Annotated in this window: 53 protein-coding genes and 2 pseudogenes (2 of these 55 cut by a window edge); 22 read left to right on the forward strand and 33 right to left on the reverse strand. The window is 57.8% G+C overall.

Annotated elements, in window-relative coordinates:
- Positions 1–595 carry the 5' portion of a DUF1471 family protein YdgH gene (gene ydgH / locus ACJ69_RS05745; protein WP_024909331.1) on the reverse strand. The gene continues 350 nt to the left of window position 1, outside the view, so the window shows 595 of its 945 coding nt (coding positions 1–595); its start codon is at positions 593–595; its stop codon lies off the left edge, out of view.
- Between the two features lie 535 nt (positions 596–1,130).
- Between ydgH and pntA the strand changes: the two genes are divergently transcribed.
- Complete coding sequence (gene pntA / locus ACJ69_RS05750) at positions 1,131–2,660, forward strand: Re/Si-specific NAD(P)(+) transhydrogenase subunit alpha (protein WP_059346651.1); 1,530 nt, start codon at positions 1,131–1,133, stop codon at positions 2,658–2,660.
- Positions 2,661–2,670: 10 nt separating this feature from the next.
- The gene (gene pntB / locus ACJ69_RS05755; RefSeq protein ID WP_054829845.1) at positions 2,671–4,059 is read left to right on the forward strand and encodes a Re/Si-specific NAD(P)(+) transhydrogenase subunit beta; all 1,389 of its coding nucleotides are present in this window, start codon (positions 2,671–2,673) and stop codon (positions 4,057–4,059) included.
- Between the two features lie 120 nt (positions 4,060–4,179).
- Here the strand turns inward: pntB and uspE are convergent, their stop codons facing one another.
- The 7 genes from uspE to ACJ69_RS05790 form a co-directional block, all read right to left on the reverse strand.
- Positions 4,180–5,130: a universal stress protein UspE gene (gene uspE / locus ACJ69_RS05760; RefSeq protein WP_023335478.1), complete on the reverse strand. Its 951-nt coding sequence runs from the start codon at positions 5,128–5,130 to the stop codon at positions 4,180–4,182.
- 109 nt (positions 5,131–5,239) lie between these two features.
- Complete coding sequence (locus tag ACJ69_RS05765) at positions 5,240–5,422, reverse strand: hypothetical protein (protein ID WP_014883604.1); 183 nt, start codon at positions 5,420–5,422, stop codon at positions 5,240–5,242.
- 146 nt (positions 5,423–5,568) lie between these two features.
- Entirely contained in the window at positions 5,569–6,321 is a 753-nt protein-coding gene (gene fnr, locus ACJ69_RS05770; RefSeq protein WP_029740290.1) for a fumarate/nitrate reduction transcriptional regulator Fnr, read from the reverse strand.
- 183 nt (positions 6,322–6,504) lie between these two features.
- The gene (ogt, locus tag ACJ69_RS05775; RefSeq protein WP_059346652.1) at positions 6,505–7,020 is read right to left on the reverse strand and encodes a methylated-DNA--[protein]-cysteine S-methyltransferase; all 516 of its coding nucleotides are present in this window, start codon (positions 7,018–7,020) and stop codon (positions 6,505–6,507) included.
- Between the two features lie 10 nt (positions 7,021–7,030).
- Positions 7,031–8,557, reverse strand: a complete 1,527-nt coding sequence (gene abgT / locus ACJ69_RS05780) for a p-aminobenzoyl-glutamate transporter (protein WP_059346653.1) — start codon at positions 8,555–8,557, stop codon at positions 7,031–7,033.
- Positions 8,558–8,593: 36 nt separating this feature from the next.
- A complete protein-coding gene (locus ACJ69_RS05785) occupies positions 8,594–10,039 on the reverse strand; it encodes a M20 family metallopeptidase (protein ID WP_029740287.1) in 1,446 nt (481 codons plus the stop codon).
- The gene (locus tag ACJ69_RS05790; RefSeq protein WP_059346654.1) at positions 10,039–11,349 is read right to left on the reverse strand and encodes a M20 family metallo-hydrolase; all 1,311 of its coding nucleotides are present in this window, start codon (positions 11,347–11,349) and stop codon (positions 10,039–10,041) included. The genes ACJ69_RS05785 and ACJ69_RS05790 overlap by 1 nt, the downstream gene beginning before the upstream one ends.
- 175 nt (positions 11,350–11,524) lie before the next feature.
- Between ACJ69_RS05790 and ACJ69_RS05795 the strand changes: the two genes are divergently transcribed.
- A complete protein-coding gene (locus tag ACJ69_RS05795; RefSeq protein ID WP_023311481.1) occupies positions 11,525–12,436 on the forward strand; it encodes a LysR family transcriptional regulator in 912 nt (303 codons plus the stop codon).
- Between the two features lie 355 nt (positions 12,437–12,791).
- Positions 12,792–13,355, forward strand: coding sequence for a DNA endonuclease SmrA (smrA, locus tag ACJ69_RS05800; protein ID WP_059346655.1), 564 nt, complete (start codon positions 12,792–12,794; stop codon positions 13,353–13,355).
- A gap of 27 nt (positions 13,356–13,382) precedes the next feature.
- On the opposite strand, the gene tcp is transcribed toward smrA, so the two are convergent.
- The gene (tcp, locus tag ACJ69_RS05805) at positions 13,383–15,044 is read right to left on the reverse strand and encodes a methyl-accepting chemotaxis citrate transducer (RefSeq protein WP_054830291.1); all 1,662 of its coding nucleotides are present in this window, start codon (positions 15,042–15,044) and stop codon (positions 13,383–13,385) included.
- A gap of 144 nt (positions 15,045–15,188) precedes the next feature.
- Here tcp and ACJ69_RS05810 point away from each other — a divergent pair, with 144 nt between their 5' ends.
- A complete protein-coding gene (locus tag ACJ69_RS05810) occupies positions 15,189–16,055 on the forward strand; it encodes an aldo/keto reductase family oxidoreductase (protein ID WP_054830290.1) in 867 nt (288 codons plus the stop codon).
- Positions 16,056–16,100: 45 nt separating this feature from the next.
- On the opposite strand, the gene ACJ69_RS05815 is transcribed toward ACJ69_RS05810, so the two are convergent.
- Entirely contained in the window at positions 16,101–16,301 is a 201-nt protein-coding gene (locus tag ACJ69_RS05815; protein ID WP_029740281.1) for a hypothetical protein, read from the reverse strand.
- 287 nt (positions 16,302–16,588) lie between these two features.
- Here ACJ69_RS05815 and umuD point away from each other — a divergent pair, with 287 nt between their 5' ends.
- Together umuD and umuC are read left to right on the forward strand one after the other, a co-directional pair.
- A complete protein-coding gene (gene umuD / locus ACJ69_RS05820) occupies positions 16,589–17,023 on the forward strand; it encodes a translesion error-prone DNA polymerase V autoproteolytic subunit (protein ID WP_029740280.1) in 435 nt (144 codons plus the stop codon).
- Positions 17,007–18,269 (forward strand): translesion error-prone DNA polymerase V subunit UmuC, encoded by a 1,263-nt coding sequence (gene umuC, locus ACJ69_RS05825; RefSeq protein ID WP_059346656.1) that lies wholly within the window; start codon positions 17,007–17,009, stop codon positions 18,267–18,269. The genes umuD and umuC overlap by 17 nt, the downstream gene beginning before the upstream one ends.
- A 12-nt stretch (positions 18,270–18,281) precedes the next feature.
- Here the strand turns inward: umuC and ACJ69_RS05830 are convergent, their stop codons facing one another.
- Positions 18,282–18,551: a hypothetical protein gene (locus ACJ69_RS05830; protein ID WP_059346657.1), complete on the reverse strand. Its 270-nt coding sequence runs from the start codon at positions 18,549–18,551 to the stop codon at positions 18,282–18,284.
- Positions 18,552–18,633: 82 nt separating this feature from the next.
- The gene (locus ACJ69_RS05835; RefSeq protein ID WP_054830289.1) at positions 18,634–19,521 is read right to left on the reverse strand and encodes a LysR family transcriptional regulator; all 888 of its coding nucleotides are present in this window, start codon (positions 19,519–19,521) and stop codon (positions 18,634–18,636) included.
- A gap of 97 nt (positions 19,522–19,618) precedes the next feature.
- Here ACJ69_RS05835 and ACJ69_RS05840 point away from each other — a divergent pair.
- Positions 19,619–20,674: pseudogene (locus ACJ69_RS05840) on the forward strand (SDR family oxidoreductase).
- Positions 20,675–20,715: 41 nt separating this feature from the next.
- On the opposite strand, the gene ACJ69_RS05845 reads toward ACJ69_RS05840, so the two are convergent.
- Complete coding sequence (locus ACJ69_RS05845) at positions 20,716–21,696, reverse strand: NAD(P)H-dependent flavin oxidoreductase (protein ID WP_059346658.1); 981 nt, start codon at positions 21,694–21,696, stop codon at positions 20,716–20,718.
- Positions 21,697–21,831: 135 nt separating this feature from the next.
- On the opposite strand from ACJ69_RS05845, the gene ACJ69_RS05850 reads away from it, so the two are divergent.
- Positions 21,832–22,716: a LysR family transcriptional regulator gene (locus ACJ69_RS05850; protein ID WP_059347810.1), complete on the forward strand. Its 885-nt coding sequence runs from the start codon at positions 21,832–21,834 to the stop codon at positions 22,714–22,716.
- On the opposite strand, the gene ACJ69_RS05855 is transcribed toward ACJ69_RS05850, so the two are convergent.
- Entirely contained in the window at positions 22,688–24,142 is a 1,455-nt protein-coding gene (locus tag ACJ69_RS05855; RefSeq protein ID WP_059346659.1) for an aminotransferase-like domain-containing protein, read from the reverse strand. The two genes, ACJ69_RS05850 and ACJ69_RS05855, sit on opposite strands and share 29 nt — an antisense overlap.
- A gap of 96 nt (positions 24,143–24,238) precedes the next feature.
- Between ACJ69_RS05855 and ACJ69_RS05860 the strand changes: the two genes are divergently transcribed.
- Positions 24,239–25,006, forward strand: coding sequence for an arylamine N-acetyltransferase family protein (locus tag ACJ69_RS05860; protein WP_059346660.1), 768 nt, complete (start codon positions 24,239–24,241; stop codon positions 25,004–25,006).
- A 22-nt stretch (positions 25,007–25,028) separates the two neighbouring features.
- Here ACJ69_RS05860 and ACJ69_RS05865 read toward each other — a convergent pair whose 3' ends face one another.
- From ACJ69_RS05865 to ACJ69_RS05880, 4 genes are all read right to left on the reverse strand, one after another.
- On the reverse strand, positions 25,029–28,106 hold the full coding sequence (locus ACJ69_RS05865; RefSeq protein WP_059346661.1) for an efflux RND transporter permease subunit: 3,078 nt from the start codon (positions 28,104–28,106) through the stop codon (positions 25,029–25,031).
- Entirely contained in the window at positions 28,103–29,251 is a 1,149-nt protein-coding gene (locus ACJ69_RS05870; RefSeq protein ID WP_059346662.1) for an efflux RND transporter periplasmic adaptor subunit, read from the reverse strand. The genes ACJ69_RS05865 and ACJ69_RS05870 overlap by 4 nt, the downstream gene beginning before the upstream one ends.
- 78 nt (positions 29,252–29,329) lie before the next feature.
- Positions 29,330–30,526: a sensor histidine kinase gene (locus tag ACJ69_RS05875; protein WP_059346663.1), complete on the reverse strand. Its 1,197-nt coding sequence runs from the start codon at positions 30,524–30,526 to the stop codon at positions 29,330–29,332.
- Positions 30,523–31,218, reverse strand: a complete 696-nt coding sequence (locus tag ACJ69_RS05880) for a response regulator (protein WP_029739347.1) — start codon at positions 31,216–31,218, stop codon at positions 30,523–30,525. Before ACJ69_RS05880 ends, ACJ69_RS05875 begins: the two co-directional genes overlap by 4 nt.
- A gap of 124 nt (positions 31,219–31,342) precedes the next feature.
- On the opposite strand from ACJ69_RS05880, the gene ACJ69_RS05885 reads away from it, so the two are divergent.
- Positions 31,343–32,128 (forward strand): MipA/OmpV family protein, encoded by a 786-nt coding sequence (locus tag ACJ69_RS05885; RefSeq protein ID WP_059346664.1) that lies wholly within the window; start codon positions 31,343–31,345, stop codon positions 32,126–32,128.
- A 29-nt stretch (positions 32,129–32,157) separates the two neighbouring features.
- Here the strand turns inward: ACJ69_RS05885 and yajD are convergent, their stop codons facing one another.
- Positions 32,158–32,505 carry an HNH nuclease YajD gene (yajD, locus tag ACJ69_RS05890; RefSeq protein WP_003857471.1) on the reverse strand — a complete coding sequence of 116 codons (348 nt, stop codon included), beginning with the start codon at positions 32,503–32,505 and terminating at the stop codon, positions 32,158–32,160.
- A gap of 178 nt (positions 32,506–32,683) precedes the next feature.
- Between yajD and ACJ69_RS05895 the strand changes: the two genes are divergently transcribed.
- Positions 32,684–33,709: an LLM class flavin-dependent oxidoreductase gene (locus tag ACJ69_RS05895; protein WP_059346665.1), complete on the forward strand. Its 1,026-nt coding sequence runs from the start codon at positions 32,684–32,686 to the stop codon at positions 33,707–33,709.
- A gap of 28 nt (positions 33,710–33,737) precedes the next feature.
- A pseudogene (locus ACJ69_RS05900) lies at positions 33,738–34,684 on the forward strand (zinc-dependent alcohol dehydrogenase family protein).
- Between the two features lie 3 nt (positions 34,685–34,687).
- Here ACJ69_RS05900 and ACJ69_RS05905 read toward each other — a convergent pair.
- The gene (locus ACJ69_RS05905; protein WP_059346666.1) at positions 34,688–35,722 is read right to left on the reverse strand and encodes an AI-2E family transporter; all 1,035 of its coding nucleotides are present in this window, start codon (positions 35,720–35,722) and stop codon (positions 34,688–34,690) included.
- Positions 35,723–35,855: 133 nt separating this feature from the next.
- On the opposite strand from ACJ69_RS05905, the gene ACJ69_RS26035 reads away from it, so the two are divergent.
- The 3 genes from ACJ69_RS26035 (at position 35,856) to mdtI (ending at position 36,823) form a co-directional block, all read left to right on the forward strand.
- Positions 35,856–36,026 carry a protein YdgV gene (locus tag ACJ69_RS26035; RefSeq protein ID WP_085930315.1) on the forward strand — a complete coding sequence of 57 codons (171 nt, stop codon included), beginning with the start codon at positions 35,856–35,858 and terminating at the stop codon, positions 36,024–36,026.
- Between the two features lie 118 nt (positions 36,027–36,144).
- Positions 36,145–36,507: a multidrug/spermidine efflux SMR transporter subunit MdtJ gene (gene mdtJ / locus ACJ69_RS05910; RefSeq protein ID WP_059347811.1), complete on the forward strand. Its 363-nt coding sequence runs from the start codon at positions 36,145–36,147 to the stop codon at positions 36,505–36,507.
- Positions 36,494–36,823, forward strand: coding sequence for a multidrug/spermidine efflux SMR transporter subunit MdtI (gene mdtI, locus ACJ69_RS05915; protein ID WP_024909144.1), 330 nt, complete (start codon positions 36,494–36,496; stop codon positions 36,821–36,823). The genes mdtJ and mdtI overlap by 14 nt, the downstream gene beginning before the upstream one ends.
- Before the next feature lie 38 nt (positions 36,824–36,861).
- Here mdtI and ACJ69_RS05920 read toward each other — a convergent pair whose 3' ends face one another.
- The 10 genes from ACJ69_RS05920 to puuD all read right to left on the reverse strand — a co-directional run bounded on the left by ACJ69_RS05920 (position 36,862) and on the right by puuD (position 46,452).
- Positions 36,862–37,683: a trypsin-like serine peptidase gene (locus tag ACJ69_RS05920; RefSeq protein ID WP_047647926.1), complete on the reverse strand. Its 822-nt coding sequence runs from the start codon at positions 37,681–37,683 to the stop codon at positions 36,862–36,864.
- A 102-nt stretch (positions 37,684–37,785) separates the two neighbouring features.
- Positions 37,786–37,869, reverse strand: coding sequence for a small membrane protein YdgU (ydgU, locus tag ACJ69_RS26040; protein WP_021241182.1), 84 nt, complete (start codon positions 37,867–37,869; stop codon positions 37,786–37,788).
- A gap of 94 nt (positions 37,870–37,963) precedes the next feature.
- Entirely contained in the window at positions 37,964–38,371 is a 408-nt protein-coding gene (gene asr, locus ACJ69_RS05925) for an acid resistance repetitive basic protein Asr (RefSeq protein ID WP_059346667.1), read from the reverse strand.
- A 174-nt stretch (positions 38,372–38,545) separates the two neighbouring features.
- Complete coding sequence (locus ACJ69_RS05930) at positions 38,546–39,070, reverse strand: thioredoxin fold domain-containing protein (RefSeq protein WP_232248372.1); 525 nt, start codon at positions 39,068–39,070, stop codon at positions 38,546–38,548.
- A 171-nt stretch (positions 39,071–39,241) separates the two neighbouring features.
- A complete protein-coding gene (locus ACJ69_RS05935; protein ID WP_059346669.1) occupies positions 39,242–40,729 on the reverse strand; it encodes a carboxypeptidase M32 in 1,488 nt (495 codons plus the stop codon).
- A gap of 150 nt (positions 40,730–40,879) precedes the next feature.
- Positions 40,880–42,151 (reverse strand): 4-aminobutyrate transaminase, encoded by a 1,272-nt coding sequence (puuE, locus tag ACJ69_RS05940; RefSeq protein WP_059346670.1) that lies wholly within the window; start codon positions 42,149–42,151, stop codon positions 40,880–40,882.
- A 25-nt stretch (positions 42,152–42,176) separates the two neighbouring features.
- On the reverse strand, positions 42,177–43,457 hold the full coding sequence (locus ACJ69_RS05945) for an NAD(P)/FAD-dependent oxidoreductase (RefSeq protein WP_059346671.1): 1,281 nt from the start codon (positions 43,455–43,457) through the stop codon (positions 42,177–42,179).
- Entirely contained in the window at positions 43,454–44,947 is a 1,494-nt protein-coding gene (puuC, locus tag ACJ69_RS05950; RefSeq protein ID WP_059346672.1) for an aldehyde dehydrogenase PuuC, read from the reverse strand. Before puuC ends, ACJ69_RS05945 begins: the two co-directional genes overlap by 4 nt.
- A gap of 157 nt (positions 44,948–45,104) precedes the next feature.
- Positions 45,105–45,662, reverse strand: a complete 558-nt coding sequence (puuR, locus tag ACJ69_RS05955; RefSeq protein WP_013096835.1) for an HTH-type transcriptional regulator PuuR — start codon at positions 45,660–45,662, stop codon at positions 45,105–45,107.
- A gap of 25 nt (positions 45,663–45,687) precedes the next feature.
- Positions 45,688–46,452 (reverse strand): gamma-glutamyl-gamma-aminobutyrate hydrolase, encoded by a 765-nt coding sequence (gene puuD / locus ACJ69_RS05960; RefSeq protein ID WP_029739361.1) that lies wholly within the window; start codon positions 46,450–46,452, stop codon positions 45,688–45,690.
- 214 nt (positions 46,453–46,666) lie between these two features.
- On the opposite strand from puuD, the gene ACJ69_RS05965 reads away from it, so the two are divergent.
- The 3 genes from ACJ69_RS05965 to ACJ69_RS05975 all read left to right on the forward strand — a co-directional run bounded on the left by ACJ69_RS05965 (position 46,667) and on the right by ACJ69_RS05975 (position 49,833).
- Entirely contained in the window at positions 46,667–48,085 is a 1,419-nt protein-coding gene (locus ACJ69_RS05965) for a glutamine synthetase family protein (protein WP_029739362.1), read from the forward strand.
- Positions 48,086–48,266: 181 nt separating this feature from the next.
- The gene (locus ACJ69_RS26045; protein ID WP_422862221.1) at positions 48,267–48,452 is read left to right on the forward strand and encodes a YmjE family protein; all 186 of its coding nucleotides are present in this window, start codon (positions 48,267–48,269) and stop codon (positions 48,450–48,452) included.
- Positions 48,442–49,833 (forward strand): APC family permease, encoded by a 1,392-nt coding sequence (locus ACJ69_RS05975; protein WP_059346673.1) that lies wholly within the window; start codon positions 48,442–48,444, stop codon positions 49,831–49,833. The genes ACJ69_RS26045 and ACJ69_RS05975 overlap by 11 nt, the downstream gene beginning before the upstream one ends.
- Positions 49,834–49,896: 63 nt before the next feature.
- Here the strand turns inward: ACJ69_RS05975 and ACJ69_RS05980 are convergent, their stop codons facing one another.
- Positions 49,897–51,150 (reverse strand): MFS transporter, encoded by a 1,254-nt coding sequence (locus ACJ69_RS05980; RefSeq protein WP_059346674.1) that lies wholly within the window; start codon positions 51,148–51,150, stop codon positions 49,897–49,899.
- A gap of 121 nt (positions 51,151–51,271) precedes the next feature.
- On the opposite strand from ACJ69_RS05980, the gene ACJ69_RS05985 reads away from it, so the two are divergent.
- The 3 genes from ACJ69_RS05985 (at position 51,272) to bioD (ending at position 54,345) form a co-directional block, all read left to right on the forward strand.
- A complete protein-coding gene (locus ACJ69_RS05985) occupies positions 51,272–52,204 on the forward strand; it encodes a LysR family transcriptional regulator (protein WP_054830292.1) in 933 nt (310 codons plus the stop codon).
- A 94-nt stretch (positions 52,205–52,298) separates the two neighbouring features.
- On the forward strand, positions 52,299–53,519 hold the full coding sequence (gene mlc / locus ACJ69_RS05990; RefSeq protein ID WP_023311510.1) for a sugar metabolism global transcriptional regulator Mlc: 1,221 nt from the start codon (positions 52,299–52,301) through the stop codon (positions 53,517–53,519).
- 130 nt (positions 53,520–53,649) lie between these two features.
- Positions 53,650–54,345 carry a dethiobiotin synthase gene (gene bioD / locus ACJ69_RS05995; protein WP_023311511.1) on the forward strand — a complete coding sequence of 232 codons (696 nt, stop codon included), beginning with the start codon at positions 53,650–53,652 and terminating at the stop codon, positions 54,343–54,345.
- Here bioD and clcB read toward each other — a convergent pair.
- Together clcB and osmV are read right to left on the reverse strand one after the other, a co-directional pair.
- The gene (gene clcB / locus ACJ69_RS06000; RefSeq protein WP_059346675.1) at positions 54,280–55,590 is read right to left on the reverse strand and encodes a voltage-gated ClC-type chloride channel ClcB; all 1,311 of its coding nucleotides are present in this window, start codon (positions 55,588–55,590) and stop codon (positions 54,280–54,282) included. The genes bioD and clcB overlap by 66 nt on opposite strands.
- A 102-nt stretch (positions 55,591–55,692) precedes the next feature.
- Positions 55,693–56,800, reverse strand: partial view of an osmoprotectant ABC transporter ATP-binding protein OsmV gene (gene osmV, locus ACJ69_RS06005; protein ID WP_059346676.1) — the 3' portion only. Its footprint extends 41 nt past the window's final position; 1,108 of the gene's 1,149 nt are visible here — the last part of the coding sequence; the start codon falls outside the window, past its right edge; it ends in the stop codon at positions 55,693–55,695.

The raw sequence follows: 56,800 nt of genomic DNA on the forward strand, positions 1-56,800 counted from the left end.
TCGCCGCGCGACCTGCTTCTGAATTCGCCGGGATGGCATCCGGGCTCTGCAGAACACGTTTTTTCGCATCTTTTTTATAGATGAACGCGGTAATACGCTGGTTGCCACCCTGGTTAGCATCGACCTGACGCACGATGAAGAAAGAGTAGGCCCCTTTCTCTTTCGCGGCTTTGGTGATGGCATCGTTCACTTCAGGCTGGCTGCGATAGAAGCCCTGAACGGTGACGGTGTCGTAAGGTTCCAGCTCAATCGCCTGATCTTTCGGCAGTTCAACAACACCGTTGATCACGCGGTTTTTTGGTGCGTCAGCTTTTGGCGCATTGTCTTTGAACAGCGCAATGGTCACGCGCTGGTTACCGCTGTTGCCGTAATCGGACTGGTCAACGACATAAAACGAGGCCGCCCCGTTTTTATCTGCGGCTTTTGATGCAGCGGCGACGGCGTCGCCAATAGAATTATAACGACCCACAATGACCGTATGGTCAAAAGGTTTTAACGCTGCCGCTTGCTCCGGCGTTAACTCTGTTGCGGCATTCGCAGACAGGGCGGTCGCGGAAAGAAGTGCGGACGCCAGGAGTGTGTTCTTAAGCTTCATAAAAATGATCCTTCGCCTTGCGCAAACCATGTACTGGTATTGTTGTTAATTTGAGACGGTCCCGATTATTGCATTTAAAACCCGTCGCTGTCTGCGCCATTTTTCACTGCCTGTGCTTACTGAATCACCGAATTCGATAACATTTAGTGATATGTTGAAAAAACACGCGTTTGACAAGTAAAACTGATAAAGCATATGACTTTTACAAGTTAATTTAATGTTAACAAGTTGTTCTCTTATGGCGCTATATCATGTTTTTACCGCTTCGCTTGCGCGTTTTATCGGTTCTGGCAGTGAATTTAAGGTAAATATCACTGTCAGTGACGCCGATCGCTTATTTTTCACAGATAAAGTAAGAAATAGTGTTTTCTGGCGGTAGATCACGGGCGCTATTTTCAGTAGGTTATAGACAGTTTGTTACTGTTTTATTTTCCGGGGTTAATCATCTCTCGTCGCTCGCGCGATGGCGAAAATTGATACAAACCGCGGGCATTTATCGATAAACCATCATCAAAAACCGATGGAAGGGAAAACTATGCGTATTGGGGTACCAAAAGAACGGTTAGCCAATGAAACCCGCGTAGCGGCAACACCGAAAACGGTGGAGCAACTGCTTAAACTGGGTTTTACGGTCGCGGTTGAAAGCGGCGCGGGCAAACTGGCGAGTTTCGATGACGAGGCCTTTATCCAGGCCGGCGCGGAAGTGGTCGACGGTGCTGACGTCTGGCAGTCGCCGGTGATTCTGAAGGTCAACGCACCGGAAGAGAATGAGATTGCGCTGCTGAATCCGGGGACGACCCTGGTGAGCTTCATCTGGCCTGCGCAAAACCCGGAGCTGATGGAGAAGCTGGCGGCCCGCAGCGTGACCGTGATGGCGATGGACTCCGTGCCGCGCATTTCGCGCGCGCAGTCGCTGGATGCCTTAAGCTCCATGGCAAACATTGCCGGCTATCGCGCCATTGTTGAAGCAGCCCACGAATTTGGTCGCTTCTTTACCGGTCAAATCACCGCCGCGGGTAAAGTCCCTCCGGCGAAAGTGATGGTGATTGGCGCAGGCGTGGCGGGCCTTGCCGCAATCGGTGCGGCAAACAGCCTGGGCGCTATCGTACGCGCCTTTGACACCCGTCCTGAAGTAAAGGAACAGGTCCAGAGTATGGGCGCCGAATTCCTTGAGCTGGACTTCAAGGAAGAAGCAGGCAGCGGCGATGGTTACGCGAAGGTGATGTCCGAAGCCTTTATCAAAGCCGAAATGGAACTCTTCGCCGCCCAGGCGAAAGACGTCGACATTATTGTCACCACCGCGCTTATCCCGGGTAAACCGGCGCCGAAGCTGATTACCCGTGAGATGGTTGACTCCATGAAGCCGGGAAGCGTGATTGTCGACCTGGCCGCCCAAAACGGCGGTAACTGTGAATATACCGTTCCAAATCAGGTAACCACGACCGCTAACGGCGTGAAGGTGATCGGCTATACCGATCTGCCGGGCCGTCTGCCAACGCAGTCTTCCCAGCTCTACGGCACTAACCTTGTCAACCTGCTGAAGCTGCTTTGCAAAGAGAAAGACGGCAACGTCACCGTTGATTTCGACGATGTTGTTGTGCGCGGCGTCACGGTGGTCCGTGAAGGTGAAATTACCTGGCCTGCGCCGCCTATTCAGGTTTCTGCTCAGCCTCAGGCGGCAACGAAAGCGGCACCTGAGCCAAAAGAACCCGCCAAACCGGCTTCTCCGTGGCGCAAATACGCGATCATGGCGCTGGTGATTATTCTGTTCGGCTGGCTGGCTGACGTCGCACCAAAAGAGTTCCTCGGCCACTTTACCGTCTTCGCGCTCTCCTGCGTCGTGGGCTACTACGTGGTGTGGAACGTCTCCCATGCGCTGCATACGCCGCTGATGTCGGTAACCAACGCCATCTCCGGGATCATCGTTGTGGGGGCGTTACTGCAGATTGGTCACGGCGGCTGGATCAGCTTCCTGAGCTTTATCGCGGTGCTGATCGCCAGTATCAATATTTTCGGTGGTTTCACCGTGACTCAGCGCATGCTGAAAATGTTTCGTAAAGGCTAAGGGGTAGCATATGTCTGGAGGATTAGTGACAGCCGCATACATTGTTGCTGCAATCCTGTTTATTTTCAGTCTGGCGGGGCTTTCCAAACACGAAACGTCTCAGCAGGGAAATAACTTTGGTATCGCCGGGATGGCGATTGCGCTGATTGCCACCATCTTCGGGCCGGATACCGGCAACGTGGCGTGGATCCTGGTGGCGATGATCATCGGCGGCGCGATTGGTATTCGCCTGGCAAAACGCGTTGAAATGACCGAGATGCCGGAGCTGGTTGCCATTCTGCACAGCTTCGTGGGTCTGGCGGCGGTGCTGGTGGGCTTCAACAGCTACCTTTATCGCGAACCGGGTCTGGAACCAATTCTGGTGAACATCCATCTGACGGAAGTGTTCCTCGGTATCTTCATCGGTGCGGTGACCTTCACCGGCTCCATTGTCGCGTTCGGCAAGCTGCGCGGGATGATCTCCTCTAAGCCGCTGATGCTGCCAAACCGTCACAAGCTGAACCTCGCGGCGCTGGTGGTGTCGTTTGTACTGCTGGTGGTCTTCGTGCGTACTGAAAGCGTCGGTCTGCAGGTGCTGGCGTTGCTGGTAATGACCATCATCGCGCTGGCGTTTGGCTGGCACCTGGTGGCGTCCATCGGCGGTGCGGATATGCCGGTGGTTGTCTCGATGCTGAACTCCTACTCCGGTTGGGCGGCAGCGGCGGCAGGCTTTATGCTGAGCAACGACCTGCTGATCGTCACCGGTGCGCTGGTGGGCTCTTCCGGTGCGATCCTGTCTTACATCATGTGTAAGGCAATGAACCGCTCGTTCATCAGCGTTATCGCCGGTGGTTTCGGGACCGATGGGTCTTCTTCCAGTGCGGATGAAGAAGTGGGTGAGCACCGTGAAATTTCTGCGGAAGATACCGCAGACATGCTGAAAAACTCGCACTCCGTGATCATCACCCCGGGCTACGGCATGGCGGTGGCGCAGGCGCAGTATCCGGTTGCGGAAATCACCGAGAAGCTGCGCGCGCGTGGCATCAAGGTTCGCTTTGGTATTCACCCGGTGGCAGGGCGTCTGCCTGGCCACATGAACGTGCTGCTGGCGGAAGCGAAAGTGCCTTACGACATCGTGCTGGAAATGGATGAGATCAACGATGATTTCGCCGACACCGACACCGTGCTGGTCATTGGTGCTAACGATACCGTTAACCCGGCGGCGCAGGACGACCCGGGTAGCCCAATCGCCGGTATGCCGGTTCTGGAAGTGTGGAAGGCGCAGAACGTGATTGTATTTAAGCGCTCCATGAATACCGGCTATGCCGGGGTTCAGAACCCGTTGTTCTTCAAAGAGAATACCCACATGCTGTTCGGCGATGCTAAAGCCAGCGTGGATGCGATTCTGAAAGCGCTGTAAGTTGCGCTGAAACGAAAAAACCGCCGAATTCGGCGGTTTTTTTATTGCCGGGTGGCGCTGACGCTTACCCGACCTACGGTTTTGTAGGCCCGGCAAGCCTGCGCTGCCGGGCGTCAGGCGTTAATCGTCTTCAGGATCGTCCAGCTCAACCGGCGTCTGGTACTCATCCGGCTTAATGACCAGCAGGTCGCAGCGCAGATGGTCGATCACCTGTTCGGCGGTATTGCCGAGGAAGGCGGCAGAAATACCGGTTCGGCCAATGGTGCCCAGCACCACAATCCCCGCCTGCAGGTGTTCCGCCAGGTCCGGGATCACCTCTTCAGGCAGCCCTTTTTCCACGTGGGTCATTTTCTCATCGATGCTGAATTTCTGGCGCAGCGCTTTCATGGCCAGCAGGTGCTGGCCGCGGATCGCGTCGTTGTACACGCTCGGGTCAAATTCAGGCAGCTCAATGGCAATGTTAATCGGGGTGACCGGATAGGCGCCAACCAGATGTACTTCGGTATGATTCACCTGATCGGCAAGCTGGATGGTCTCTTTCACCAGCTTCTCGTTTAGCGAATTGTGGTAATCCTCTTCGCTCGCGAGGTTTACCGCCACAACGGCTTTCCCGCCTTCAGGCCACGGCTGGTCTTTCACCATCCAGACCGGGCAAGGGCATTTACGCAGCAGGTGCCAGTCGGTCGGGGTGAAAATCACGGATTCCAGCTTGTCGTGCTGGTGCGCCATCTTCAGCAGCAGGTCGTGCCCACCGGCGACAATCTCCTGGATAATGGCTTCGAAAGGTCGGTTATGCCAGACCACTTTAATATCAATGGGCACGCCCGCTTCCAGGTAATACTTCGCCTGTTCACGGATCCACGCGGTACGCTGGCTGATGACGCCCTGACGCATAGCGGTGCGCTCGTCAGGCGACAGAAGGGTGGTCATCTCATACGAGAAGTCATAGATCGGCAAAAACGCTTTGATTTTGCCACCAATCCGTTGATGCAAATACACAGCACGTCGTAATGCCGGCTGATCGTCCTGATTCGGATCGATAGCTACCAGCATGTTTTGATACTTGGCCATACAGGTCTCCTTACTACTGTCATCACAGTCTGTAATTAAAAGAGTAACCTATATATCCTGAATGAAACAGAGGGGAGGTTTTACCAGATCAATAATTCATGAAAAATTATCAGAGGAAAAGTACCGTGGTCGTCACCGCGATAAACGCAATAAACAGCAGCACCATCACCGCTATCGCAAAGGTCGTGGAGTCCTGGACGTAGGTTTTTTCTTCCCCTTTCATCGGGCCGACAAGCATGATCCAGATGAAGATAAAGGTCACAGAGGCAATCACGACTGAAACGAAAAACAAACTTTCTCTCAATTCATAACCTCAACGAGAACCTTTAGGGCGCTGTGTGGGGACGTGCTGCGGTGAAAATATCTTGAAACGGAAGTGATTATACCAGACCAATAAATCACAAGAATTTATCAGTCTGGTCATCAACATGCGGAGAGTTACGCCACGTTGCGGGCGTGCCCGGCAAGAACGGCAAGCGCGTCACCGTTTTCGATAGTGATGTATTTACCTTTAACGGCCAGCATCCCGCTTTTCTGGAAACGGCCCAGCAGACGGCTGATGGTTTCCACGGTCAGACCCAGGTAGTTACCGATATCGCCACGCGTCATCGTCAGACGGAATTCACGCGGCGAGAAGCCACGCTCGGCGAAGCGGCGGGAGAGGTTGTAGATAAACGCGGCCAGGCGCTCTTCTGCGTTCTTTTTAGAAAGCAGCAGAATCATGTCCTGATCGCCTTTGATCTCACCGCTCATCAGACGCATCATCTGCTGACGCAGGTTAGGCATCTTACCGGACAGATCGTCCAGAGTTTCAAACGGGATTTCGCAAACCATTGAGGTTTCGAGTGCCTGAGCAAAGCTCGGGTGATGGCCCGTGCCGATGGCATCAAAGCCCACCAGGTCGCCCGCCAGATGGAAGCCGGTGATCTGCTCATCACCCTGTTCGGTGATGGTGTAGCTCTTGATGGTGCCAGAACGGATAGCATAGAGCGATTTCAGTTCGTCTCCCGCTTTAAACAGCGTCTGCCCTTTCTGAATAGGCTTTTTGCGCTCGATGATATTATCAAGCTGATCGAGTTCATGCTCATTCAGGGTAAACGGGATACAGAGCTGGCTGATGCTGCAATCCTGGCAATGGATAGCACAACCGCCAGACTGAATGCGTCGTATAATTCGCTTTTCCGGGATCATAGGTTTGCTCAAGCCTTAATTGATATTGGTCAATTTTAACATCTTTTTGGTAAGTACGTAAGCCTGACAAACCCTCAATAAGGACAAGAGACGGCAACGTGTCGCCATCTTCTTGAAATTCCACAGCTTGATTATGGATTTTTAGCCTAACCGGAAGAAAATTAAGCACAAAAAGCCTGGAAGCTAGAGCAGGAGATACCCTTCGTGACGCAGCAACCACTCTTTGCGCTGCACGCCGCCGGCATAGCCTGTCATGGTGCCGTTGCGGCCAATGACGCGATGGCACGGCACCACGATACTGACCGGGTTAGAGCCGTTAGCGGCACCCACCGCGCGTGCGGCGCCTGCGCGGCCTAGCTGTTCCGCGAGCTGGCCGTAATGCATGACCTGCCCGCAGGGAATGGACCGCAGCGCCTGCCACACTTCGCGCTGAAAAGGCGTGCCTGCCGTGGCGGTCGGCAGAGTATCGATGATGCTGAGATCGCCTTCGAAGTAGGCCGCAAGCTTGTCGCTCAGCCCGCCCGGGTTGGTGGCACGAATACGTTCATATTCCTGCGCCCGGTAGTGAACATGGAGCAGTTCTTCCATCCGGTCGCTGTGCTCTTCCCATTCGACGGCGCGCAGGCAGAACTGCTCGTCCGCGATCACCCACAGCGGCCCGAGCGGCGTCGCAATCTTATCTTCGAGTAATCTCAGCATCCTCATTCCTTTAGTTCAGCCTCGGGTAAATCCCCGGCCCAATCGGCAGGCCGACAAGATACCATGCGACCAGCATCACCAGCCATACCCCTAAAAAGATAAGCGGGTAGGGTAAAACCAGCGAATAGTAGGTACCCAGTTTGGCCTCGGGTTTATAGCGCTGCAGGAAGCCTAAGAACAGCGGAACAAACGGCGAAACCGGCGCCAGCGGAATCACCGAGGAGTCCGCGATGCGGAACAGGATCTGGGCAACCGCAGGATGAAAACCCAGCATCATAAACATCGGCACGAAGATCGGGGCCAGAATCGACCAGATGGCGGAGCCGCTGGCGATAAACATGCACAGCAGGGATGACAGCAGCGCCAGGCCGACAAACGCCGGTACGCCGCTTAATCCGGCCGCCTCCAGCGCGTCGGTCAGGCCCACGGCCATAAACTTGCCCATGTTGCTCCAGTTAAACATCGCCACAAACTGCGCCAGCGGGAACACCATCACGATAAAGCCCGCCATCTCCTTCATCGGCTCGATCATCAGCTGCGGCAGATCGCCCTGACGGCGGATTTTGCCGGTCGCGATACCGTAGGCGAGCGAAACGACAAAGAAGAAGAGGATAATCAGCGGCACGATGCCCTGAATAAACGGCGACGGCAGTACGGTATGTTTAACCGGATCGCGCAATATGCCGTTTTCCGGCACCACCATCAGCGCCACCAGCGCGATAAAGGCCAGCGAGACAACGCCCGCCACGCGCAGGCCGAAGCGCTGCTCTTTGCTCAGGGTGTCCAGCTTTTCATCGCTACGGCCTTCCCATTTCCCCAACCGCGGCTCGATGATTTTATCGGTAATCAGCCCGCCAACAATCGTCAGGACAATGACCGAGCTGGCCATAAAGTACCAGTTGTCGATCACGCTGACGTGCATTGCCGCATCGATGGTCTTCGCCGCCTCCGTGCTGATGCCAGAGAGCAGCACGTCGGTGGTGACGATCAGCAGGTTAGCGGTAAATCCGCAGCCCACGCCCGCAATCGCCGACAGCAGGCCCGCCACGGGATGACGCCCGACGGCAAGGAAAATCAGCGCGCCCATCGGCGGCATGATCACCAGCGCGGCGTCTGAGGAGATATGGCTGAAGAAGGCGATAAACAGCACCATATAGCTGGCGTAACGCGCGCTGACGTGAGAAGCCATCTTCACCATTAATGCGGGCAGCAAGCCCACGCGTTCAGCCAGTCCGGCACCCAAAACCAGTGCCAGAATGGCCCCCAGCGGGGCGAAACCGCTGAAGTTCTTAATCACGTTGGGTAAAAACCAGTGCAGCCCGTCGACGCTGAGCAGGTTTTTTACCGCCACCAGGCTGCCGTCAGCCGGGCTGCGCACGCTCACGTCAAAGGCGGAGAGCACGGCGGTGGCGACCATTAAAATCACAATCAGATAGATAAACAGCAGGAAAGGGTGCGGTACTTTATTGCCGATCCTTTCAACCCAGCCATAGAGCTTACCGGATGGGGAATGCGAAGGTATGGATGACATACTCATGGGCGTTCCTCGGGAGTGTTGTGTTGTTGTGTTTTTTTATTTTAAAGGTGACGGTGTCACGCCCTGCGGGATCGGACACACGTACGGTTTTTCTTGTAATTGTTGTTCGAACTCTTCACGGCATTTTTTCAGCAGCGCTGCGTCCTGCAGCAGATTGAGCGCGGTTGCGCCCATCACTTTTCCGGCCAGCAGCATGCCTTTGTGGGCAATGGAGGTACGTCCCTGCGCCACCAGCTGCCAGGTGTGCAGCGGCGTGCCGACGGTAAAGCAGGGGCTGAAGCACTGGGCAACCGGCATTTTCCAGCTGACGTCGCCCACGTCGGTTGAACCCGCCAGCACGTTGTCGGTGATGGCGTAAGGCGCGACTTCATCCACCAGCAGCGTCTCCTGATGACGACGGGCAAAGGCTTTACCCGCGTCTCCCCCCGTTGCGGCAATGTTTTTCAGGCTGTTTTGCAGATCGTTGGGCGTCAGGGTGGCGCGGATCTCGCGGGCGAAGGCGCGTTCTTCCTCCGTCCAGAGCGGCGTGCCGTAGTGCTGCAGGGCGCGATACATCGCCGCCTCGAGCGTGCGGTTCGGCAGGTAGCTGGAGCAGGCTTTATCAAAGCGGCACTCGACGGTGGTTTCGGTCATCATCGCCGCGCCCTGGGCGATTTTCTCGATGCGTTCGTAGATCTGCTGCGCATCGGCCATCTCCGGGGCGCGGATCAGGTACAGCACCTCAGACTGCGCCTGCACCACGTTGGGTGAAATCCCGCCGGTATCGGTAATGGCGTAATGGACGCGCGCTTTCTCAATGATGTGTTCGTTGAGGAAGTTGGTGCCGGTGGTCATCAGCGTCACGGCGTCCAGCGCGCTGCGCCCCAGATGAGGGGAGTTGGCCGCATGCGCCGCCACGCCGTGAAAACGCCAGGCCGCCTGAATATTCGCCAGCGTGCTGACGTTAAACATCCCGGCGAAGGCTTCCGGGTGCCAGGTGACGGCGGCATCGACGTCATCAAACAGGCCTTCGCGCACCATAAAGGTTTTCCCGGAGCCACCTTCCTCGCCGGGACAGCCGTAAAAACGCACCGTTCCGCTGCCGCCGTGCTGCTCCAGCCAGCTTTTCACCGCCACCGCGCCCGCCAGCGCCGCGGTGCCTAAGAGGTTATGCCCGCAGCCGTGGCCGTTGGCCCCCGGCGTGGCGGATTGCGCCGTCGCGCAGTGCGCCTGCTGGCTTAGCCCGGCCAGCGCGTCGTATTCACCCAGCAGGGCAATGACCGGTTTCCCGCTGCCGAAGCTGGCGATAAAGGCGTTGGGGATGCCGCCTGCCTCGCGCGTCAGCGTAAATCCTTCTGACTCCAGCTCGCTGGCGAGCCGTTCGGCGGACCAGAACTCTTCAAAGCGGGTTTCTGGACGATCCCAGATCGCGTCGGCAATATCGGTTAACGTCCGACATCGCGTGTCGATCGCATCGGCAATAAAAGCGTAGTTCTCCTGCATTACACACCTCGCGTCCACGGGAAATTGAGCTCAGTTCGCGCCAGCGTTTCAATGGCGATGGCCATGACCTGCTCATCGAAGTCGAATTTTTCGTTGTGATGTCCGGCGCTCAAATCCGTGCCGAACACCATATACGACGCCATGCCGCCGTTCTCCTGCACGCGGGCCATCATCAGCGTGGCGTCTTCGGAACCCGCTGGCGCCTTCACCTTATCGATGGCGTGAACAACCCCGGAAACCTGGCTCGTCTGTACGCGCAGATAATCCACCCACGCCGGTGTCGGCGCGCTGGAGGTTGCGGCGCCCATCAGGCGCATCTCGGCGCTCACGCCGTAGAGCGCCGCTGCGCCGGTAATGACCGCCTGCGCGCGTTCAAAGACGTACTGATTAATCGCTTCGCTTTCGCCGCGCGTTTCAACCTTTATCAGGGCATTCGCGGGCACCACGTTGCGTCCGCTGCCCGCCTGCATCACCCCGACGTTCACCCGGGAGGCGCCTTCGCTGTGCGGGGCGATGCTGTGCAGGGCGAGGGCGGCCTGCGCGGCGGCGAGCAGGGCGTTACGTCCGTCCTCCGGTTTACCGCCCGCGTGTGCGGCCACGCCGGTAAAGTTCACGTCGAACTTGGTGGTGGCCATAAAGTTATCGCTGCCGCAAATCACCGTTCCGGCAGGGACGCCGGTACCAATATGAATAGCCGTGAAATAGTCCACGTCGTCCAGCGCGCCGGCGGCAACCATGGCGCGCGCGCCGCGTGTGCCTTCTTCGGCAGGCTGGAAGATCAGCTTGAGGGTACCGTTGAGCTGCGCTTCATTCTGCTTAAGCACCCGCGCCAGCCCCAGACCAATAGTGGTGTGGCCGTCGTGCGCGCAGGCGTGCATCATTCCCGGATTGCAGGAGGCAAAACCGTCGCGAAACGGGCGATGGCTTTCATCCAGCGCTTCGCTTAAATCAAGGGCATCCATGTCGACGCGAAACGCCAGGGTTGGACCAGGACGCCCGGTATTGAGGGTCGCCACAATGCCGGTAAACCCGCCTTCAAACGGCGCCAGCCATTTCTCAGGCGCGCCCTGCGCCCGCGCGCGGGCAAACTCTTGTGCCAGGGTAGCGGCATCGGGCAGCCCCATCCGGCTTTCGGCATCCACCACGTCGCGGCCCATCGCCAGCTCGTAACCCAGCGAGTCGAGGATTTCCGCGACTTTCGCGGCGGTACGAAACTCTACCCAGCCGGATTCTGCAAAATGGTGAAAATCACGACGCCATGCGCTCAGCTGCGGGGATAACGTCTGGATGTACTGCGCCAGTGTGTCCATATCTGTTCCTGTCATCATTAAAATATGTGAACTGCTTCACGCTGTGATAGTTTTTACTTATCACTAACCGATTTTTCACAGTTTTAACCGTTCAGGAATTACCCTCGCACATCCCTTTCCATTAAAGTAGATGACAGTTTCTTTACTCTGATAAACAACGGTTATCGGTCGGGCTATGACATTCCAGATTAAATTTCATCAAATCCGGGCGTTTGTTGAGGTTGCGCGTCAGGGCAGCATTCGCGGTGCCAGCAGGACGCTGAATCTTTCCCAGCCGGCGCTGACCAAATCCATCAAAGAGCTGGAGGAGGGCATGGCGGCGCAGCTCTTCGTGCGCAGGAGTAAGGGTGTCGCGTTGACCGAATGCGGCGAGGGCTTTTACCAGCGCGCCAGATTGATTCTGGAAGAGCTGCGCGCGGCGCAGGATGACATCCGTCAGCGGCAGGGTGAGCTGGCCGGGCAAATCAACATAGGAATGGGGGCCAGCGTTTCACGCACGCTGATGCCCGCCGTCATTACCCGCTTTCATGCGCAGCATCCGCAGGTCAAGGTGCGGATTATGGAAGGGCAGCTGGTGTCGATGATCAATGAATTACGCCAGGGCGAGCTGGACTTCACCATCAATACCTATTATCAGGGGCCTTACGACCAGGAGTTTACGTTTGAAAAGCTCTTCGAAAAACCGTTTGCGGTATTTTGTCGGGAGGGGCATCCGGCAATGGGGGCAACATCAATTAATGAACTCCTGCATTATAACTGGACAATGCCGACGCCGCGGGGAAGTTATTATAAGCAATTAGAAGAGGTATTTAGCGATCGCTCGCAAATACCGCGAATCGGTGTGGTTTGCGAAACTTTTTCTTCCTGTATTAGCCTGGTCGCGCAAAGTGATTTTTTAAGCATATTGCCGCAGGAGCTAGGCTGTGATCCGCTGCTGGCACACCGTCTGGTCATGCTTCCGGTTGTCGAATCGCTTCCTAAAGCAACATATTATTTAATTCAGCGCCGTGATTCACGTCAGACTCCCCTTGCTGAGTCATTAATTACGCAATTCAGAAGGGAGGTGAGGAAAATAGTCGTCGCGTGAAATGCCAATTAAAAAAAACAGGATCTGCCCGACATCAGACAGACCCTATAGTACACACAGCAGTACGTCCTTTCGCCAATCCTGAGTATTATTTCCATGAGGCAGGTATATTTAGGTATAACACCTTTCCCGAAAAATGAAAGGCGGGCGAGTGATTGATTTCATGAAATTTTAACATAAATCACGTATTTTATCTTTGCTGAAATTTTAGTTAAGTCTGATTTAAGTTTATTTAATAATTACTATATATATTCATCAGGTTAATAATATTGCCACGCATCGCTCTGTAACGGTGATTGAGGCCGGTCTCTGGCGCAGGTATAGTACAGTCCTCAGATGTAGCTGGAGGATGTCCATGAACCCTGACGACAAATCATTTTTTCTTGACGCCATGGAAGATGTCCAGCCCCTGAAGCGCTGCGCGGATATTCACTGGCAGCCCAGCCGCAATACGCGGACGCGCGAGGAGGTGGATAGCGAACAGCTGGATAACTTCCTGACGCTGGATTTTCTTGACGTGCTTCCCCTGGAAGAGCCGCTGGCGTTCCGGCGAGAAGGGGTACAGCAGGGCGTTATTGATAAGCTGCGCTCGGGGAAATATGCCCGCCAGGCCAGCTTAAACCTCCTGCGTCAGCCTGCCGAACGCTGCCGTCAGATGCTCTATTCTTTTATTCGCCAGGCCGGACGCGACGGGCTACGCAATCTGATTATCATTCACGGGAAAGGGCGCGAGCAAAACTCGCATCCCAATGTGGTGCGCAGCTATCTGGCGCGCTGGTTAACCGAGTTTGAGGAAGTGCAGGCCTTCTGCGTGGCGCTGCCGCATCACGGCGGCAGCGGGGCATGCTATGTTTCACTGCGAAAATCGGATGAGGCAAAACAGGAAAACTGGGAGCGGCACGCCAAGCGCAGCCGCTAGCGGGCGATCTCCTCGCCCGCCGGTGACTCAGAACGTTTCCCAGTTGCTGTCGGTGGAGGCGGTAGTCGTCGCCGGGCGCAGCAGCTGTGGCGTTTTCAGACTGGTCGGGCGTGGTGCGACCGCTTTTTCTTTGCCGTTCAGACGAAACGCCGCTACCGCCTGGCGCAGCTGCTCGGACTGATCTTCCAGTGCCGCAGCCGCCGTGGCGGACTCCTGCACCAGCGCGGCGTTTTGCTGCGTCACGCTGTCCATCTGCGAAACGGCCAGGCTCACCTGCTCAATACCGCGGCTCTGCTCGTCAGAGGCAGATGAAATCTCACCCATGATGTCGGTCACGCGGGTGACGGCAGCGACAATTTCCTTCATGGTGGTGCCAGCCTCGCTGACCTGCTCAGAACCGGTATTGACCCGGCTGACGGAGTTCTCAATAAGCCCTTTGATCTCTTTAGCCGCCTGCGCGCTGCGGCTCGCCAGCGTACGGACTTCGCCTGCAACAACCGCAAACCCACGACCCTGTTCCCCGGCGCGCGCCGCTTCCACCGCTGCGTTAAGTGCCAGAATGTTGGTCTGGAACGCGATGCTGTCGATCACGCCGGTAATATGCGCAATTTGCTGCGAACTGTCGGCGATTTCGTTCATGGTGCGAACCACGTTATCCACGACGTGACCGCCGCGCGCGGCCGTTTCAGAGGCGTTTTTCGCCAGCAGCGTTGCCTGACGGGCGTTATCGGAGTTCTGTTTAACCGTCGCGGTCAGCTCTTCCATGCTGGCGGCGGTCTCTTCGAGCGAGGCGGCCTGCTGCTCGGTACGGGCGGAAAGATCGTTGCTCCCTGCGGCAATTTCGCCTGCGCCGGTGTAGATGGAATCGGTACTTCCACGTACGGCGCTGACGGTGGTCACCAGCGACTGCTGCATCTCATGCAGGCCGGCAGCCAGCTGGCCCATCTCGTTGCGACCGGAGATAGCGATCTCCTGCGTCAGGTCACCCCCTGCAATGGCGCGAATATGGTTCATAATGGAGTGGAGGGGTTTTAACAGCAGGTGCTGTAAACCCTGCCAGATGACCACCAGAACCGCGATAACGGCCAGCAGAATAGCCGCCAGCGTCCACTGCATCTGCGTGAAGCTGCTCTGGTTCTCTTCGGTTGCGGCCTTCAGCAGGGTGTTGTTTTCGGCGCGCCAGCGGTTATAGACCGCTTCCATCTCGTCCTGCGCCTGCTGCGCGTCCAGATCGCCATAGGCCTGGTAGTTGTCGGCACGCAGATACTCAATCGATAAGCGCATCACTTCGTGCATCTGGTTCCAGGACTTCTGCATCTCGTCGGTTAATGCTGCCTCCTGGCCGTTAACCTGCGGCAGCTTCTGCCACTCTTTGTTATAGGCTTCGGCTTTTGCCAGCGAGTCGGCTGCGGTGCCAAGCAGCTTATTGATCGCCGCAAGGGAAGCCGGGTCGCGCTGGTTTTTCAGGTAGCGGATCGCCACGCGGGTGACGGTGACGCGCGTTTTCACCAGCGTGTTCACGCTGTCGCTCAGGCTTTCCTGCTGGGCATTGAGCACGCCGGAATTCTGGAAGTTATGGCGATCGTTGCTGACGGCAGAGTAGAACAACCCTCCCGTGACAACTTGCAACAGACAGAATATGGTGAGGGCAAAGATAATACCGGTAATCACGTGCAAATTTTTCAGCATAGCGGTCGTCCGTTAGAAAGGATGCAGAGGTACACCAATACTATCGTCGTATAGAATTTAAACTTTAATTTAACTCGCGCTTAACTAAGGGCTCCGGTGAGGAACCTGTTGTAAATCCGGATCATTTTTATGAGGAAGGTTAACATGAGCAGCATTGATAAAAGCGGGACGTACGCGCTCGGAACGCGGACGGTTAAACGACTGGGCTACGGTGCGATGCAGCTCGCCGGGCCGGGCGTCTTTGGTCCTCCGAAGGATAAGCAGGCCGCGCTGGACGTGCTGCGCGAAGCGGTAGCGGCGGGGGTGAACCACATTGATACCAGTGATTTTTATGGTCCTCATGTCACTAACCAGCTGATCCGCGAGGCGCTTCATCCGTACCGGGACGATCTGACGCTCGTCACCAAGATTGGCGCTCGTCGCAACGAAAAAGGTGCCTGGCTGCCGGCCTTTTCCGCGCAGGAACTGACTCAGGCGGTGCATGACAACCTGCGTAATCTGCAGCTGGACGTGCTGGACGTGGTGAATCTGCGGATCATGTTTAGCGCACACGGGCCGGCGGAAGGGTCGATTGCTGAACCGCTCTCCACCCTGGCCGAATTACAGCAGCAGGGTCTGGTGCGTCATATTGGCCTGAGCAACGTCACGGCCACCCAGGTTGCGGAAGCCCAGAAGATGGTCCCGGTGGTGTGCGTGCAGAACATGTACAACATTGTGAATCGGGGTGACGACGCGCTGGTGGATCTGCTGGCGCAGCAGGGGATCGCGTATGTGCCGTTCTTCCCATTGGGAGGCTTTACGCCACTGCAATCTTCCGGGCTGCAGGCCGTCGCGGATTCACTGGGCGCAACGCCAATGCAGGTTGCGCTGGCATGGCTGCTGCAACGTTCCCCGAATATTCTGCTGATCCCTGGCACCTCTTCCGTGGCGCATCTGCGTCAAAATCTCGCGGCGGGGGAGCTGCGGTTGCCGCCTGAAGCGCTGGAAACGCTGAATTCGCTGATGGATTAAAGGTAACACGCGCAAAGCCTGAAGGATGCTTCCGGCTTTGCGCGCTTAGAGTCCTGTCTGACTTTTCTGCCTGTGAAGCGCTAACGCTTCCGCCACAATCTCCTGCTTGCTCTTACGCGTCTCAAAGGCGGTGGTTCTGATGTACTCCATCAGATCGGGATCGATGCGGGCGCTCAACATTCTGAGATCGGCCTCCTTTGCCAGACCGCGTGCAACACGCTTGTCTGGATAGTCACGGGCTGGCATTGAAAATATTCTCCAGTAAGTCTTGTTAATTCGTTCGGTAAAATATGCTTTTATCTGAATTTAAAGTCAACATGTAGTTATTGCATAGTGATGTTATTTTTTATAAGTCATAAACTAGATGACTTTTATATGACTTGTTCTGTCAGGCCTGTTAACGGCGGGCAACGTTGCTAAATTAAAACCGCTCAAACTTCAACGCGTTTGGGTTCGCCTTTGGAAATGACCTTGATCCTTGTCCATAATCCGTAATACTGTATTTATATACAGTATCTGGCGAGAAAGGCATTATGGACACTCTCTTTTCTTATCACCCAAAACAAGACATTGAATTACCTTTGTTTTTAGAACGCGTTGCCTGTGGTTTCCCCAGCCCGGCGCAGGATTATGTGGAGGATCGTCTCGATCTTAACCGGCTGGCAGTCAGACACCCCAGTGCGACCTATTTTATCAAGGTGAGCGGAGACTCCATGATTGGGGCGGGGATCGGCGACGGCGATCTGCTGGTGGTCGATCGTTCGTTAAATGCCGAACACGGGGATATCGTCGTGGCGTCGGTCGCCGGTGAGTTTACGGTGAAAGAGCTACAGACCCGTCCGGTTCTGAGACTTCTGCCGCATAATGCCCGCTATCAGCCAATTACCTTTCAGTCCGAAGAGGAGCTGCAGATCTTCGGCGTCGTCACCCACACCCTCAAAACGCATAAACATGTTCGCGCTGGTTGATGTGAATAGCTTTTACGCCTCCTGCGAGAAGGTGTTCCGCCCCGATCTGGAGGGGAAACCCATCGTGGTGGTGTCCAATAACGACGGCTGCATCATTTCATTGTCGCGGGAGGCAAAGCAGTTCGGCATAAAAATGGGTGAGCCGTATTTTAAATTCAAAGAAAAACTATACCCGTCAAAAGTTTACGTCTTTAGCTCGAACTATGCGCTGTATGCCGATCTCAGCAGTCGGGTCATGCAGACGCTGACCGATCTCGCCCCGGCAATAGAGATTTACTCCATTGATGAGGCGTTCGTGAACGTTTCAGGGGTCAGCCACTGCCTGTCGCTGGAAGCGTTCGGTCACCAGATGCGCACGCAGGTCTTTAAAAATACGGGCTTAACCGTTGGCGTCGGTATTGCCCCGACCAAAACGCTGGCGAAGCTGGCCAACTATGCGGCGAAACGCTGGGCCAGCACGGGCGGCGTGGTCGATCTCTCAGGCCGCGAGCGGCAGCGTAAGCTGCTGGAAAAGGTTCCGGTAGAGGAGGTGTGGGGAGTAGGGCGGCGCATCACGAAAAAGCTCAACGCTATGGGGATCACCACGGCGCTGGAGCTGGCGGAAGCGTCGTCCTGGGTCATTCGCAAACATTTCAACGTGGTACTGGAACGGACGGCCCGCGAGCTTCGCGGTGAGCCCTGCCTTGACCTGGAAGAGTTCACCCCCACGAAGCAGCAAATTATCTGTAGCCGTTCGTTTGGACACCGTATTACACAGTACGAGGAGATGCACCAGGCCATTTGTGCCTACGCGGAACGCGCAGCAGAGAAACTGCGCGGCGAGCATCAATACTGTCGCTTTATCAGCGTGTTTGTGCGCACCAGCCCGCACGCGGACAACGAAATTTATTACGGCAATCAGGCTTCTGTCACCCTGATGACGCCCACCAATGACTCGCGCGATATCATCCGCGCCGCCACGGAGGCGCTGGGACGTATATGGCTTGACGGCTATCGCTATATGAAAGCCGGGGTCATGCTGGCGGACTTTTTCAGCAGCGGCGTCGCCCAGCTGAATTTGTTTGACGATAATCGTCTGCGCGCCAACAGCGCGGCGCTGATGGAGATGATGGACAGCGTAAATCATTCCGGTAAAGGGAAGATATGGTTCGCCGGGCAGGGTATTGAGAAATCCTGGGCAATGAAGCGTGAGATGCTGTCACCGGCCTATACGACGCGGTACGCCGATTTGCCGGTGGCGAAGTAGAAGATGGTTGCGTTATTTCTTTTGCACCAACCAGGTTGCCGCAGCCGCCAGCGCGCCGATCAGCGGCATTTCGCCCGCTCCGGCCAGGAAGTTATAGCGATCGATCTCATTATTTTTACGGATATCCGCAAGGCGGGTAAGCGCCTTTTTTTCATCCGCAGCGCCGATCTCCTCGAACTGCTTTTCAAACCCCTGAGAGATGAGCTGAGCGGCCGCATCGGTGTTTGCGCTCTCGATCGCAATGAGGTTCGGGCCTTTTTGGAAAAAACAGTAATCCGGCATACGTGCTCCAGAAAGAGGGGATACGGTAAAAACACTCTATTCCTTGCGGTTAAAAAATGCACGTGATTTACGGCGGAAACAATCAGTTTTTCTTTATTATTTCAGGCAGTAACTGCTCAATCACGCTGACGACCTTTCTGACGCGCTGCGGAATAAAGCGGGCGTCAGGATAGACGGCATAGAGGAAGCGATCGGGCAAGCGCCAGTCGGGCAGCACCGGCACCAGCGTGCCCGCCTGCAGCGCCCTGGCCACAAGCGGTCGCTGCATGCCGCCGATACCGATGCCGGCCTCCAGCGCTTGCAGCAGCGCGTCGCTGGTGTTGGCACGGAAAACGGTATTCACGTTGAGCTCGACCGTTTCCTCGTCAGAAATCAGGCGCAGGGGGGCATCCAGCGGAATAGCGCTGAACCGTACGTGTGGCAGCGACGTCAGTTCGCTGACGGCGTGTACCGCCTGAAAACCGGGAGCGGCAAACAGCGCGGCTTCAATACGCGCCAGCACGCGAGCCGCGTGCGCCTGCGGAGGCTCACTGCCCAGCCGTATCGCGACATCCACGCCCTCCGTCACCAGATCGGCAAGGCGGTCATCCAGGGAAATCATCAGCTGCAGTTCGGGATGTAGGCGCTGTAGCGCTAGCAGATGCGGCAAAACGATCTGCCCCAGGCCGCTCGGTAACTGGACATGGACGCGTCCCTGAATGCTATGGTCAACAGGATGCAGACGCCTCTCCGCTTCCCCCATTGCGTCCAGCACAAGCTGCATATCACGCCGGTAACGTTCACCCTGTTCGGTCAGCTTCATCGTACGCGTCGTTCGGTGCAGCAGCACCACGCCAAGCTCATCCTCAAGCGCCGCGATCTGTTGACTGACGGCGGACTGCTTAATGCCGGTCTGACGGGCTGCCGCCGAAAACGAGCCCGCTTCAGCGACGCGTAGAAAGGTAGAAATGGCGGTGAGCTTATTATTCATTTAATGATTCTGCTTATAAGTGCCATCGGTTTCCGGGGATATCTCCAGAAAAAATAATAGATCACACTGCGTCTGTCACCCTTTCCGGAGAAACACCATGAATAAGATCCAGCAACACAACGTCGCCCTGGTCGCAGGCGCCAGCGGCATAGTCGGCAGACAGCTGGTCAGCACGCTCCTGCACCATCAGTGGGAGGTGATCGGCCTCAGTCGCCGCGAGGTAACCCATCCGGACGGCATTCCCGTGGTGAACGTCGATTTACTGGACGCGCAGGACACCGCGCGGGCGCTGGACGCCCTGAACGGTGTCACCCACATTTTTTACAGCGCCTGGGCGAACGCGGCGAACTGGACGGACATGGTTGAGCCGAACGTCACCATGCTGCGTAATCTGGTCAGCACCCTCGAAAAAACGGCACCTTTGCAGACGGTAAGCCTGATGCAGGGGGACAAAGTCTATGGTGCGCATCTGGGGCCGTTTAAAACCCCGGCGCGGGAAAGCGATCCCGGCGTACCGGGTGCCGAATTTAACGCCGCGCAGCTCGCGTGGCTCAGCCAGTTTCAGCGGGGAAAAGGCTGACACTGGAATGCCATCAGGCCGGGCGTGGTGGGGAGCGCGGTACCGGGTAATGCCATGAACCTTGCGCTGAGCATCGCCCTGTACGCCTCCCTGTGCAAGGCGCTGGGGTTACCGCTGCGTTTTCCCGGTTCGGAACAGGCCTGGCACAGCATCGTTGACCATACCGACGCCGGGCTGCTGGCCGAGGCCACGGTGTGGGCCGCCGCGTCACCTGCGGCACAGAATCAGGCGTTCAACGTGAATAACGGCGATGTCTGGCGCTGGAGTGAGCTGTGGCCGCGCATTGCACGCTGGTTTGAACTGGACTCTGCGCCGCCGGTGAGGTTGTCATTTCATCAGCTGTTTAACGACTATCGCGGCGTATGGCGCGAGCTTGCCGAAGAGCGGCTGGCGGAAGCGGATATTCTGCAGCTGAGCGACGGGCGGTTTGCCGATTTTGTCTTTAGCTGGGATTACGACATGTTCGGTGACGGGAGCAAGCTGCGCAGGGCGGGCTTTACGCAAATGCAGGCCACCGATGAAATGTTTTTCAGCCTGTTCGCGCAGCTGAGAGCCGCGCGGATTATTCCCTGATGAGCCTGGGCGTCCTGGTGCAGGCCAGGACGCCGGGGCACTTACTCAACCGTTAACGCATTAACAACCTCGGCCACGCTTTTCACGCTGCGGATGTTCCCAATCCCCGTGCCGAGCGCGATATAGCCCTCGTCGGTGTTGCCTTCGAGCATGCCAAGACGCAGGCCCCGTAATCCTCCCATCGCCTTGCCCAGCGCTTCGTTGCTTGCGCCTGCTTTATCCATCGACGCCAGTTTTTCCGCCAGCTTGCCGGGAAGAGAGCGGTAGTAATGGGGCACGGTGCGGAAAAGCAGCAAATCGAGGCCGTTGGCGGCAACAATTTTCTCTTTGACGCTCTGCGGCACGCGGCTTTCTTCCGTGCTGATAAACACTGAACCGGCAAACACGCCTTCCGCGCCCAATGCATGCGCCGCTCTGGCGGTGCGATTATCGGTAATGCCGCCCGCGGCCATAACCGGGACGTGCTTCACGGCATCGGCAATCAGCGGCACGATGGAAAAGGTGCCAAGCACCGTTGCGGGTAACGTCCCGCCTTCATCAAAACCGGTGGCGACGATAATGTCAGCCCCCATTTCTTCCGCGAGGCGGGTGTTCTCCGGTGTTGGGTTGATGTCGCGGTAGATAATGGCGATACCCGCCTCTTTTAACTCGCTGAACAGCGCGGGAATAATGCTGCCTTCCCCATAGCCCGTATACACCACGACCCTGACGCCTTCGTCTTTTACCACCTGAAGAATAGGTCCAGTCCAGACGTCATTAACGGCCGTGGGGATCAGGTTCACGCCAAACGGTTTCTCGGTCAGCCGTTTGGTTTTACGAATTTCTTCGCGCATTTTTTCGGCGGTCTCTTCCGGCGTGGAGACCGCGGTGTCGGCGGTTAAACCGGCATTGGGCCCCAGCACGCCGAGTCCTCCGGCATTGCTGACCGCAGCAACTAAACGAGCATCGGTGAGCCAGGATAACGGCCCCTGAATAACAGGTTTTTCGATGCCCAGGATCTGGCAAATACGGTTATTTTTCATAGCGGACTCTCCCTCACGTTTGAATGGGGAAGAGTGTAGGGCGCAGGATTGTTAGGAAAAATAGCCAAAAAGATTCATCACTGTTATAAAATTAATAACAATCATTTTATCCTGCTCGCGACAAAAGCGTTCCTTATGCAAATAAACCTCTTTGAAGCTATTCGAATTTTTATTGAAATTGTCGAGTCAGGCAGTTTTACCCAGGCGGCGGAGAATCTACAGGTCCATCGTCCGGCAGTTACCAAAGCGTTACAGCTTCTGGAGCAGCACAGCGGCACCCGGCTACTGCAGCGCACAACGCGTCGGATTAGCCTGACGCCGGATGGGGAAGCCTTTTATCGCCGGAGTAAACCCCTGCTGGCGCAGGCGGACGAATTGCTGGAGTCGTTTGGTACGGACCGGGCAATACACGGCCAGCTGCGTGTGGATATGCCGGTCTCTTTTGCCACGCTGCGGGTGATACCCAATCTGCCTGATTTTTATCGTCAGCATCCTGAGATCGACATCATTCTGAGCAGCTCTGACCGCCGTCGGGATATGCTGCGGGATGGCCTGGACTGCGTGCTGCGGGTGGGAGAGCTGGAGGACGGTGAGTATATCGCGCGTAAAATCGGGAACATCAAAATCACGACCTGCGCCAGCCCGGCCTGGCTGGCAAAACACGGTATGCCAGAAACGCCGGATGATTTACGCAAGCATCAGGCCATCAACTGGATTAATAACCGAAGCAGACAAATTCATCCGTGGACGTTTACCACGCCAGAAGGCATCGCGGAAATTACCCTGCCCGGTAAGCTTGTCGTGGATAACTCCGAGGCCTACATCGCGGCAGGCCTTGCCGGGTTGGGGTTAATGCAGGGGATGAATCTCTTTCTCCAGCCTTACATAGACCGCGGTCTTCTGGTTGAAGTCCTGCGGGACTATCGTTCGCCGGACCGCAAGCTGTCACTGCTCTATCCACACCGCCATCTCTCCCGCAAGGTGCGGGTCTTTACCGAATGGCTGGAGAGTCTGGTGTGAAAGCAGCCAGCTCGTGACACAGCGCGCCAATCTGCTCCACGGCGTTCAGCAGGCGGGGCGTGGGTTCGTTTGCGCAGTTCAGCCGCAGAAAGTGCGTTAACTCCGCGGCAGGGGAAAACAGGGGGCCAGGGCTGACGCCAATGCCCAGCGCCAGCGCGCGACGATGCACCTCCAGCGCGTTGACCCGCTGAGGCAGTTCAACCCATAGCAGGAAACCGGCAGCGGGCACGTTAACGCGTGTACCGGACGGAAAGCTCGCCTTGACCTGCGCCACGACGGCGTGAACGCCCTCTGCGATCCGGCGCTTCAGCCGCCGCAGATGGCGATCGTAGTCGCCGCTCGCCAGAACTTCGCTCGTCGCCGCTTCCAGCAGCGGGGCGCCAGCCCATTCTCCGGCCATGCGGGCCTGTAAGACCTGCGGGGAGTAGCGTCCGGCGGCGATCCAGCCGATTCGCCATCCGGGCGCAAGCGTTTTAGACAGGGAACTGCAGTAAATCACATTCCTGCTCTGGTCGAACGCCTTGCAGGCCGGAGGGCGTTGCCCCTCGCCGACCAGGTCACCGTAAACATCGTCTTCAATCAAGGGAATACCCGCCTCTTCCAGCAGGGCAACCAGCTCCTGCTTGCGCGCGACGGGCATGCTGGCACCCAAAGGATTTTGTACCGTGGGCGAGGCCAGAACGGCAGCAGGGCGGTGGTGGCGAATAGCGTCCGCCAGCGGTTCCAGCAGCAGGCCTTCCACAGGGTCGGTGGGGATCGCTAAAGCCTTCAGGCCTAAATCCTCCAGCAGCAGGAGCGTGCCAAAGTAGGCTGGCTGCTCAATCGCCACGACATCGCCCGGCTGGCACACGGCCCGAAGGGCCAGGCGCAGCGCCTGCGTCGCGCCTGCGGTAATAATGAGATCGTCCGCACCGAACCGGGCTCCCCACTGGGCAGAGCGCGCGGCAATCTTGCTTCGCAAATCCCGCCTTCCCGGAGGCAGGCTGTAGCTCTGTCCATGCGCGTCCAGACGACGGCCCGCAGAGTGCAACGCCCGCTGCAGCGCATCTCCCGGTAGCCACGCGGGATCGGGCAGGGCGGCGCCCAGCGGGATCAGCCGGGCTTCTGCACTGCTGAACAGCGACCGGGCCACGGCGGACATGGTGACGGGGACCGGGCCCGGCAAGGAACGCGCGGGCTCCGCGCGCGGAGGCTGGCTGGTCTGGCGGATGTAATAGCCTGACCGCGGGCGCGCAACGATCAGCCCTTCAGCCTCCAGGCAGCGAAGGGCCTCCAGCGCCGTCGGAAGGCTAACGCGCTCGCGTTCGGCCAGTTTGCGCGCGGAGATCATCCTGTCACCGGCGCGCAGCGCGCCGGACGTAATGGTAAGACGCAGCATATCCGCAATACGGCGATAGTGAGGAGAGGACTGGGACGGGGCAGACATGGGTAACTGTTCAGGCTAATTTTCGATAAAACTGACTATACAGCCATTGATGCGCGCCATCTATAGTGTCCGGCATGTTCAGGACAAGGAGGCATTATGCACAGCGATAACTTCAACATTTCCACCTATTTCAACCGCATAAACTACACCGGACCGGCGGCTGCCGATACGGCCACCCTGCATGCGCTGATGCGCCATCAGCTCTTTTCAGTCCCCTTTGAGAATCTGGACGTGCAGGCGGGCAAAGTTGTCTCGCTGGCGCCGGACGATATTGCCGATAAGGTGTTAACGCAGGGGCGCGGCGGCTACTGCTATGAGGTAAACGGGCTTTTTGCCATGGCGCTGGAGGCGTTAGGGATCCCTTACCGCTTCGTGGCGGCGCGCCCGATGTTCTACCCCGCGCGGCGGCCGAAAACCCATATGGCGTTGATTGCCGAGGTGGAGAGCCGACAGTGGCTTTGCGACCTCGGTTTCGGCAGCTACGGCATTCGTGCGCCGATGGCGCTGGACACGCTTGATGTGGATATCACGCAGGATGTCGACACGTTCCGACTGAGCCGCAGCGCGGAGGGCGAATATCTGCTTGAGGCGAAGGTTGAGGGAGAGTGGGCCCGGCAGTACGGCTTTGATCTCACCCCTCAGGAATGGATTGATTTCGTCCCGGCCAACTACCTTAACTCCACGCACCCGGATGCCATCTTTGTGCAGAAGCGGGTGGTGGTGCAGCACAGCCCGGAAGGACGCCAGATTTTACTGGGCGACGTGCTGAAAACCATCACGGCGAACGGCACTGAAACGCGGCAGCTGGCGGAGGAGGAAATCCGCCATGTACTGAAAGAGCGTTTTGCGCTGACCGCCGCGTAATCTGCCGGGAAACGGTGGAGCCTCAGCGCAGCCCGTCTTCTGTGGCGTTGCGCTGAGCTCCCCACTGTAACAGCAGGCTAAACGACGCGGGTAACACGGTCAGCGTCACCAGCGTCGCGACCAGCAGCCCGCCGATAATGGCATAGGCCATTGGCCCCCAGAAGACCTGATGAGAGATCGGGATCATGCCCAGAATGGCGGCGCAGGCGGTCAGGCAGATGGGTCTGGCCCGGTGCTCCGCGGCCGCCATAATGGCGGCATCGTTTGCTATCCCCTGAGCAAGATTGCTGTCAACCTCGCTAATCAGTATCACCGCGTTGCGCACGATCATCCCCGCCAGGGCGATAACGCCCAGCAGCGCGACAAACCCCATCGGCGTGCCGCCGGGCAGCATAGCCAGCACGATCCCCGGCAAGCCAAACGGGGCCATCAGGAGGGCCAGCAGCATCCGGGAATATCGCCGCAGCTGAAGCATCAGCAGCAACAGCATGAGGACCAGCGTTACCGGAAGAACGGTAAAGACGGAGCTGTTCCCCTTGTCCGATTCGGCAACCGCACCGCCTTCTTCAATGCTGTAACCTGCGGGCAGGCTCGCGCGCAGCCTGTCGACCGCCGGACGAAGCGCCGCGGATACCGCTTCAGCCTTCAGCCCCGGGGCAAGGTCCGTTTGCACCGTGATAAAGGGCACGCGCTGGCGACGCCAGATGACCGGATCGTCCACGCCCCAGACCGGCGTCGCAACGGCGCTGAGCGGAATTTTTTTACCGTCATTCCCCTGAATCGTGAGCGAGGAGAGGGTGGCGGTGCTGTGACGTGCATCGTCCGTGGCCCGCAGCACCACGTCGACAAGGCGGTCGTTATCCCTGATAGAGGTAACAACGCTGCCGGACCAGACGGTATTCAGCGTGCGGGCGAGGCTTTCTGACGATATTCCCGCCGCCCTGGCCGCCGTCTGATTCACCTTTAAGGTGATGACCCTCTCCGGCTCTCCGGCCGTCTGGTTAACGTCGCGTGAGAACGGGGACTGCCCAATCGCGTCCGTGAGACGGTTCGCAAACGCCCGAACCTGCAGATAGTCAGGCCCACTCACCCGGTATTTGATGGGCCAGCCGACGGGCGGCCCCAGCTCAAGGGGCGACACGCGCGTGATGATGTCGCTAAACTGCGTCGCCAGGATCCTGTTGAGCTGCGCATGCAGACGATCCCGCGCCTCAAGATCCTTAGCCACCACGACCATCTGGGCGATATTTTCATTTTCCAGCAGCACGTCCATCGGCAGGTAAAAACGGATGGCGCCCGACCCGACGTACGTCGAATAGCGATCGATGTTGCCGTTGCCGGCCAGCGCCTTTTCCAGCTTTTCCACCTCTCTTAGCGTTTCCGGCTGCGACGCGTTGGCCGGAAGCGTCAGGCTGACCAGCAGCTCAGGCCTGTCCGAAGCGGGGAAAAACTCGCCCTGCATAAACGTCGTGCCGTACGCGGACAGCCCCAGCGCGGAAAGCGCAATCAGCACGGTAGCGAGCCGGTGACGCAGTGCCAGACGTAAAAGCCGTCCGTACCCGCGCGCGATCCTGCCGGGGCCTGCCGCGTGAGATCTGACTTTTTCCGGCAACAGCCACGTGCCCGTCAGCGGCGAAAACAGGATCGCGACAGCCCAGGAACAGAGCAGGGCAATCAGCACCACCGCAAACAGGGAAAAACAGTATTCACCGGCGCTGGAGGCCGCAAAACCAACGGGAATAAAGCCGGCAATCATTACCAGAGTACCGGTGAGCATCGGGAAGGCCGTCGTTTTAAATGCATGGGTGGCCGCGAGCCGACGGGAATCCCCCGCTTCCAGCCGGGAGACCATCGTTTCGACGGCGATCATGGCGTCATCCACCAGCAGGCCCAGGGCAATGATCAGCGCCCCGAGCGAGATACGCTGAAGGCCGATGCCGGCGAGCATCATGCCGGCAAACGTCATGGCGAGCACCAGCGGGATGGCCGTCGCCACCACCAGTCCGGCCCGTAACCCCAGTGAGACAAATGAAACCGCCAGCACGATAATAACGGCTTCGATAAGCACCCGGATAAACCCGCTTACCGCGTCACTGACCACCGCTGACTGATCGGCAACTTTCACCATCTCGATACCGTGCGGCAGCCCGGCGCTGAGGGCCGCCATTCTGGCGTTCAGCGCAGCACCGAAACGCAGCATGTTGCCCGTTGGCGCCATCGACACCGCCAGTCCGATAGCCGGTTTGCCGTTCACCCGGTAGGCCGGGGCCGGTGGCTCGGCGATTTCCCGGGTGACGGTGGCAATGTCGGTCAGCGGAATATAGCGATTGTTCACGTGCAGCGTGACGGCGCGTAAGCTCTCTTCGGTCGTGAGCGCCCCGCTGACCTTTATCGCCATGTTCTCTTTTTCGGTTCGCATCGTTCCTGCCGGGACAACCGCGTTTTGCGCACGTAGGGCGTCGGCGACCGCCTGAATATCGAGCCCCATCCCGGCCAGGCGCGCCGGAGAAAAGGCGAGGACCCACTGCTCCTGCTGTTCGCCCAGCAGGGTGGTTTTGCCCATATCCGGCAGGGACATGAGCTCGCGCCGTATTGTCTCTACGCGATCCCGCACCTCCCGCAGGGTGAAGCCCTCGGGAATAAAGGCATAAATTGTGCCAAACGTGTCGTCAAACTCGTCGTCCACGGCAGGACCCTGCACCCCTTCAGGCAGGGACGGCGCGATGTCCTGCATTTTTTTGCGAACCTGATACCAGATATCCTGCACGCGTTGCGGGGGCGTATCGTCACGGAGGTTGACGTGGATAACGGTGCGTCCGGCCCGGGTTTCACTTTCGAGATAGTCCAGCCAGGGCGTTTCCTGCAGCTTTTTTTCAAGCGTATCGGTCAGCAGGCGGGTGGTATCCGCCACGGTTGCTCCCGGCCACTGCGCGGAGACGACGGCCGTTTTAATGGTAAAAGCCGGATCTTCGTTACGCGGCAGCTTCTCATAGCAGAACACGCCCATCGCAATCACCAGCAGCATGAAAAAGCTGACCATCTGCTGGTTCTTCAGCGCCCAGGCGGAGAGGTTAAATTTGGCTTCCGGTCCTGTGTTCATGGCTGAACCTCTCCGGCAACCACCGGCTCGCCGGACCGCAATGTGCTCACGCCCGCGGTAATCACCCGGTCGCCCGGCTCAAGGCCGGAGGCAATAATGACGGAGGTGGCCGTATAGCCGACGGGCACCACCGCGCGCAGCTGCGCCCGCGACTGCGGGGTAATCACAAAAACGGCGGGTTTGTCGCCGACGCGGGTCAGCGCCGAGGCGGGAAGGGTGTATCCGCGCGGGGCAGACGATGGCAACGTGACGGTCACGCTGGCGCCCAGCGCCATGGCCGCGGGCGGGTTTTGCAGGGTGGCCCTGACGCGCCAGGTGCGGGTCTGAGGATCGGCCTGCGGGGTGATATCCCGCAGCGCGGCAGACGCCCGTACCGACGGATCGCTCAGCAGGGAAACCCGCAAAAACGCCTTATCCAGAGGCGGGATCGCATCGGGAGTGGCAATATCAAACGCCACGTCGCGGGCTTCACCGGTTGCCAGCGTCAGCACGGACTGACCGTCGCTGACAACCTGTCCCGCAGAGGCGTTCACGGCCGTGATAACGCCCGCCTGCGGCGCGATCAGGCGCGTCCAGCCGAGGCTTTCGCGGGCATTTCGCCACGCGGCCTCGCTGCTTTTTAAGCGCGCGCGGGCGACAAGCCAGTCCGCACGGGCGCTGTCGAGCTGCGTGCGGGCTATCGCACCCGTTGGCATGAGCTTTTGCATTCGGCTGATGTTAAGCGCGGCGACCTGCGCCGAGGCTTTGGCGCCTTCATAGTCGGCCGCCGCGCCCTCGAGCTGGTTTTGCCCGGTCGCGTTGTCAAGCGTGGCCAGCAGCTGTCCGGCAGTGACCCGGTCGCCAATATCAACGCTGCGCGTCAGTATCCGGCCCCCGGTCCGAAAGCTCAGGGTCGTTTCATCGTGGGCATGGATCTCACCGGTTCTTTCCAGCGCGGGAAGGGTCTGGGCGGCCCCGACGACGATGTAGCGTACCGCTCGCGCCGGGTCGGGCTTATTTTCGTGTTTATCGCCGCAGCCGGTCAGCGGAAAAATCGCCAGCGCAAGCAGGGCCAGGGGAAGAAAATGCAGCCAGGAAAGGGTGCGCGCCACGCCGTACATATGATGCAGGCAGTGGCGGAGGGAGAGAAAAAATTCGTCTGACATAACGCCGCTCCATAAAGGGAATGGCGTTATTAAATGCGCGCTACGTCGAGAAAGATTCGACGTTCTGTCAAGGCTTTATCAAGAGTGGAGATTTTCATTACCGGACGGGTGCCAGGGCAATAAAATGCGCACGGCGAGGCCGCCGGTTTCCGGCAATGACGCGCTAATCTCACCCCCATGAGCCTCACAAATCGCCCGGGCGATGGACAAACCGAGGCCGCTGCCGCCGGAATGCCGCGCGCGGGACTGCTCCTCGCGGCTAAAGCGTTTAAACATTTCCGGTAAGAACTGGGGCGACACGCCCGGCCCGTCATCGGTAAATTCGAGGGTGTAATGACCGCTGGCGTAATGCAGCGCCACCTCGAGGTGGCCGCCCTCGCGCCCGTAACGTAGCGCATTTTCCATGAGGATGGTAACAACCTGGCCCAGACGGAACGCATCGCCTCTGAAGGGGCTGGTGCGCGGGTTGCGAAGCGTTATCCGAAAATGATGCGCGTCAGCCTCGGGCATGATCCAGGCAGCCCGCTCCTGAATCAGCTCATCCAGACAGAACGGCTGGTCCTCCAGCACGAGGTTACCCGCGTCGGCCAACGAGAGAAGGTGAAGCTCATCGGTGAGGCGGTTGAGGTGCTGGAGCTGTTTCATCACCATGCCCAGCTGCGCCGGGCTGGCATCAAACACGCCGTCTAACATGCCCTGCAGACGCCCGATGGCGGCCGTCAGGGGCGAGCGCAGCTCGTGCGCCATCGCGACGTGCGAGGCGCGGAGCTCTTTTTCATAGCGGGCGAGCTGTCCCGTCATGGAGTTAAAGTCGGTCGCAAAGCTGACCATTTCAGCCGGCGCATCCTCGATCAATTCCGCCTGACGGCCAAACTGCCCGTCGGCGACATCCTTTGCCGCATCGCGAAGGCGGCTGAACTGCAGAGCCAGCGGCCGGGCGTGTTTGAGCCCCATCACCACAATAAACGGGATCATCACCAGCACCAGCAGGGCCACCGTGGCCCAGTCGGCTGAGGCGATAGACGGCGTGGAATAGCTCAGGCCCCACCAGGTGTCCACAATCGAGTGGAAGCGGGCCGGATTGGCCTGCGGGTTCTGGCTGAGCGTCAGAAACTCCTGGCGTACCGCCGCTGGCATTTTGCCCATTATCCAGTAGTTCTGAACCGCATAGCGCAGCCACATGCAGGTGGCAATGACGATCACGCTGCCGATAGCCAGCGCTAAGATGCGCGCGCAAATCCAGCGCCACAGAGAGGAGTGCTGATTTTTAATCATGGCTGTCTGAACCTGTAACCCACGCCGCGAACGTTGATCAGCACGCCGGAGATCCCCGCCGCTTCGAGTTTTTTACGCAGGTTATAAATATGGGTGTCCACCACGCGCTCCAGCGCCTCGCTTTCCGGCAAACAGTGCTCCAGTAAATACTGGCGGGAGAACGGGTGCGCCGGAGAACGCAGCAGCGTTGCCAGAAGCGAGAATTCCGTTGGCGTAAGATCGAGCATCACGGGCGCGTCGCCGCCGTTATCCACGCTCGCCACAATGGCGGCCACGTCCACCTCCAGCGTTTGCCAGCGAAGGATCGCCTCGTCCGTCTCTTTTTTACTGCTGCGCCGCAGCACCGCCTGCACCCGAGCCACCACTTCGCCCGGATGATAAGGCTTCACAACGTAATCATCGGCACCGTACCGCAGGGCACCAATGCGGTCGGGGGTATCCCCCATGGCCGTGACCATGATCACCGGCACATCGCTTTTACGACGCAGGCCAGCCAGCACCTCGGTGCCGTTAAGCCCCGGCAGCATCACGTCCAGCAGTATGAGGTCGGGCTTCCACCGCTGCGCCATATCCAGCCCGGAATGACCGTCTCCGGTAATGGTCACGTCGTAATTTTCCCGCCGTAAATAGGCCTCGAGCACGCCAGCCGCATCGGCGTCATCTTCAATAATCAGCACTCTTCTGGACAACATCCGTTCACCTTGACCATTTCTTAACACTATCCCGACGATTCATTGATTCAGCCAAATCATACTGCGCCAACGTTGTGTGGCCGCCCCCGTATCAGGAGGCGCCAGCGTCCGTATGGAGAGCAGTATGATAGCGATAAAAAAAGTCCTGTATATGTCCGTTCCGCTTCTGATGGCCGTGAGTTCCGGCGTGCAGGCGGATGATGGCACCGCGTCCGATTCCCTCACCGTGGGGCTTGGGGGGCAGTATGCCCCGTGTTACTCAGGCTCAGACAAGCAGGTGTGGCAGGTGGTTCCGGTGCTGCAGGGACGCAAAGGCGCTTTCTTTATTGATGCGCAAAAAGGGGTGGGATATGACCTGCAAAACGACAGCGGCTGGTATTTCGAACACACGCTGGGCTACGACTTCGGAAGGGCTGATAAAAATTCTGGCTGGCGTGAGGGCGCAAACAATTTGAAATGGATGGGGGGCATTGATGCCACTCTGAATACCGGCCTTGCCGTCGGCTGGCAGGCCGCGCCATGGCTGAGTATGGAAGGCAAAGCGACGCTGCCGTTAACGGACAGCCAGGGTGCAAGCTATCAGGCCTCCGTGACGCTGATCCCCGTGCAAAATAACCAGGATACGGTTGCCTTTCAGTCTGCGGCCCTGTTTGGCGACAGCCGTTATCTGAATACCTGGTATGGGGTCAGCGAGCAGCAGAGCCGCCGCACCGGATATCGCCGCTATGCTGCGCCGGGTGGATTCTATGGCGTCGACACCAGCCTGACCTGGAGCCATCAGTTCGATGCTCACTGGGGGACGGTGCTGAGTGCGGACTACACCTGGCTGGGCGACCATGCGAATAACAGCCCGATCGTAATGCGGCGTAATGAAGGGTCTGCAACCGCCGCTATCACCTGGACATTTTAAATTCGCGGAGCGCGATGTGGGCGAGGGGATTATTTCTTCTTATCCATCATCGCTTTTAAATCGGCAAACGGGTTAAACGTGGCGACGCCCACGTCTTTTTGCGCGTCTTCCCCTGCGACCACGGTGGTGCCGTACTGATCCGCTTCGGTGTATTTCGAATGCTCGTGATCGTGGCAAAACAGGCACAACAGCTCCCAGTTGCTGCCATCTTCCGGGTTGTTGGTATGGTCGTGATCGATATGGTGAACCGTCAATTCACGCAGATTGGAATAGACGAACTCCCGCGAGCAGCGTCCGCAGACCCAGGGATAGATTTTTAATGCTTTCTCGCGATAGCCGCTTTCCAGCCGCGCGTAGTTTTTAGGGATCAGAGCCATTGCCGGTTTTACCTGCCATGAAAAAAGTGGGGGATATTATATCCCATTATGCGGCGGAATGACGAACCACGCTATTCTGTCAATTTATTTGATGCTTTCCGTTAAATAATCGCCATTTATTCTCACCCGGTAATGCGTAAAGTAGGTACAACGCAAAGCATTCTCAGGACACATCGTTATGAAAAAGATCGGGTTTTTATCATTTGGTCACTGGACGCCTTCTCCGCAATCCGGCACGCGCTCGGCGGCAGACACGCTGCTGCAGTCCATCGATTTAGCCGTGGCGGCTGAAGAGCTGGGGGCAGACGGCGCGTATTTCCGCGTGCACCACTTTGCCCGACAGCTTAGCTCGCCGTTTCCTCTGCTGGCGGCAATAGGCGCAAAAACGAAAACCATCGAAATCGGGACCGGCGTGATTGACATGCGCTATGAGAATCCGATGTACATGGCCGAGGATGCGGGCGCGGCGGATCTCATTTCCGGCGGTCGTCTGCAGCTTGGCATCAGCCGCGGCTCGCCGGAGCAGGTCATTGATGGCTGGCGTCATTTCGGCTATGTCCCGCAGGAAGGGGAAGACGAATCGGATATGGCGCGCCGTCATACCGAGGTGCTGCTTGAGGTGCTGCGCGGTGAAGGATTTGCAAAACCCAATCCACAGCCTATGTTCCCGAATCCGCCGGGGCTGCTGCGCCTGGAGCCGTATTCTGAAGGGCTGCGCGAGCGTATCTGGTGGGGCGCCGGTTCAAATGCGACGGCCGTATGGGCCGCAAAGCTGGGAATGAACCTGCAAAGCTCAACCCTGAAGGACGATGAAACCGGCGAGCCGTTCCATATTCAGCAGGCAAAACAGATCCGCGCGTACCGTCAGGCCTGGAAAGAGGCAGGGCATACTCGCCAGCCGCGGGTGTCGGTCAGCCGCAGCATTTTTGCGCTGATGGACGACCGCGACCGGATGTATTTCGGTGTCAGCCGCAACGACAGCGATAGCGTGGGCTACCTTGATGAGAAAACGCGCGCCATCTTCGGGCGCAGCTATGCGGCGGAGCCGGACAAGCTGATCGAACAGCTGAAAAAGGACGACGCGATTGCCGAAGCCGATACGTTATTACTGACCGTGCCGAACCAGCTCGGTGTGGATTACAATGCGCACGTGATTGAGTCTATTCTCAAACACGTCGCACCGGCAATGGGCTGGCGCGAGTAGTCGTTCCGCTATCAGCCGTGAGATCGTAATGGAAAATCTGGCCCTCTGGTATCGCCGTTTTGGTGAGCCAGAAACCGTTCTGCAACCTGAAACCGCGCCGCTGGGGGCGCTTGCGCCGGGTCATCTTCGCGTGCGAATGCTGTTTTCTCCGGTGAACGCGTCCGATCTCATTCCCATCACCGGCGCCTACCGCCACAGAACCCCGCTACCGGCGGTCGCGGGTATGAAGGTGTCGGCATTGTCACCGACGCGCCCGCGTCGTTTGCGCATCTGCTGGGTAAACGCGTCCTGCCGCTGCGCGGTCAAGGCACCTGGCAGCGCTATGTTGATTGCCCGGCAGAGTACGCCATCTCCGTTCCGGACGCTGTTGACGCACGTCTGGCCGCGCGGGCCTATATCAACCCGCTGGCGGCGCAAATGATGCTTACCCGCTATCCGCCTGACGGAAAGCGGGTGCTGCTGACGGCTGCCGGGTCGGATTGCGCCATTCTGCTGGGGCAGTGGGCGCGTAAGGCGGGGGCGGAAGCTGTGTACGGAATTCACCGTTCCGCCGTTCACGCTGAACGGCTGGAGGCGATGGGGATCATTCCCGTCGCGCAGCATGACGCCCAGCGGATTGGCACCGTCGCCGCGCGTACCGACGTCGTCTACGATGCTACCGGCGGGCCGCTTGCGGAAGCGATCCTCAGCGCGATGCCCGAGCAGGGCATGTTTGTCTGCTACGGGCTGCTCTCCGGGCAAACGTTCAGACAGCAACGGCCAGCGCCGCGCGTGGCGTGGTTCCATATCCGAAACGGTCTGGATGCGCTCAGCGCTGAGGCGTGGCGCGCGGAGTTTGACCGCATCTGGCTTAATTTGCCCGCCAGCGGGTACAGCGACGTCACGGTGTATCCGCTGGCGGAATGGCGGAGGGCGATCGGTACGTATCGCGAAGGGGGAAGGACCCGCAAGCCCCTCCTGTCGATGGCGGACTGACCGCTATTTATGGCTCATATCGCTCAGCAGCACGGCGATGGTTTGTCCGCCCGCCGTCTGTTCCAGACCAATCTTGACGATAATGGTCAGCGGGACGGAGAGCAGCATCCCAACGGGTCCGAGCAGCCAGCCCCAGAAAATCAGGGACAAAAAGACCACCAGCGTGGAGAGTCCCAGCCCTCGTCCCATCATGCGTGGCTCAAGAATGTTACCGAACACCAGATTAATGACCAGATAGCCGGCCAGCAGGATCAGCGCGTCATAAAGCCCGCTGAAAACCAGCACCTGAAGGATAGGGGGGATCGCCGCCAGCACGGAGCCGATGTTGGGAATGTAGTTAAGCGCAAACGCCAGCAGCCCCCAGACAAACGCAAAGCGAACGTCCAGCGCCAGAAGCATCACCCAGACGACGCCCCCCGTGACCAGGCTAATGGCGGTTTTCAGCACCAGATAGCGGGAGACGCTGTCCAGCGCACGCTGAATCGCCCCCATGCCTTCAGCCGGACGGACCATCATCTGCTGCAGCTTTGCCGGCAGCTGCGGCACTTCCAGCAGCATGAACACCACCGTTAAAAACAGCAGGAAAATGGAGGTCATGGCATTGGAAAGCTGCGCCAGCAGGCTGGTGACGATCGTCATGGCCGCGTTGGGGTCGATATATTTCAGGAGCTCCTCAACCGAGACTTCGATACCCGCGCGCTGCAGCCAGGGTTCCAGCTGGAGCAGCGGTATCGCCAGCGAAGAGCGGTACTTGGGCAGCGTTCGCGCCAGCTCATTGAGCGAGGTCCCCAGATACGCCACCAGCAAGACCATCGCCACAATGATGATGCTGATAAGCAGCGTGATTGCCAGCACGCGCGGGATGCGTAGCCGCGTCATGCGTTGTACCAGCGGGTTAAGGATCACCGCAACAAACAGGGCCAGAATAAAGGGCACAATAATGTCGGCGGCAAAACGAACGCCTGTCAGTATGATCACCAGCATGCCCAGCATGATGACAATTTTTAACCCGTTCAGGGTAATAATGGGTTTAGCCATGGTGACTCCGAAATTTTCTTTATATTTATAATAAAGGTGAAAGGCATTGCAATAAACTAACCAAAATCAAACGGGATGGGTAAAGAATTGCAAAGACTTTGAGTAAAATCCTGGCTTATGGTACAAATTTGGTGTGTTTAACTACCGAGGACAATTTTCATCCGCAAAGACGAGAAGCAACAACGCGGATAATTGTAATTTTATGGACAATATGTTCAGGACGTACTCTTCAAACAATACCGCTGTATACTCCACTTCTTTCTGCCTGCTTTCTGGTGAGCAACACTGGCGCACCGCACTATAGTCATTTCTTCTGCCTGAGCTGGCGCAACGCGCTTAGCTGTCTGATTTCAATTCGTATTTTTTGGGTTTGCTGCACGCAGCGGGCCACGATGGATTATATTCTCAAGCAGGAGAAAAACATGTTTTACTGGATCCTATTAGCGCTGGCTATCATCGCTGAAATTACCGGCACGCTGTCTATGAAATGGGCAAGCGTCAGCGATGGCAACACCGGTTTTATTTTGATGCTGGTGATGATTTCGCTTTCCTATATTTTCCTCTCGTTTGCGGTGAAAAAAATTGCGCTGGGCGTCGCGTATGCACTGTGGGAAGGGATCGGTATTTTGTTGATTACGCTGTTCAGCGTGCTGATGTTTGACGAAACATTAACAACAATGAAGGTCGCCGGATTAACGACGCTGGTCGCGGGTATTGTGCTGATTAAATCGGGTACCCGTAAACCTGGCAAACAGCAGAAGGAGCAGAACCATGCAACAGTTTGAGTGGGTTCATGCGGCCTGGCTGGGGCTCGCCATCGTGCTGGAAATCCTGGCGAACGTTCTGCTGAAATTCTCGGATGGTTTTCGCCGTAAACTGTACGGCCTGATGTCGATTGCCGCGGTTCTGGGGGCGTTCAGCGCCCTGTCCCAGGCGGTAAAAGGAATCGATCTGTCGGTGGCCTATGCGCTGTGGGGCGGTTTCGGTATCGCCGCCACGCTGGCCGCAGGCTGGGTACTCTTCGGCCAGCGCTTAAACAACAAGGGCTGGATGGGGCTCATCTTGCTGCTTGCCGGCATGATCATGATAAAACTCGCCTGATAACGTTGCGATCCTTAGTTTCAGGCCTCCGCGCTGGCTTACTGTGTAGCCAGCGCTTCCAGCTGGTCGCGGAAACCGGTAACGGACAAGGCGCGGTTGTCGGCGCGCCACCGGTCTTTTGCCGCCGGGGCAGAGCTCTGGACACCAATCAACTGCCAGCCCTTGTCGGTTTTCAGCATCAGCGGTGAACCACTGTCACCCGGCAACGTATCGCACTGATGCGAAAGTACGCTGGTTTGCGCCCAGCCCGTCACAATACAGTCGGTGTGCGTATAAAGCGTATCCAGATGATCGACAGGATAGCCTGACTGCGTCACCTTTCGGTCGGCGGCTTTCAGCGCGGCGGTGAGGGCGGCCTTGTCGCCGTCAAATAACGGCAGCGGCGTAATGCCCGAAGGCGGGTAGCGTAAAATGATCAGGCCAAAATCCCACGAGGCGGCCGCCGGTGGGACTATCCAGCCGTCGCCATCCGGCTTCAGGCGTTTGCCGAGAGACGGATCAACCCTTCCCTCAATGCCGTGGATTTCATAGCGCCAGGTCCCTTTTTGCGACACAAACCGCAAGGCAACCGCTTTATCCGGCTTGCCGTTTGGAGGCGTTAACAAGCAGTGGCCTGCCGTCAGGGCAAGCTGCGGGGTGATCAGCGTCGCAGTACATAAGTTACCGCTGGCGGTTTCCAGCTGGCCTATAGCATCCCAGGGTGCCTGGGTGGGATCGGCGACGCGCGTACGATCGTCATGACCGAAAAAAAGCGTCTTTAGCTCTTTCGCGCTAATGGTGTCATCACCGCCATCATCCGCATGTGAGAATCCAGAAAAAAGACCAAACGTTCCCAGTAACAACACAACAGATTTACGCATATCACACTCTGGTGGGGGTAATTATGATTATTAAAAGTGAACCCTATGAAAATACTATAGACGGGACAGCGCTAAAGTGGGAGTAAAATCAGCGTGCTACAATCAGGAAAGATAAAAATGGCTGGCGATGAGCGCGCATAAAATAAGCAGGATCAGAATCAGCTCAAACCGATAGCGTCGCAGCATACGCCCTCCGGAAATAAAAAAACGGCGCGGAACCTGTTCCGGTTCAGCGCCGGTTTACCAACGTGCCCCGAAGGGCACGGTTAAGCTTGTACTCTTACGCAGCTGGCTGTGCAGCTGGTTTAGCAGCTTCGTGTTTTACTGCTTTTTTGTGATGCTTTTTAGCAGCCTGAGCTTTCTGTTCTACAGCTGGTTTGGTTGCTTTTTTGTGGTGCTTTTTAGCAGCCTGCGCTTTCTGTTCTACAGCTGGTTTGGTTGCTTTTTTGTGATGCTTTTTAGCAGCCTGAGCTTTCTGCTCGGTTGGTGCTGCGGTTGCTGGTGCAGCGGCTTCTTTTTTCGCTGCAGCTTTGTGATGTTTCTTATGGTGAACCGCTTTTGCTGGCGCAGCGGTGGTAGTTGCAGCAGGCGCGGCAGCCGGTGCAGCAGTTGCGGTAGTGTCAGCAGCAAATGCAGCAGAAGACAGACCCATAGCAGCGGCAACAACCAGAGCTAATACTTTATTCATTCTCATACCCTCGAATTTGGTTTTTCATTTAACCCCACTGCGGGGCCGTTGAAATAACTATATCCCTGTAAATTCGAGGTTTCCGTGAGTGATTGGTATCGGCGTGTAACGGAATGTACAGCGGGGAGAAAAGTGTACGAACAGGCCAAACGCCGCTGCTCGTACGGGCCTCTGTTATTTGTTCAGTGTGGCCAGAATAGCCGCCGGAGACTGACTGCCTATAATCGACCGTGATTCAGGCTCGATCACCACCATTACCGGGGTGATGCTAATGCCCAAACGTTCTGCCAGGGCAGATTGCCGCGCGATCAGATCGGAGCAGGCTGTGGTGGTGTCGTTATCCGGTAAAAATCCCGCCATCGCTTGTTGCAGGCTTTTGACCTTATCGGTTGAACACCAGACGCGTCCCATATCTTCAATTACCGAGTCGCGAATGGCGTTGGGCGCAACGGTCAGAAACGACATCGTCAAACCGGCATCCGTATATTGCTTAACGTTTTTCACTACGTTGCTGCAGTAAATGCACTGATTATCAATAAACACCAGCAGCTTATATTTTTCAGCAGGAGCCTGAAACGTGATGGGCTGGAGGTCTGCAAGAGAGCGGGTAATATCGTTGAACGCGTCTTGCGGGGTATTATCCGTGGCTGCGAAAGTACTTAAACTGGTCGCACACAGAATGGCTAACATCGTTTTCATTATGCCTTTCATCATTCATCCCTTTATTTTTTTAATCCTGACCTGATGGCAGTCTAATTGTGTCGGAAGGACACGCATTCATACACCCGACGCAATCATGACAACATGTGCTAAATCATATTCTTATTGAAAAGGGTGAGAAGAGTGCCGGAGCAGGCTCCGGCAGAGGGATTAAAGATAACGGGAGGTCAGATGTTCGCGGAAGTAACGGATATTCAGATCTTCGCCCGTCGCCTGGGTGATTAATTTCGACGTGCTGAAGCGGCTGCCGTGCTGCCAGATGTTCTGACGCAGCCACTCAAAGAGTGCGGAAAAATCACCTTCGGCGATGGAGGTCTGCAGACCCGGCAGTGCGGTTCTGGCGGCATGGAACAGCTGCGCGGCGTACATGGCGCCAAGCGTGTATGACGGGAAGTAACCAAAACCGCCGTCGGTCCAGTGGATATCCTGCATACAGCCGTTGCGGTAGTTGTCTTTGGTGGATAACCCGAGCCAGGCCTGCATTTTCTCATCCCACAGGGCGGGAATATCGTCCACCTCTATCTCGCCGTTGATCAGCGCGCGCTCAATCTCATAGCGCAGCACCACGTGTGCCGGATAGCTCACTTCGTCCGCATCGACGCGGATATAGCCAGGCTTCACGCGCTGGTTCCAGGCAATAAAGTTCTCTTCGCTAAACGCCGCCTGGCTGCCAAAGCGGGCGTGTACCGCAGGGAGGAGATGCCTGAGGAAAGCTTCACTGCGCCCCAGCTGCATTTCAAAGAACAGGCTTTGTGACTCATGGATCGCGGTTGAGCGCGCCAGGGCAATCGGCTGTCCTGACCAGGCGCGCGGCAGGTTTTGTTCGTAGCGGGCGTGTCCGGTTTCGTGGATCACGCCAAACAGCGCGCTGAGCAGCTCATCTTCGTCATAGCGCGTGGTGATGCGCACGTCCTCAGGGACGCCGCCGCAGAACGGGTGCGCGCTCACGTCCAGGCGGCCGCCGTTAAAATCGAAGCCAAGCATCTTCATGACTTCCAGGCCCAGCTCACGCTGGGTTGCCGCCGGGAAGGGGCCCTGCGGGGGAATAAACGACCGTTGAGCCTGTTTTTCGACCACGTTTGCCAGCAGGTCCGGTAGCCAGGACTTCATATCGCCGAACAGAACGTCCAGACGTGCGCTGGTCATGTCGGGCTCAAAAATATCCAGCAGCGCGTCGTACGGCGTACAGCCTTTGGCTTCAGCCCGCAGGCGAGCCTCTTCGCGGCTGAGTTTGACCACCTCTTTCAGGTTGGCGGAAAAACCCTGCCAGTCGTTGGCGGGGCGCTGCGTGCGCCAGGCGTGTTCACACTTGCTGCCTGCCAGGGATTTCGCTTCCACCAGCGATTCCGGCAGCAGGGTCGCCTGCTGATAGTGGCGCGTCATTTCGCGCAGATTGGCCTGTTCGACGTCATTCAAATCTTCACCTGCCGCCGCCGCTAACAGGTCGCCGACTTTTTTATCGGTCAGGATCTGATGTTGCAGGACGCTCATCTCCGCCAGCGCCTCGCCGCGCGCGGCGCTGCCGCCTGGCGGCATCATGGTGAACATGTCCCAGCTGGCGATGGAGGAGAGGTGCGAGAAGCGGGAGAGACGCTGGAAGGTTTTGACAAGTGACTGATAGGCTGATGTTTTTTGCAATTCTTATTTCCTCTTGCCAGGGATGTGTTTCAGGGAGCATACAATGAAACAGACCAAATTCCCCAACATTTCCCACACGGAGGAAATCTATACCGATCTCCTCCGTTGAAACCGTCGCCGGCATTCCGGCAGACGGTTTTCGGTGGGCACTTAGTCCTTATCACGCATAACCTGTTGCAGGATCGCCAGCGCCTGGTTGAACTGGGCATCCGGAATGGTCAGTGGGTAAAGGAAGCGGATCACGTTTCCGTACTGGCCGCAGATCAGCAGCAGCAGGCCCTGGGCGAGCGCCTTTTGCTGGATCGCCTGCGCGATGGCGGCCGAAGGTTCACGGCTCTCGGGATCAAAAAACTCCGCCGCAATCATCGAACCTCTTCCCCTTATCGCCACGAGCGCAGGAAAGCTGCCCTGAATCTCCTCCAGCGTGGCTGTCAGTCGATCGCCCAGATGACGGGCGCGTGCGCACAGTGATTCGCTGTCGATAATATTCAGCACCGCGTGCGCGGCGGCCACTGCAAGCGGGTTGCCTGCATAGGTCCCTCCCAGACCGCCGGGCGCCGGCGCGTCCATGATCCCGGCGCGGCCCACCACGCCGGACAGCGGCATTCCGCCTGCCAGGCTTTTAGCCATCGTCATCAGGTCGGGCTTGTCCGCGTAGTGTTCCATGGCAAACAGTTTACCCGTACGGGCGAAGCCGCTCTGCACTTCGTCGGCAATCATCACGATCCCGTGCTCATCGCAGATACGGCGGATAGCGGCCACCAGCTCTGCCGGGGCAACGTTGAATCCGCCTTCACCCTGAATGGGTTCAAAAATAATCGCCGCCACCTGTTTCGCCTCAATATCCGCTTTGAACAGGCGCTCAATCGCCGTGATGGCATCCTGCGTCGTAATGCCGTGCAGCTCGGAGGGATACGGCACGTGATAAACCGACCCCGGGAAGGGGCCAAATCCCAGCTTATAGGGCGCGACCTTGCCGGTTAACGCCATGGTCATATAGGTTCGGCCGTGAAAGCCTCCCCCGAAGGCAATCACACCTGGTCTGCCGGTGTGGGCCCGGGCGATTTTAATCGCATTTTCTACCGCTTCCGCGCCCGTTGTGAAGAACGCCGTCTTGGCCGGGCTCTGCACCGGGGCCAGCTCGTTAAGCTTTTCGGCTAATGAAACGTAGCTTTCATACGGCACAATCTGATAGGCCGTATGGGTGAACTGGTGAAGCTGTTTTTCCACTGCGGCCACCAGTTCAGGGTGACGATGGCCGGTATTCAGTACCGCGATCCCGGCGGCGAAATCAATATAGTCGTTGCCTTCCACGTCGGTAAGCGTGGCATTCTCCGCCGTGCGGGCAAAGAAATCACACATTACGCCTACGCCGCGCGGGGTGGCAGAAAGTCTGCGCTGATGAAATTCCTGGTTACTCATGTCAGATACCCTTTTGTCGAAACGATCATACGCCAAGACGATCGCGCAGGCTGTAATACGCCGCGCCCATCGCCGTGAATGGGATCCGCAGGCTGCGACCGCCCGGGAAGGGGTAGTGCGGGAGTTTGGCAAACGCATCAAAGCGCTCAGCGTCACCGCGCAACAGTTCAGAGATCAGCCGTCCGGCCAGGTGGGTGCAGGTCACGCCGTGGCCGCTGTAGCCCTGCATGTAATAGATGTTTTTATCCAGACGACCAAACTGCGGCATACGCGACAGGGTCAGCAGGAAGTTGCCCGTCCAGCGGTAGTCGATTTTGACGCCTGCCAGCTGAGGGAAGGTTTGCAGCAGCTTTGGCATCACCAGGCGCTCGACATCGTCCGGATCGCGCGCGCCATAGACTACGCCACCGCCGTAGAGCAGGCGGTTGTCGGCGGTGAGGCGATAGTAATCCAGCAGATAGTTGCAATCTTCCACGCAGTAGTTATTGGGGATCAGCGTGCGGACGACCTCCTCCGGCAGCGGGGCGGTGGTCACCACCTGGGTGCCGCAGGGCATGCTGCGTTTTGCCAGTTCCGGCTCTATCTTATCGCCCAGATAGGCATTCCCGGCGACGATCACGTAGCGGGCCGTCACCTGGCCATGCTGCGTGCTCACCACGGCCGGGCTGGTGTGCTGAATGGCGGTCACCGGGGACTGTTCATACACCCGCCCGCCGTTCAGGCGAATGGCGTCCGCTTCGCCGATCGCCAGGTTCAGCGGATGAATGTGCCCCCCGCTGCGGTCCAGCAGCGCGCCGGTATAGCGCTCGCTGTCGACTTCCCGGCGGATGGCGCTGGCGTCCAGCAGCTCCAGCTGCGTGTTGCCGTAGCGTTCCCAGTTGGCTTTTTGCTCCTCCAGCGTCTCCAATTGCTTATGGTTTAACGCCACAAACAGCCCGCCGGGACGATAGTCGCACTGGATCTGATAGCGCTGGATACGCTCCCGGATGATCTCTCCGCCTTCAAACATCATGCTCCCGAGGACTCTGGCGGCGTCGGGTCCGTAGTTTTTCTCAATCACGTCGATATCGCGGCTGTAGGAGTTAACCAGCTGGCCGCCGTTGCGTCCGCTGGCGCCGAAGCCGATGCGCGCCCCTTCAAGGAGCACCACGTCGTAGCCCATTTCGGCGAGATGCAGCGCGGAGGAGAGGCCGGTGTAGCCGCCGCCCACCACGCACACGTCGCAGCTGATCGACTCGTTAAGCGTCGGGAAAGGTTCGTAAGCGTTCGCGCTGGCCGCGTAGTAGCTGGTGGTATGTTCGGTCATGATTGAGGCTCCAGGGCAATCCAGATGGTTTTCAGTTCGGTAAATTTTTCCAGCGCGTGCAGGGACTTATCGCGACCGTTGCCGCTCTGCTTATAGCCGCCAAAGGGTACGGTCATATCACCGTCGTTATAGTTATTGACGAAGACCGAGCCTGCTTTCAGGCGGCGGCTCATGCGGTGCGCGCGGGAGAGATCGCGGGTCCATACCGCCGCGCCAAGCCCATATTCACTGTCGTTGGCCAGCGTTAAGGCTTCCTCTTCGGTTTTAAAACGGGTGACGACCAGCACCGGCCCGAAAATCTCTTCCCGGCACAGCGGGGAGGCGGGGTCGATATCGACAAAAATGGTTGGACCGACTGCGGAAGGCCATGATTGTTCCCGCCCGTCCAGCAGCAGCGTGCCTTTTTGGGTTCCCTCGCGAATGAACGTGTGGACGGTATCGGCGTGCGCAGCGTCGATGAGCATTCCCATCGTGCTGTCGGGATCGAGCGGATCGCCCGGCTGCCAGTGACGGGCCTGCGCTTTCAGCTTTGCCAGGAAGTCATCGGCGATGCTGTCTTCGAGCAGCAGGCGGGTACCGGCGATACAGACTTGCCCCTGGTTATAAAAAATCCCGGCGGCGGTCGCGCTCACGGCCTTGTCCAGGTCCGGACAGTCGGCAAAGATAATGTTGGCGCTCTTGCCGCCAGCCTCCAGCCAGACGCGCTTCATGTTGCTTTCACCCGCGTCCTTCAACAGCTGCTTGCCGGTACGGGTAGAACCGGTAAACGTCAGCACCTCAACCTCCGGATGCAGCGCCAGCGCCTGGCCCGCTTCGTGGCCGTAACCGCTTATCACATTCAGCACGCCGTCCGGCAGGCCCGCCTCTTTCGCCAGCCCGGCCAGCCGCAGGGCGGAGAGCGGCGATTTCTCTGACGGTTTCAATACTACGCTATTGCCCGCGATCAGCGCCGGGCCCAGCTTCCAGCAGGCCAGCAGCAGCGGGAAGTTCCAGGGGACGATGGCCGCGACAACCCCGATCGGTTCGCGCACGATCATCGCCAGCTCGCCCGGCCCCGTAGGCGCCACTTCGCCGTAGACTTTATCCGCCGCTTCGGCGTACCAGCGAATGGCGCGCGCCGCGCCGGGTATATCGTCGCGCAGGCTGTGGCGGATGGGTTTACCGGTGTCCAGCGTTTCCAGTAAGGCCAGCTCTTCGACGTGGCGTTCCATCAAATCGGCGAGCTTATGTAGCACGGCCTTGCGCTGCGCCGGAGACGCCTGCGACCAGTCACCGCGCTCAAATACCTCACGCGCGGCCTGAACCGCACGGTCCACGTCCGCCTGCTTGCCCTGGGCCACGTTCGCCAGCGTCTGCCGGGTGGCGGGATTGACGGTTTCAAACGTGGTGTTATCGGCGGCATCACAATAGGCACCGTTAATAAATAGCCGGGTCTCAATGGCGCTGTTTTTTGCTTTATCCTGCCAGTAAGTCAGGTGCTTAAAATGCATATTCACTCCTTTCTTTCGCAATCAGATAAATAAAGGCATGGCCGTTTCAGGCAATACGAAGCCGTGAGGCATCCCGGGAATTAACCCGTTGAATGCCGACATTGATCGTTTTTATTTGTCCCGGCGTAAGCGCGCTTACGCCGGGACCGAGTGGTAATTAGAACGTGGTGGGGGTGTGGGCACTGATAATGCGGCAGATGCCTGCCGAGGTGTTGCTGAAGCTGTGCGGTATGCCGGTATTGATGGCATAGCTCTGCCCCGCAACCAAGTGATATGGCTGGCCATTAATGGTTAGCACTATTTCACCTTCCAGTATCGTACCGATCTCCTCACCCTGATGTTTGATCCTCTCTCCGGTCGTGGTTCCAGGCTGGTAAGTTTCAAAAATCATCGCCAGCGTACGGTTCGGATTTCCGTTATGAACCAGCTTCATCGAAACACCCTGACTGCCTATTTCGATAAGATCTTCCTGATTAATAACCACCTGCGGTTCATCAGGTTTTTCCGGTTCCGAAAAGAATTCCGAGAGCGACAGCCCATAAACTTTCAGCAGCTTTTGCAGCGTACTGATGGCAGGACTGACTTTATCCTGCTCAATGGTGCTGATGGCACTGTGTGTTAACCCAGACAGTTCGGCGGCACGCCGCTGCGAGAGACCCAGCTGCTGGCGGATCTCTGACAGACGTTTCCCTGGCGCCAGTCCGTCATCGCTCATAGTTGCATTTCCTTTACGATAGTGGTCAAAGCCGTTGCTTCTCGGCAACGTGGCTTTGACAGGCGGTGATAAAACCTTCAAACAACATGCGTGACAGGGCGTACTCGCTGCTGTTCCATTCGGGGTGCCATTGCACGCCGAGGGCAAAAGGGTGGTCATGAACGCTAACCGCTTCGACCAGCCCGTCCGTCGAACGGGCCTCCACGCGGAGCCGTGGTCCTAACGTTCGTGCACCTTGCCCGTGTAACGAGTTTACCCAAAATTTGTTACAGCCTGGAATTAATTGAGACAGCAGTCCTCCCTCCTGAACCTGAACTTCATGAGAAGGGGCGTATTGTAGCTCAACCGGCAGTTCAGCATCCTCCCGGTGTTCAAGCAGGTCGTTCTGCTCGAACAGGCGGCGATACAGCGTTCCTCCCGTCGCAACAACCAGTTCCTGCAGCCCCCGGCAGATGGCGAAAATGGGGATGCGCCTTTCGAGCGCGGCGGCAATCAGCGCCATGCTCAGAAGATCTCGCCCGGGATCGGCGTTAGGCTCATCGCCGTTTTCACCATAAAGGTGCGGCTGCACGTTACTTGGGCTGCCCGGCAGGTAAATTCCGTCCAGGGTTGGCAGCAGAGCGGCCATTAGCTCAGGCTCCGCCAGCGCATGCGGTAAGGCAATAGGTAAGCCCCCCGCGTTAATAACGGCATTCAGGTACTTTTCTTGCAGGGTCTGGGTCTCATGACCCTTAAGCCTGTTTCTACACATCACCACGCCAATAACTGGCTTGTTCATTATATTTTCCATGATCGCCCTCACAAAGTGGACTAAATTTAGGCCATTCTCACCTCTGGAACGGCCTTTTCGTTCAATATTTTCTCAATCTAGCAACGGGATCTGCCTTTTGCAAACTTAATTTAACATTTGACAAACAATTTGTTTGCATACAAATTCGATGGAGTGGACATTATATTTGACAGTCCAGAGCAGCGAACGCAAATCCCAAAAACGGTGGTAAATCATGGAAACCAATATCGTAGAAGTTGAGAACTTTGTGCAGCACACGGATGAGAGGCGGGGCAGCGCCTTTACGCAGGAAGTGAAGCGCTATTTAGAAAAGTATCCTGACACCCAGTTTATTGATGTCCTCCTGACCGACCTGAACGGCTGTTTTCGCGGCAAACGTATCCCGGTTGCCGGACTGAGCAAGCTTGAAAAAGGCTGCTATTTCCCGGCATCGGTTTTCGCCATGGACATTTTGGGTAACGTCGTGGAAGAGGCGGGCCTGGGGCAGGAGCTCGGCGAGCCGGACTGTATCTGCGTGCCGGTACCGGGCACCCTGACGCCGTCCGCCGCCGACCCGGAATACATTGGTCAGGTGCAGCTCACCATGGTCGATGAAGATGGCGCTCCCTTTGACGTTGAGCCGCGGAACGTACTCAACCGACTCTGGCAGCAGCTGCGCCAGCGCGGTCTGTTCCCCGTGGTAGCGGTAGAGCTGGAGTTCTATTTGCTTGACCGTAAACGCGATGCCGAAGGCTATCTGCAGCCACCCTGCGCGCCGGGCACCGACGTGCGTAACACGCAGAGTCAGGTCTACTCGGTTGACAACCTGAACCACTTTGCTGACGTGCTGAATGACATTGACGAGCTGGCGCAGCTGCAGCTGATCCCCGCCGACGGGGCAGTGGCCGAGGCCTCCCCGGGCCAGTTTGAGATTAACCTGCACCATACGGAAAACGTGCTTGATGCCTGCGATGATGCGCTGGCGCTAAAACGTCTCGTCAGGCAGATGGCGGAAAAACATAAGATGCACGCCACGTTTATGGCAAAGCCGTATGAAGAGCATGCGGGCAGCGGGATGCATATCCACATCAGCATGCAAAATAACAGAGGCGAAAACGTGCTCGCAGACGCCAGCGGTGAGGATTCCGCGCTGCTGAAACGCGCGCTGGCCGGGATGATCGACCTGATGCCGGCGTCCATGGCGCTGCTGGCACCGAACGTCAACTCCTACCGCCGTTTCCAGCCGGGAATGTACGTGCCGACGCAGGCGTCATGGGGACACAACAATCGCACGGTTGCCCTGCGTATCCCCTGCGGCGATCGCCATAACCATCGGGTCGAGTACCGGGTGGCGGGAGCAGACGCGAATCCGTATCTGGTGATGGCGGCGATTTTTGCCGGCATTCTACATGGGCTGGATAACGATTTACCCCTGCAGGAAGAAGTTGAAGGCAATGGTCTGGAGCAGGACGGACTGCCGTTCCCGATCCGTCAGAGCGATGCGCTGTGGGAATTTATGCAAAACGATCATCTTCGCGAGCGGCTGGGCGAGCGTTTCTGCCACGTCTATCACGCCTGCAAAAATGATGAATTACTGCAGTTTGAACGCCTGATTACCGAAACTGAAATTGAGTGGATGCTGAAAAACGCCTGATAACGTGCCCCGGTAAGGGGCCGCTTTGTTTCATCGCATACGTATCACCCAACGGCCTGCGCGGAGCCTGGCCTAACTGTTCGCTGGCACGCCAGCTATCTCCCGGGAGTCGCGTTATGGAGCGCAGGCGGCACAGGGATTTTCTTAACGACACAGTGTGACGAGGTAAGAAATGATGCAGATGTTCAACTATCCGCAGGGCGAAGGGGGCCAGTCAGGCTCCTGCTGTGAGTGCGAACCAGAGACGGTGCGCTGGTACGATCGCGTTTGTTCTTTACAACTTCCCCCTTTGCTAAGCAGGTTTGCGTCAAGGTCAACGCAATTGCAAACCACGGTAAGCATGGGGGGGACGGTTTATGGCGACTAACACCTCTCTTGACTCGCCGGGCATCGTCGGAAGAACCCGGCTGCGCAGTTCCCTCAAGCTCTGGCAGGTAGTCATGATGGGGCTGGCTTACCTCACCCCCATGACCGTGTTTGATACCTTCGGCATTGTGTCCGGTATCAGCAATGGCCACGTGCCCGCCTCGTATCTCCTGGCGCTGGCCGGCGTCATGTTTACCGCCATCAGCTACGGCAAGCTGGTACGACAGTTCCCGGAAGCGGGCTCTGCGTACACCTACACGCAGAAATCGATCGGACCCCACCTGGGTTTTATGGTCGGCTGGTCATCGCTGCTGGACTATCTCTTCCTGCCGATGATCAACGTGCTGCTGGCGAAGATCTACCTTTCCGCGCTGTTCCCTGAAGTCCCGCCGTGGGTCTGGGTGGTGGGGTTTGTGACGATCCTGACGCTGGCGAATCTGAAGAGCGTTAATTTGGTCGCCAACTTTAACACCCTGTTCGTGCTGGTGCAGGTCGCCATCATGGTGGTGTTTGTCATACTCGTGGTGCATGGCCTGCACAAGGGTGAGGGCGTCGGCACCGTCTGGTCGCTACAGCCGTTTATCAGCGAGAACGCACACCTGATCCCTATTATTACCGGCGCGACTATCGTCTGCTTCTCTTTCCTCGGTTTTGACGCGGTCACCACGCTGTCGGAGGAGACGCCAAACGCGGCGCGGGTGATTCCCAAAGCCATTTTCCTGACCGCGCTGTATGGCGGGCTGATATTCATTGTTGCCTCGTTTTTCATGCAGCTCTTTTTCCCGACGATCGCGCGCTTCAAGAACCCGGACGCCGCGCTGCCGGAAATTGCGCTGTACGTGGGAGGCAAGCTCTTCCAGTCGGTGTTTCTGTGTACCACGTTTGTAAATACGCTCGCTTCAGGCCTGGCCTCGCACGCCAGCGTCTCACGCTTGTTGTATGTGATGGGGCGTGACAACGTCTTTCCGGAGCGGGTGTTTGGCTACGTGCATCCGAAATGGCGGACTCCGGCCCTGAACGTCATTATGGTAGGGATAGTGGCGCTGTCGGCCCTGTACTTTGACCTCGTGACCGCGACGGCGCTGATCAACTTTGGCGCGCTGGTGGCGTTTACGTTTGTTAATCTCTCGGTATACAACCATTTCTGGCGGCGTAAGGGGATGAACAAAACGTGGAAAGATCGGTTCCACTATCTTCTGCTGCCGCTCATTGGTGCCGTAACGGTTGGGGTGCTTTGGATAAACCTCGAAGCGACGTCCCTGACGCTTGGCCTCATCTGGGCGGCACTGGGGATCCTTTACCTGACATGGCTAACGCGCCGATTCCGAAAACCGCCTCCGCAGTTTGAAGCCGCTAAGATAGAGCAGGCCTGGGATTCCTGAACGTGAAACGGCACCAGTACGCTGGTGCCGTTTATCGGGATCGGAAATCAGCCCGCAGGCTTATTATCTCAGACGCTTATGAAGACTTGCTCCCACCAGCAGCGCCGCGCACAGCATCAGCGCGATAAACCCGCCCACGCCGTTCCAGCCGTAGTTATGCCAGAACACGCCGCCGAGTGTCCCGGCGATGCTGGAACCCAGGTAATAGCTAAACAGATACAGCGATGATGCCTGTCCTTTGGCGCGACGCGCGCGCGGGCCAATCCAGCTGCTGGCGACCGAGTGAGCGGCGAAGAACCCGGCGGAGAAGAGCAGCATTCCGGCAAAAATCAGCCACAGGGAGGAAAAGAGCGTCAGCAGCAAGCCGAGTAACATCACGCCCGTGAATACCAGCAGTACCGGACCGCGGCCATAGCGTGCGGTCATCGCCCCGGCTTTCGGCGAGCTCCAGGTGCCGGTGAGATAGGCCACAGAAAGCAAGCCGACAACGGCCTGATTCAGATGCCACGGGGAGAGCATCAGGCGGTAGCCTATATAGTTAAACAGCGTGACGAAGGCGCCCATCAGCAGGAATCCCATCAGAAACAGGCGCGGCAAACCTTTGTCGCGCCAGTGCAGGCGGAAGTTGATAAACAGCGTTTTTGGGCGCAGCGATGTCGGGCGGAAATGGCGTGATTCCGGCAGAATTTTCCAGAACATCAGGGCTGATGCCAGCGCAAAACATCCGATTACCGCCAGCGCAATACGCCAGTTAAAGAAGTCCGTAAACACCCCGCTCAGCAGGCGGCCGCTCATTCCGCCAATCGAGTTCCCGCTGATGTAAAGCCCCATCGAGAAGGCAACAAAGCTCGGGTGGATCTCTTCGCTGAGATAGGTCATCCCGACCGCCGCCACGCCGCTGAGCGAGAGCCCAATCAGCGCGCGCATCACCAGAATACCGTGCCAGCTGGTCATCATGGTCGAGAGTAACGTACAGACCGACGCCAGCATCAGCGCGGTCACCATCACCTGTTTACGGCCAATGGCGTCGGACAGCGGCCCGGTAAAGAGCAGGCCAATCGCCAGCATGCCGGTAGAAATAGAGAGCGAAATACTGCTGCTGGCAGGCGATACGCCAAACTCATGAGAGAGAACGGGCAGGATCGGCTGAACGCAATAGAGCAGGGCGAAGGTGGCCAGACCGGCGGAAAAGAGCGCCAGCGTGACGCGCATAAATTGGGGGGTACCACGTTTAATGAACTGGACCGGCTGCGGTGCTGCGGGTAAATCATTGATATCTCTTGCCGGATCGATATCAATAGTCGTTGTACGGCTCACACTGTTTCCTTGCTTAAACATCCCCGTGATTTCTGGTGACGGGTATGACCACATGTTCAGGGTAGGAAAATGTAAATATTCTGTCTAATATATTAATAATCTCAAATGATACTTTAAAAATATGAATATCGAGCTGCGTCATCTTCGCTACTTTGTCGCCGTCGCCGAGGAGCTGCATTTTGGCCGCGCGGCGGCACGGCTGAATATCTCTCAGCCTCCGTTAAGCCAGCAGATTCAGATCCTGGAACAGCAGGTCGGGGCGCGCCTTCTGGCCCGCACCAACCGCAGCGTGAGCCTGACGGCGGCGGGTAAGCAGTTCCTGATCGACAGCAGACTAATCCTGAGCATGGTTGATGATGCCGCCGCCCGTGCAGAACGGCTCTATCTCGGGGAGGCCGGAGAGCTGCGAATCGGGTTTACCTCTTCCGCGCCGTTTATCAGCGCCGTCTCGGAGACCCTTTCGTCATTCCGTCGCCACTTTCCGGATGTTCACATTCAGACGCGCGAAATCAACACCCGCGAGCAGATTGCCCCGCTGAATGAGGGTTCGCTGGATCTGGGGCTGATGCGTAACACCCAGCTGCCGGACACGCTGGCGTGGGAGGTGATCCTGCGCGAGCCGCTGATGGCGATGATCCCGCACGATCACCCGCTGGCGTCGCGTCCGGCCGTTTCGCTGGCAGAGCTGGCAAAAGAGCCGTTTGTCTTTTTTGACCCGCAGGTCGGGACGGGCCTGTATGACGATATCCTGGGACTGATGCGCCGCTACGATCTTGCCCCGGTCATCACCCAGGAGGTAGGGGAAGCGATGACCATTATCGGCCTGGTGGCGGCCGGGCTGGGCGTGTCTATTCTTCCGGCCTCCTTTAAACGGGTGCAGCTGCGCGAAATGCGCTGGGTGACCATTGCCGAAGAGGATGCCGTTTCCGAAATGTGGCTGGTGTGGTCAAAACACCATGAACAGAGCCATGCCGCACAGCGCTTCAAACAGCAGCTAATTAGCGCCTCTGCCGGGCGGCATTTCCACGGAAAAGAGGGTAAAAATGTGCGGTAAATCACATGGCTAAGTAAATATTTGACGACGGCCATGGAAGTGCTTCACCATAGCAAACAGTTTATTTCGAAGCTCGAAAATAAGGGAGTACGAGGTGGTTGCTGATAGTCAGCCAGGGCATATCGATCAGATTAAGCAGACCAACGCTGGCGCGGTGTATCGCCTGATTGATCAGCTTGGTCCGGTTTCGCGTATCGATCTTTCGCGCCTGGCACAACTGGCACCTGCCAGTATCACCAAGATTGTCCGCGAGATGCTGGAAGCGCACCTGGTTCAGGAGACGGAAATTCAGGAGCCGGGCAGCCGTGGCCGTCCGGCAGTCGGGCTGGTGGTTGAAACGGAAGCGTGGCACTACCTGTCACTGCGCATCAGCCGGGGGGAGATCTTCCTTGCGCTGCGTGACCTGAGCAGCAAGCTGGTGGTGGAAGACCGGCTTGAACTGCCGCTCAACGCGGAGGAACCGCTCCTCGACGCGATTGTCTCGCATATCGATCACTTCTTTATCCGCCATCAGCAGCGGCTTGAGCGCTTAACGGCGATTGCCATCACCATGCCGGGAATTATTGATACCGAAAACGGTATCGTTCACCGCATGCCGTTTTACGACGATGTCAAAGAGATGCCGCTTGGTGAGGTGCTGAAAAATCATACCGGCGTGCCGGTCTATATTCAGCATGACATCAGCGCCTGGACGATGGCGGAGGCGCTGTTTGGCGCGTCGCGCGGCGCGCGGGATGTGATTCAGGTGGTCATCGATCATAACGTCGGGGCGGGCGTGATCACCGACGGACGGCTTCTCCACGCCGGAAGCAGCAGCCTGGTGGAAATTGGCCACACCCAGGTCGACCCGTACGGCAAGCGCTGCTACTGCGGGAACCACGGCTGTCTGGAGACCATTGCCAGCGTCGAAAGCGTGCTGGAGCTGGCGCAGGTTCGGCTGAGCCAGTCCATGAGCTCCTCGCTGCACGGACAACCCTTAACGGTGGATTCCCTCTGCGCCGCCGCGCGCCAGGGCGATCTGCTGGCGAAGGACATTATTACCGGGGTGGGTAATAACGTTGGCCGCATTCTGGCCATTATGGTGAATCTCTTTAATCCGCAAAAAATCCTTATTGGCTCACCGCTGAGCCAGGCGGCGGAGATCCTCTTCCCGGCGATTTCGGCCTGTATCCATCAGCAGTCGCTTCCCGCCTACAGCAAAAATATTGCGGTAGAAAGCACCCAGTTTTCCAACCAGGGAACCATGGCCGGCGCGGCGCTGGTCAAAGACGCCATGTATAACGGCTCGCTGTTGATCCGCCTGCTGCAGGGTTAACTCTTTTCCGCAGATGTAAGAAAAATTGCGCTATCTCAAGCCGGGTAGCGCACGCATCCCGTAGACTTCCTCCACTGAATTATTTACCTGGTTTATATTTTCGAAGCATACCCAAGAGGTGGAGTGAGTCATGCTTAAGCGTTTCTTTGTTACTGGTACAGATACCTCTGTCGGCAAGACCGTCGTATCCCGCGCATTGCTGCAGGCGCTGGCAGCAAGCGGTAAACGCGTGGCAGGGTACAAACCGGTCGCAAAAGGCAGTAAAGAGACGCCAGAGGGATTGCGTAATAAAGACGCCCTGGTGCTGCAAAGCGTCTCGTCACTGGAACTGCCTTATCACGCGGTCAATCCCATTGCGTTAAGCGAAGAGGAGAGCAGCGTTGCGCACAGCGGCCTGATTAATTATCCCCTGTTGTCCGACGGACTGGCGAACCTGAGCGAGAAGGTTGACCACGTGGTGGTGGAAGGGACGGGCGGCTGGCGCAGCCTGATGAACGACCTGCGTCCGCTTTCTGAATGGGTCGTGCAGGAGCAGCTTCCGGTAGTGATGGTGGTGGGTATCCAGGAAGGGTGCATCAACCACGCGCTGCTGACGGCGCAGGCGATCGCCAATGACGGCCTGCCGCTGATTGGCTGGGTAGCAAACCGCATCAACCCGGGCCTGGCGCACTACGCGGAGATCATCGACGTGCTGAGCAAAAAACTGCCCGGACCGCTGGTGGGTGAGCTGCCTTATCTGCCCCGCGCCGAGCAGCGCGAGCTAGCGCAGTACATCGATCTCTCTGCCCTCGGTGGCGTGTTGACCGTAGATCGAGTCGTGGCGTAACGTCCGCGACAATACGGACGCCACCACGCAGGCGACCAGCAGGCCGGGCAGCAAAAAATACTGCCCGGTCATTTCACAGACCATCAGCGCCGACATAATGGGCGCATGCGTGGTCGCGGCAAGTAGCGTTGCCATCCCCGCCAGCCCCAGCAGAATCGCCGTCTCAGAACCCGGTAGCCACAGCGCGAACAGCTGTGCAAACAGCATCCCCGTTGCCATCCCGACAAACAGCGTGGGCGTAAACACCCCTCCCGGCGCGCCCGATCCGCTGCTCGCCAGTACCGCCAGCAGCTTACAGATGAGCACCCCGGCAATCACCGACAGCAGCGGCGGGGCGAGCAGAAAAGCCTGAACCACGCTGTAGCCATTCCCCCACACCTTCGGCGTGAGGAGAGACAGCAGCCCGACGATCGCACCGCCCAGCGCCAACTGCCACGGCGGCGAAAGCTTGAGGCGCAGGAAAAGCCCGTGGCAGAAGTCCATCAGCCACATCAGCAGCGGTCCGCAAAGGCCCGCCACCAGCCCCATCGCGACGAGAAGAGCATAATCGGCCGCGGTGAGGATGCCGCTCAGATGGACCGCGTAGAGCGTACCCGCGCCCGGTGCCAGGAGCTGAGTGGTGAGAAGCGCAACCACCGCCGCAATCACCACGGGGCCGAGCGAGGCCAGCATCAGCGTGCCAAACAGAATTTCCGCGATGAACAGGCTTCCTGCTAACGGAGCATGGTAGGCGCTGGCCATCCCGGCGGCGGCACCGCAGGCAATCCATAATTTCCATTCGGATTTAGGCGTAAAGCGCCGGGCGAAAAGGGAGGCGGCGAGGGCTGCAAGCAGGATCATCGCCCCTTCACGCCCGATGGCGCTTCCGCTGGCCACGACCAGCAGCGAGGCAAGGGACTTCACAAGGCTGGCGCCGTAGTCAAACTGGCCGTCTCCGGTCTCCAGCGCTTCCATGTAATCGGTAGGGGCATGAGGCCGCTGCGCGTTCAGACGCTGCCATCCCCAGAGCAGCAGCCCGGCAGCCAGCCCGCCCAGCGCTGGCGTCAATGCGCGCCGCCAGGGCGAGAGCGACGCGGCGGCATTCACCAGGCTGCCGCTGTCGTTGCTGAGAATCATCCACTCCAGCAGGTACATGCTGTGGCGGAATACCGCCACGGCCAGCGCGGCCAGCACGCCGGTGACGGTGGCAATCAGAAGTCGGCGAAACATCGCGCGGATGTCAGGGTAGGTATGAAGACGTAGCATGGGTCGCGATTGAACGGGGACGATACAATATTGTGGCGGGAAATCGCGGGGTTAGCAAAAGGTCTGCGTGCGAAAAGGCCGGGCGATGCCCGGCCAGAAAGGTTAGCTGTCGCTATGAATATTCAGCGCCCGGCGCGTGCGTCCGGAGCTCAGGTACTCGGCAATATAGTCCTGCGAAATCTCGCCGTTGTAACGACCGTCCTCATCCACGATCGGCATCCAGCTGGTATTACTCTCATACAGACGTGAAAGCACCACGCGCAGGTTGTCTTCCGCCTTGCCGGTCATGCGGAACGGATGCAGGATGTCGGCGCAGGTACCGCTGGCGTTACGCGCTTCGCGACGCTTCACAAAGCCCAGCGGTTTACCTTGCTCGTCGACCACGGTAACGGCACGAATGTCATTATCATCCATGGTCGCAAAGGCGTCGGGAAGCGGAGTAGAGCCCCGCACCGTGATGGTCGGCTGCTGGTCGGTGACGTCGCCCGCCGATACCAGCAGCAGGCGCTTCAGCGTCCGGTCCTGACCGACAAACGAGCCGACAAACTCATTCGCCGGTTTCGCCAGCAGTTCATCGGGGCTTGCGCACTGAACGATTTTCCCCTGACGGAACACCGCAATACGGTCGCCGAGCTTCAGGGCTTCGTCGATATCGTGGCTCACCAGCATGACGGTTTTTTTCAGCTTGCGCTGCATCTCCAGGAACTGGTTCTGGATCACCTCGCGGTTGATCGGGTCCACCGCGCCAAAGGGTTCATCCATCAGCAGTACCGGAGGATCCGCCGCCAGGGCGCGGATCACGCCGATACGCTGCTGCTGGCCGCCGGACATTTCGCGCGGGTAGCGATTCAGGAACTTGTGCGGATCCATCGCCACCATATCCATCAGCTCTTCGGCGCGGGTTTTGCAGCGCGCTTTATCCCAGCCCAGCATGCGCGGCACGACGGTGATGTTCTCTTCGATGGTCATGTTCGGAAACAGGCCAATCTGCTGGATCACGTAGCCGATATTGCGGCGCAGGGTGACGGTGTCCATCCCGCTGGTGTCTTCACCGTTGATCAGGATCGTCCCGCTGCTTGGGGTAATAAGGCGGTTAATCATCTTCAGGGTGGTGGTCTTTCCGCAGCCGGACGGGCCGAGCAGGACGCACATTTCCCCTTCGGGCACGGTCAGGTTGACGTTGTCGACGGCCTTAAAAGTCTGGCCGTGC

This window comes from Enterobacter asburiae (genome assembly GCF_001521715.1).
Classification (GTDB): Bacteria; Pseudomonadota; Gammaproteobacteria; order Enterobacterales; family Enterobacteriaceae; genus Enterobacter; species Enterobacter asburiae.

Coding starts and splice junctions, on each gene's coding strand:
- pntA (WP_059346651.1), top strand. CDS start 1,131: ATGCGTATTGGGGTACCAAAAGAACGGTTAGCCAATGAAACCCGCGTA.
- pntB (WP_054829845.1), top strand. CDS start 2,671: ATGTCTGGAGGATTAGTGACAGCCGCATACATTGTTGCTGCAATCCTG.
- uspE (WP_023335478.1), bottom strand. CDS start 5,130: ATGGCCAAGTATCAAAACATGCTGGTAGCTATCGATCCGAATCAGGAC.
- fnr (WP_029740290.1), bottom strand. CDS start 6,321: ATGATCCCGGAAAAGCGAATTATACGACGCATTCAGTCTGGCGGTTGT.
- ogt (WP_059346652.1), bottom strand. CDS start 7,020: ATGCTGAGATTACTCGAAGATAAGATTGCGACGCCGCTCGGGCCGCTG.
- abgT (WP_059346653.1), bottom strand. CDS start 8,557: ATGAGTATGTCATCCATACCTTCGCATTCCCCATCCGGTAAGCTCTAT.
- ACJ69_RS05785 (WP_029740287.1), bottom strand. CDS start 10,039: ATGCAGGAGAACTACGCTTTTATTGCCGATGCGATCGACACGCGATGT.
- ACJ69_RS05790 (WP_059346654.1), bottom strand. CDS start 11,349: ATGGACACACTGGCGCAGTACATCCAGACGTTATCCCCGCAGCTGAGC.
- ACJ69_RS05795 (WP_023311481.1), top strand. CDS start 11,525: ATGACATTCCAGATTAAATTTCATCAAATCCGGGCGTTTGTTGAGGTT.
- smrA (WP_059346655.1), top strand. CDS start 12,792: ATGAACCCTGACGACAAATCATTTTTTCTTGACGCCATGGAAGATGTC.
- tcp (WP_054830291.1), bottom strand. CDS start 15,044: ATGCTGAAAAATTTGCACGTGATTACCGGTATTATCTTTGCCCTCACC.
- ACJ69_RS05810 (WP_054830290.1), top strand. CDS start 15,189: ATGAGCAGCATTGATAAAAGCGGGACGTACGCGCTCGGAACGCGGACG.
- ACJ69_RS05815 (WP_029740281.1), bottom strand. CDS start 16,301: ATGCCAGCCCGTGACTATCCAGACAAGCGTGTTGCACGCGGTCTGGCA.
- umuD (WP_029740280.1), top strand. CDS start 16,589: ATGGACACTCTCTTTTCTTATCACCCAAAACAAGACATTGAATTACCT.
- umuC (WP_059346656.1), top strand. CDS start 17,007: ATGTTCGCGCTGGTTGATGTGAATAGCTTTTACGCCTCCTGCGAGAAG.
- ACJ69_RS05830 (WP_059346657.1), bottom strand. CDS start 18,551: ATGCCGGATTACTGTTTTTTCCAAAAAGGCCCGAACCTCATTGCGATC.
- ACJ69_RS05835 (WP_054830289.1), bottom strand. CDS start 19,521: ATGAATAATAAGCTCACCGCCATTTCTACCTTTCTACGCGTCGCTGAA.
- ACJ69_RS05845 (WP_059346658.1), bottom strand. CDS start 21,696: ATGAAAAATAACCGTATTTGCCAGATCCTGGGCATCGAAAAACCTGTT.
- ACJ69_RS05850 (WP_059347810.1), top strand. CDS start 21,832: ATGCAAATAAACCTCTTTGAAGCTATTCGAATTTTTATTGAAATTGTC.
- ACJ69_RS05855 (WP_059346659.1), bottom strand. CDS start 24,142: ATGTCTGCCCCGTCCCAGTCCTCTCCTCACTATCGCCGTATTGCGGAT.
- ACJ69_RS05860 (WP_059346660.1), top strand. CDS start 24,239: ATGCACAGCGATAACTTCAACATTTCCACCTATTTCAACCGCATAAAC.
- ACJ69_RS05865 (WP_059346661.1), bottom strand. CDS start 28,106: ATGAACACAGGACCGGAAGCCAAATTTAACCTCTCCGCCTGGGCGCTG.
- ACJ69_RS05870 (WP_059346662.1), bottom strand. CDS start 29,251: ATGTCAGACGAATTTTTTCTCTCCCTCCGCCACTGCCTGCATCATATG.
- ACJ69_RS05875 (WP_059346663.1), bottom strand. CDS start 30,526: ATGATTAAAAATCAGCACTCCTCTCTGTGGCGCTGGATTTGCGCGCGC.
- ACJ69_RS05880 (WP_029739347.1), bottom strand. CDS start 31,218: ATGTTGTCCAGAAGAGTGCTGATTATTGAAGATGACGCCGATGCGGCT.
- ACJ69_RS05885 (WP_059346664.1), top strand. CDS start 31,343: ATGATAGCGATAAAAAAAGTCCTGTATATGTCCGTTCCGCTTCTGATG.
- yajD (WP_003857471.1), bottom strand. CDS start 32,505: ATGGCTCTGATCCCTAAAAACTACGCGCGGCTGGAAAGCGGCTATCGC.
- ACJ69_RS05895 (WP_059346665.1), top strand. CDS start 32,684: ATGAAAAAGATCGGGTTTTTATCATTTGGTCACTGGACGCCTTCTCCG.
- ACJ69_RS05905 (WP_059346666.1), bottom strand. CDS start 35,722: ATGGCTAAACCCATTATTACCCTGAACGGGTTAAAAATTGTCATCATG.
- mdtJ (WP_059347811.1), top strand. CDS start 36,145: ATGTTTTACTGGATCCTATTAGCGCTGGCTATCATCGCTGAAATTACC.
- mdtI (WP_024909144.1), top strand. CDS start 36,494: ATGCAACAGTTTGAGTGGGTTCATGCGGCCTGGCTGGGGCTCGCCATC.
- ACJ69_RS05920 (WP_047647926.1), bottom strand. CDS start 37,683: ATGCGTAAATCTGTTGTGTTGTTACTGGGAACGTTTGGTCTTTTTTCT.
- ydgU (WP_021241182.1), bottom strand. CDS start 37,869: ATGCTGCGACGCTATCGGTTTGAGCTGATTCTGATCCTGCTTATTTTA.
- asr (WP_059346667.1), bottom strand. CDS start 38,371: ATGAATAAAGTATTAGCTCTGGTTGTTGCCGCTGCTATGGGTCTGTCT.
- ACJ69_RS05930 (WP_232248372.1), bottom strand. CDS start 39,070: ATGAAAACGATGTTAGCCATTCTGTGTGCGACCAGTTTAAGTACTTTC.
- puuE (WP_059346670.1), bottom strand. CDS start 42,151: ATGAGTAACCAGGAATTTCATCAGCGCAGACTTTCTGCCACCCCGCGC.
- ACJ69_RS05945 (WP_059346671.1), bottom strand. CDS start 43,457: ATGACCGAACATACCACCAGCTACTACGCGGCCAGCGCGAACGCTTAC.
- puuC (WP_059346672.1), bottom strand. CDS start 44,947: ATGCATTTTAAGCACCTGACTTACTGGCAGGATAAAGCAAAAAACAGC.
- puuR (WP_013096835.1), bottom strand. CDS start 45,662: ATGAGCGATGACGGACTGGCGCCAGGGAAACGTCTGTCAGAGATCCGC.
- puuD (WP_029739361.1), bottom strand. CDS start 46,452: ATGGAAAATATAATGAACAAGCCAGTTATTGGCGTGGTGATGTGTAGA.
- ACJ69_RS05965 (WP_029739362.1), top strand. CDS start 46,667: ATGGAAACCAATATCGTAGAAGTTGAGAACTTTGTGCAGCACACGGAT.
- ACJ69_RS26045 (WP_422862221.1), top strand. CDS start 48,267: ATGTTCAACTATCCGCAGGGCGAAGGGGGCCAGTCAGGCTCCTGCTGT.
- ACJ69_RS05975 (WP_059346673.1), top strand. CDS start 48,442: ATGGCGACTAACACCTCTCTTGACTCGCCGGGCATCGTCGGAAGAACC.
- ACJ69_RS05985 (WP_054830292.1), top strand. CDS start 51,272: ATGAATATCGAGCTGCGTCATCTTCGCTACTTTGTCGCCGTCGCCGAG.
- bioD (WP_023311511.1), top strand. CDS start 53,650: ATGCTTAAGCGTTTCTTTGTTACTGGTACAGATACCTCTGTCGGCAAG.
- clcB (WP_059346675.1), bottom strand. CDS start 55,590: ATGCTACGTCTTCATACCTACCCTGACATCCGCGCGATGTTTCGCCGA.